At 73.4% G+C, this 54,639-nt stretch carries 55 protein-coding genes (1 of these 55 only partly in view); 16 read left to right on the plus strand and 39 right to left on the minus strand.

All coding sequences use genetic code 11. The features are described from left to right. A partial coding sequence (locus tag ACIO5E_RS20230; RefSeq protein ID WP_400669583.1) for a hypothetical protein occupies window positions 1-188 on the plus strand: 188 nt, incomplete at its 5' end. 188 nt (window positions 189-376) lie between these two features. Here the strand turns inward: ACIO5E_RS20230 and tyrS are convergent. Continuing rightward, the gene (gene tyrS / locus ACIO5E_RS20235; protein ID WP_400670323.1) at window positions 377-1,648 is read right to left on the minus strand and encodes a tyrosine--tRNA ligase; all 1,272 of its coding nucleotides are present in this window, start codon (window positions 1,646-1,648) and stop codon (window positions 377-379) included. Window positions 1,649-1,941: 293 nt separating this feature from the next. Between tyrS and ACIO5E_RS20240 the strand changes: the two genes are divergently transcribed. Then, window positions 1,942-2,484, plus strand: coding sequence for an HNH endonuclease (locus ACIO5E_RS20240; protein ID WP_280678305.1), 543 nt, complete (start codon window positions 1,942-1,944; stop codon window positions 2,482-2,484). Window positions 2,485-2,556: 72 nt separating this feature from the next. Here the strand turns inward: ACIO5E_RS20240 and ACIO5E_RS20245 are convergent, their stop codons facing one another. The 6 genes from ACIO5E_RS20245 to ACIO5E_RS20270 form a co-directional block, all read right to left on the minus strand. Then, on the minus strand, window positions 2,557-4,557 hold the full coding sequence (locus ACIO5E_RS20245) for a PQQ-binding-like beta-propeller repeat protein (RefSeq protein WP_400669585.1): 2,001 nt from the start codon (window positions 4,555-4,557) through the stop codon (window positions 2,557-2,559). Between the two features lie 94 nt (window positions 4,558-4,651). Then, a complete protein-coding gene (locus ACIO5E_RS20250) occupies window positions 4,652-4,957 on the minus strand; it encodes a 4a-hydroxytetrahydrobiopterin dehydratase (RefSeq protein WP_400669587.1) in 306 nt (101 codons plus the stop codon). Between the two features lie 112 nt (window positions 4,958-5,069). Further along, the gene (locus tag ACIO5E_RS20255; protein ID WP_400669590.1) at window positions 5,070-5,828 is read right to left on the minus strand and encodes a sulfite exporter TauE/SafE family protein; all 759 of its coding nucleotides are present in this window, start codon (window positions 5,826-5,828) and stop codon (window positions 5,070-5,072) included. A 178-nt stretch (window positions 5,829-6,006) separates the two neighbouring features. After that, window positions 6,007-7,050: an SPFH domain-containing protein gene (locus ACIO5E_RS20260; protein ID WP_280678297.1), complete on the minus strand. Its 1,044-nt coding sequence runs from the start codon at window positions 7,048-7,050 to the stop codon at window positions 6,007-6,009. A gap of 10 nt (window positions 7,051-7,060) precedes the next feature. Continuing rightward, entirely contained in the window at window positions 7,061-7,471 is a 411-nt protein-coding gene (locus ACIO5E_RS20265; protein WP_400670325.1) for an NfeD family protein, read from the minus strand. Between the two features lie 142 nt (window positions 7,472-7,613). Continuing rightward, window positions 7,614-8,405, minus strand: coding sequence for an ABC transporter ATP-binding protein (locus tag ACIO5E_RS20270; protein WP_280678295.1), 792 nt, complete (start codon window positions 8,403-8,405; stop codon window positions 7,614-7,616). A gap of 148 nt (window positions 8,406-8,553) precedes the next feature. Here ACIO5E_RS20270 and ACIO5E_RS20275 point away from each other — a divergent pair, with 148 nt between their 5' ends. Next, window positions 8,554-9,357, plus strand: coding sequence for a hypothetical protein (locus tag ACIO5E_RS20275; protein WP_400669594.1), 804 nt, complete (start codon window positions 8,554-8,556; stop codon window positions 9,355-9,357). Window positions 9,358-9,372: 15 nt separating this feature from the next. On the opposite strand, the gene ACIO5E_RS20280 is transcribed toward ACIO5E_RS20275, so the two are convergent. The 3 genes from ACIO5E_RS20280 to ACIO5E_RS20290 all read right to left on the minus strand — a co-directional run bounded on the left by ACIO5E_RS20280 (window position 9,373) and on the right by ACIO5E_RS20290 (window position 13,975). Next, the gene (locus tag ACIO5E_RS20280) at window positions 9,373-10,032 is read right to left on the minus strand and encodes a response regulator transcription factor (RefSeq protein WP_280678291.1); all 660 of its coding nucleotides are present in this window, start codon (window positions 10,030-10,032) and stop codon (window positions 9,373-9,375) included. Next, window positions 10,025-11,182, minus strand: a complete 1,158-nt coding sequence (locus tag ACIO5E_RS20285; RefSeq protein ID WP_400670327.1) for a GAF domain-containing sensor histidine kinase — start codon at window positions 11,180-11,182, stop codon at window positions 10,025-10,027. The genes ACIO5E_RS20280 and ACIO5E_RS20285 overlap by 8 nt, the downstream gene beginning before the upstream one ends. A 213-nt stretch (window positions 11,183-11,395) precedes the next feature. Then, window positions 11,396-13,975: an FHA domain-containing protein gene (locus ACIO5E_RS20290; RefSeq protein WP_400669596.1), complete on the minus strand. Its 2,580-nt coding sequence runs from the start codon at window positions 13,973-13,975 to the stop codon at window positions 11,396-11,398. 214 nt (window positions 13,976-14,189) lie between these two features. Here ACIO5E_RS20290 and serB point away from each other — a divergent pair, with 214 nt between their 5' ends. After that, window positions 14,190-15,446: a phosphoserine phosphatase SerB gene (gene serB / locus ACIO5E_RS20295; protein WP_400669598.1), complete on the plus strand. Its 1,257-nt coding sequence runs from the start codon at window positions 14,190-14,192 to the stop codon at window positions 15,444-15,446. Between the two features lie 72 nt (window positions 15,447-15,518). Here serB and ACIO5E_RS20300 read toward each other — a convergent pair whose 3' ends face one another. The 3 genes from ACIO5E_RS20300 to ACIO5E_RS20310 form a co-directional block, all read right to left on the minus strand. Beyond that, window positions 15,519-16,046, minus strand: coding sequence for a SixA phosphatase family protein (locus tag ACIO5E_RS20300; RefSeq protein ID WP_400669600.1), 528 nt, complete (start codon window positions 16,044-16,046; stop codon window positions 15,519-15,521). A 139-nt stretch (window positions 16,047-16,185) separates the two neighbouring features. Further along, the gene (locus tag ACIO5E_RS20305) at window positions 16,186-16,308 is read right to left on the minus strand and encodes an SGM_5486 family transporter-associated protein (RefSeq protein WP_400669602.1); all 123 of its coding nucleotides are present in this window, start codon (window positions 16,306-16,308) and stop codon (window positions 16,186-16,188) included. 67 nt (window positions 16,309-16,375) lie between these two features. After that, on the minus strand, window positions 16,376-17,662 hold the full coding sequence (locus tag ACIO5E_RS20310; RefSeq protein ID WP_400669605.1) for a CynX/NimT family MFS transporter: 1,287 nt from the start codon (window positions 17,660-17,662) through the stop codon (window positions 16,376-16,378). A gap of 128 nt (window positions 17,663-17,790) precedes the next feature. On the opposite strand from ACIO5E_RS20310, the gene ACIO5E_RS20315 reads away from it, so the two are divergent. Continuing rightward, window positions 17,791-18,465 (plus strand): FadR/GntR family transcriptional regulator, encoded by a 675-nt coding sequence (locus ACIO5E_RS20315; RefSeq protein WP_280678280.1) that lies wholly within the window; start codon window positions 17,791-17,793, stop codon window positions 18,463-18,465. A gap of 67 nt (window positions 18,466-18,532) precedes the next feature. Here ACIO5E_RS20315 and fabI read toward each other — a convergent pair whose 3' ends face one another. Together fabI and fabG are read right to left on the minus strand one after the other, a co-directional pair. Beyond that, complete coding sequence (fabI, locus tag ACIO5E_RS20320) at window positions 18,533-19,300, minus strand: enoyl-ACP reductase FabI (protein WP_400669608.1); 768 nt, start codon at window positions 19,298-19,300, stop codon at window positions 18,533-18,535. Window positions 19,301-19,302: 2 nt separating this feature from the next. Further along, complete coding sequence (fabG, locus tag ACIO5E_RS20325) at window positions 19,303-20,022, minus strand: 3-oxoacyl-[acyl-carrier-protein] reductase (protein WP_400669611.1); 720 nt, start codon at window positions 20,020-20,022, stop codon at window positions 19,303-19,305. Window positions 20,023-20,370: 348 nt separating this feature from the next. On the opposite strand from fabG, the gene ACIO5E_RS20330 reads away from it, so the two are divergent. From ACIO5E_RS20330 to ACIO5E_RS20355, 6 genes are all read left to right on the plus strand, one after another. After that, window positions 20,371-21,516: an MBL fold metallo-hydrolase gene (locus ACIO5E_RS20330; protein ID WP_400669613.1), complete on the plus strand. Its 1,146-nt coding sequence runs from the start codon at window positions 20,371-20,373 to the stop codon at window positions 21,514-21,516. A 181-nt stretch (window positions 21,517-21,697) separates the two neighbouring features. Continuing rightward, window positions 21,698-23,251: a TldD/PmbA family protein gene (locus tag ACIO5E_RS20335; RefSeq protein ID WP_400670329.1), complete on the plus strand. Its 1,554-nt coding sequence runs from the start codon at window positions 21,698-21,700 to the stop codon at window positions 23,249-23,251. After that, entirely contained in the window at window positions 23,251-24,648 is a 1,398-nt protein-coding gene (locus ACIO5E_RS20340) for a metallopeptidase TldD-related protein (protein WP_400669615.1), read from the plus strand. Before ACIO5E_RS20335 ends, ACIO5E_RS20340 begins: the two co-directional genes overlap by 1 nt. Window positions 24,649-24,680: 32 nt before the next feature. Then, a complete protein-coding gene (locus ACIO5E_RS20345; protein WP_280678346.1) occupies window positions 24,681-25,229 on the plus strand; it encodes an RNA 2'-phosphotransferase in 549 nt (182 codons plus the stop codon). A 157-nt stretch (window positions 25,230-25,386) separates the two neighbouring features. Continuing rightward, window positions 25,387-25,770, plus strand: a complete 384-nt coding sequence (locus tag ACIO5E_RS20350) for a DUF3099 domain-containing protein (protein WP_400669616.1) — start codon at window positions 25,387-25,389, stop codon at window positions 25,768-25,770. A 277-nt stretch (window positions 25,771-26,047) separates the two neighbouring features. Continuing rightward, window positions 26,048-26,275 carry a hypothetical protein gene (locus tag ACIO5E_RS20355; RefSeq protein ID WP_400669618.1) on the plus strand — a complete coding sequence of 76 codons (228 nt, stop codon included), beginning with the start codon at window positions 26,048-26,050 and terminating at the stop codon, window positions 26,273-26,275. A 34-nt stretch (window positions 26,276-26,309) separates the two neighbouring features. On the opposite strand, the gene moaA is transcribed toward ACIO5E_RS20355, so the two are convergent. The 4 genes from moaA to ACIO5E_RS20375 all read right to left on the minus strand — a co-directional run bounded on the left by moaA (window position 26,310) and on the right by ACIO5E_RS20375 (window position 30,741). Continuing rightward, complete coding sequence (gene moaA, locus ACIO5E_RS20360) at window positions 26,310-27,299, minus strand: GTP 3',8-cyclase MoaA (RefSeq protein WP_400669621.1); 990 nt, start codon at window positions 27,297-27,299, stop codon at window positions 26,310-26,312. Between the two features lie 173 nt (window positions 27,300-27,472). Next, entirely contained in the window at window positions 27,473-29,083 is a 1,611-nt protein-coding gene (locus ACIO5E_RS20365) for a cation acetate symporter (RefSeq protein WP_400669622.1), read from the minus strand. Further along, a complete protein-coding gene (locus ACIO5E_RS20370; protein WP_400669624.1) occupies window positions 29,080-29,436 on the minus strand; it encodes a DUF485 domain-containing protein in 357 nt (118 codons plus the stop codon). The genes ACIO5E_RS20365 and ACIO5E_RS20370 overlap by 4 nt, the downstream gene beginning before the upstream one ends. 261 nt (window positions 29,437-29,697) lie before the next feature. Beyond that, entirely contained in the window at window positions 29,698-30,741 is a 1,044-nt protein-coding gene (locus ACIO5E_RS20375; protein WP_400669626.1) for a zinc-dependent alcohol dehydrogenase family protein, read from the minus strand. A 157-nt stretch (window positions 30,742-30,898) separates the two neighbouring features. Here ACIO5E_RS20375 and ACIO5E_RS20380 point away from each other — a divergent pair, with 157 nt between their 5' ends. Next, a complete protein-coding gene (locus ACIO5E_RS20380; protein WP_400669628.1) occupies window positions 30,899-31,894 on the plus strand; it encodes a DEDDh family exonuclease in 996 nt (331 codons plus the stop codon). Between the two features lie 31 nt (window positions 31,895-31,925). Beyond that, window positions 31,926-32,726, plus strand: coding sequence for an SURF1 family protein (locus tag ACIO5E_RS20385; protein WP_400669630.1), 801 nt, complete (start codon window positions 31,926-31,928; stop codon window positions 32,724-32,726). Between the two features lie 17 nt (window positions 32,727-32,743). Here the strand turns inward: ACIO5E_RS20385 and trxA are convergent, their stop codons facing one another. After that, complete coding sequence (gene trxA / locus ACIO5E_RS20390; protein ID WP_400669632.1) at window positions 32,744-33,076, minus strand: thioredoxin; 333 nt, start codon at window positions 33,074-33,076, stop codon at window positions 32,744-32,746. Between the two features lie 3 nt (window positions 33,077-33,079). Beyond that, window positions 33,080-33,505, minus strand: coding sequence for a MerR family transcriptional regulator (locus ACIO5E_RS20395; protein ID WP_400669635.1), 426 nt, complete (start codon window positions 33,503-33,505; stop codon window positions 33,080-33,082). A 129-nt stretch (window positions 33,506-33,634) separates the two neighbouring features. Between ACIO5E_RS20395 and ACIO5E_RS20400 the strand changes: the two genes are divergently transcribed. Then, window positions 33,635-34,402 carry an SDR family oxidoreductase gene (locus ACIO5E_RS20400; RefSeq protein WP_400669638.1) on the plus strand — a complete coding sequence of 256 codons (768 nt, stop codon included), beginning with the start codon at window positions 33,635-33,637 and terminating at the stop codon, window positions 34,400-34,402. 53 nt (window positions 34,403-34,455) lie between these two features. On the opposite strand, the gene ACIO5E_RS20405 is transcribed toward ACIO5E_RS20400, so the two are convergent. From ACIO5E_RS20405 to ACIO5E_RS20445, 9 genes are all read right to left on the minus strand, one after another. Continuing rightward, on the minus strand, window positions 34,456-35,100 hold the full coding sequence (locus ACIO5E_RS20405; RefSeq protein WP_400669640.1) for an alkaline shock response membrane anchor protein AmaP: 645 nt from the start codon (window positions 35,098-35,100) through the stop codon (window positions 34,456-34,458). Continuing rightward, window positions 35,097-35,735: a DUF6286 domain-containing protein gene (locus ACIO5E_RS20410; RefSeq protein WP_400669643.1), complete on the minus strand. Its 639-nt coding sequence runs from the start codon at window positions 35,733-35,735 to the stop codon at window positions 35,097-35,099. The genes ACIO5E_RS20405 and ACIO5E_RS20410 overlap by 4 nt, the downstream gene beginning before the upstream one ends. Further along, window positions 35,732-36,079: an Asp23/Gls24 family envelope stress response protein gene (locus ACIO5E_RS20415; protein ID WP_400669646.1), complete on the minus strand. Its 348-nt coding sequence runs from the start codon at window positions 36,077-36,079 to the stop codon at window positions 35,732-35,734. Before ACIO5E_RS20415 ends, ACIO5E_RS20410 begins: the two co-directional genes overlap by 4 nt. Continuing rightward, the gene (locus ACIO5E_RS20420) at window positions 36,079-36,270 is read right to left on the minus strand and encodes a hypothetical protein (protein WP_196951007.1); all 192 of its coding nucleotides are present in this window, start codon (window positions 36,268-36,270) and stop codon (window positions 36,079-36,081) included. The genes ACIO5E_RS20415 and ACIO5E_RS20420 overlap by 1 nt, the downstream gene beginning before the upstream one ends. Window positions 36,271-36,323: 53 nt before the next feature. After that, window positions 36,324-36,881, minus strand: a complete 558-nt coding sequence (locus ACIO5E_RS20425) for an Asp23/Gls24 family envelope stress response protein (RefSeq protein WP_400669649.1) — start codon at window positions 36,879-36,881, stop codon at window positions 36,324-36,326. Between the two features lie 180 nt (window positions 36,882-37,061). Beyond that, window positions 37,062-37,868 carry an enoyl-CoA hydratase/isomerase family protein gene (locus ACIO5E_RS20430; RefSeq protein ID WP_400669652.1) on the minus strand — a complete coding sequence of 269 codons (807 nt, stop codon included), beginning with the start codon at window positions 37,866-37,868 and terminating at the stop codon, window positions 37,062-37,064. A gap of 231 nt (window positions 37,869-38,099) precedes the next feature. Then, the gene (locus ACIO5E_RS20435) at window positions 38,100-38,333 is read right to left on the minus strand and encodes a helix-turn-helix domain-containing protein (protein ID WP_030059940.1); all 234 of its coding nucleotides are present in this window, start codon (window positions 38,331-38,333) and stop codon (window positions 38,100-38,102) included. Window positions 38,334-38,660: 327 nt separating this feature from the next. Beyond that, window positions 38,661-40,259 (minus strand): ABC-F family ATP-binding cassette domain-containing protein, encoded by a 1,599-nt coding sequence (locus ACIO5E_RS20440; protein WP_280678239.1) that lies wholly within the window; start codon window positions 40,257-40,259, stop codon window positions 38,661-38,663. A gap of 205 nt (window positions 40,260-40,464) precedes the next feature. Further along, window positions 40,465-41,475 carry a hypothetical protein gene (locus ACIO5E_RS20445; RefSeq protein WP_400669656.1) on the minus strand — a complete coding sequence of 337 codons (1,011 nt, stop codon included), beginning with the start codon at window positions 41,473-41,475 and terminating at the stop codon, window positions 40,465-40,467. A gap of 360 nt (window positions 41,476-41,835) precedes the next feature. Here ACIO5E_RS20445 and ACIO5E_RS20450 point away from each other — a divergent pair, with 360 nt between their 5' ends. Beyond that, entirely contained in the window at window positions 41,836-43,080 is a 1,245-nt protein-coding gene (locus tag ACIO5E_RS20450) for a glycoside hydrolase family 26 protein (RefSeq protein ID WP_400669658.1), read from the plus strand. A gap of 17 nt (window positions 43,081-43,097) precedes the next feature. Here the strand turns inward: ACIO5E_RS20450 and ACIO5E_RS20455 are convergent, their stop codons facing one another. The 9 genes from ACIO5E_RS20455 to ACIO5E_RS20495 all read right to left on the minus strand — a co-directional run bounded on the left by ACIO5E_RS20455 (window position 43,098) and on the right by ACIO5E_RS20495 (window position 53,836). Further along, window positions 43,098-44,258 carry a GNAT family N-acetyltransferase gene (locus ACIO5E_RS20455; protein ID WP_400669661.1) on the minus strand — a complete coding sequence of 387 codons (1,161 nt, stop codon included), beginning with the start codon at window positions 44,256-44,258 and terminating at the stop codon, window positions 43,098-43,100. Next, window positions 44,255-45,022: a Wzz/FepE/Etk N-terminal domain-containing protein gene (locus tag ACIO5E_RS20460; protein WP_400669663.1), complete on the minus strand. Its 768-nt coding sequence runs from the start codon at window positions 45,020-45,022 to the stop codon at window positions 44,255-44,257. The genes ACIO5E_RS20455 and ACIO5E_RS20460 overlap by 4 nt, the downstream gene beginning before the upstream one ends. A gap of 46 nt (window positions 45,023-45,068) precedes the next feature. Next, window positions 45,069-46,184, minus strand: coding sequence for a glycosyltransferase (locus ACIO5E_RS20465; protein ID WP_400669665.1), 1,116 nt, complete (start codon window positions 46,182-46,184; stop codon window positions 45,069-45,071). Continuing rightward, window positions 46,181-47,095 (minus strand): polysaccharide deacetylase family protein, encoded by a 915-nt coding sequence (locus ACIO5E_RS20470; RefSeq protein WP_400669668.1) that lies wholly within the window; start codon window positions 47,093-47,095, stop codon window positions 46,181-46,183. Before ACIO5E_RS20470 ends, ACIO5E_RS20465 begins: the two co-directional genes overlap by 4 nt. Continuing rightward, window positions 47,085-48,809, minus strand: a complete 1,725-nt coding sequence (locus tag ACIO5E_RS20475; RefSeq protein ID WP_400669671.1) for a lipid II flippase MurJ — start codon at window positions 48,807-48,809, stop codon at window positions 47,085-47,087. The genes ACIO5E_RS20470 and ACIO5E_RS20475 overlap by 11 nt, the downstream gene beginning before the upstream one ends. Further along, complete coding sequence (locus ACIO5E_RS20480) at window positions 48,806-50,119, minus strand: O-antigen ligase family protein (RefSeq protein ID WP_400669674.1); 1,314 nt, start codon at window positions 50,117-50,119, stop codon at window positions 48,806-48,808. Before ACIO5E_RS20480 ends, ACIO5E_RS20475 begins: the two co-directional genes overlap by 4 nt. Window positions 50,120-50,124: 5 nt before the next feature. Then, entirely contained in the window at window positions 50,125-51,648 is a 1,524-nt protein-coding gene (locus ACIO5E_RS20485) for a sugar transferase (protein WP_400669675.1), read from the minus strand. A 393-nt stretch (window positions 51,649-52,041) separates the two neighbouring features. After that, a complete protein-coding gene (locus ACIO5E_RS20490) occupies window positions 52,042-53,196 on the minus strand; it encodes a glycosyltransferase (RefSeq protein ID WP_400669678.1) in 1,155 nt (384 codons plus the stop codon). A gap of 199 nt (window positions 53,197-53,395) precedes the next feature. Next, the gene (locus ACIO5E_RS20495) at window positions 53,396-53,836 is read right to left on the minus strand and encodes an SRPBCC family protein (RefSeq protein WP_280678217.1); all 441 of its coding nucleotides are present in this window, start codon (window positions 53,834-53,836) and stop codon (window positions 53,396-53,398) included. Between the two features lie 138 nt (window positions 53,837-53,974). Here ACIO5E_RS20495 and ACIO5E_RS20500 point away from each other — a divergent pair, with 138 nt between their 5' ends. Further along, on the plus strand, window positions 53,975-54,639 hold the 5' portion of the coding sequence (locus ACIO5E_RS20500) for a HipA family kinase (protein WP_400669680.1). It continues 229 nt past the right edge of the window; the window shows 665 of its 894 coding nt (coding positions 1-665); its start codon is at window positions 53,975-53,977; its stop codon lies off the right edge, out of view.

The following is a 54,639-nucleotide window of genomic DNA, read 5'->3' on the forward strand; positions in this document are numbered from 1 at the left end:
GGACCGCCTTCCAGCGGGCCCTCCGGGCGCTTCGTTCTTTCGTGTTTCCAGCTTATCAGATGTTTTCCGCTCCGTTTTCCGGAGTTTCATTCATCCGATTTCCCGAACTGGTCGGGTTCACTTTCCGCAACGCCCTCCACATTAGCGCATTCCGACTGTTAATCGAAATTCACACTCACCACGGTTGACGGGGACGCCAACAGACCCAAGTGAATGGGCGTCGAGGTGAGAGTGGGTCTCGCAGAGTGGGGTGGCCGCTTCAGCGACTCGTTCAACACTAGGCCACCTGGACGACATCGTCAAACACCGAGGGCGGGATCCGGCTGGATCCCGCCCTCGGTGGTCGAAGCCGCAGCTCAGCGGCGTCGTGTTTCGGTCACGCCGTAGCCGGAACCAGCTCCGCCGCCGCCAGGTTGCGCTTGCCGCGACGCAGTACGAGCCAGCGGCCGTGCAGCAGGTCAGCCTCAGCCGGCACTGCCTCCTCGTCCGTCACCTTGACGTTGTTGAGGTACGCGCCGCCCTCCTTGATCGTCCGACGGGCGGCCGAGCGGCTCGGCGCCAGGCCGACGGCGACCAACAGGTCGACCACCGGCTGGAGTTCGGACACCTCGGCCTTCGGGACCTCGGCCAGGGCGGCGGCCAGGGTCGGGGCCTCCAGGTCGGCGAGGTCGCCCTGGCCGAACAGCGCCTTGGACGCGGCGACCGCGCGCTCGTACTGCTCGGCGCCGTGGACGAGGGTGGTGAGCTCCTCGGCGAGGGCGCGCTGGGCGAGGCGGGCGGCAGGGCGCTCGGTGGTCTCGCGCTCCAGCTCCTCGATCTCCTCCTTCGAGCGGAAGCTGAAGATCCGCAGGAAGTTGGGGACGTCCCGGTCGTCCGCGTTCAGCCAGAACTGGTAGAAGGCGTACGGGGTGGTCAGCTCGGGGTCGAGCCAGACCGTGCCGGACTCGGTCTTGCCGAACTTGGTGCCGTCGGCCTTGACGATCAGCGGTGTGGCCAGCGCGTGGACGGACTTGCCGTCGGCCTTGCGGATCAGGTCCGTGCCGGCGGTCAGGTTGCCCCACTGGTCGCTGCCGCCGGTCTGCAGGGTGCAGCCGTAGCGGCGGTTCAGCTCCAGGTAGTCCATGCCCTGCAGGATCTGGTAGCTGAACTCGGTGTAGCTGATGCCCGCGTCGGAGTTGAGCCGTCGGGCGACGGCCTCCTTCGCGATCATGTTGTTGACGCGGAAGTACTTGCCCACGTCGCGCAGCAGGCTGATGGCCGACATCCCGGAGGTCCAGTCCAGGTTGTTCACCATGCGCGCCGCGTAGGGACCCTCGAAGTCGAGGAAGCGCGAGATCTGGCCGCGCAGGCGCTCGACCCAGCCGGCCACCGTCTCCGGGTCGTTGAGGACACGCTCGGCGGTGGGCTTCGGGTCGCCGATCAGGCCGGTGGCGCCGCCGACCAGGCCGAGCGGGAGGTTCCCCGCCTGCTGGATGCGGCGCATGGTGAGGATCTGCACGAGGTTGCCGAGGTGCAGGCTGGGGGCCGTCGGGTCGAAGCCGCAATAGAACGTGACCGGGCCGTCCGCGAACGCCTTGCGCAGTGCGTCCTCGTCAGTGGACAGGGCGATCAGCCCACGCCACTGCAGCTCGTCGACGATGTCCGTCACGGTCACGCTTCTCCTTCGATCGGGCGCCCGGCCGGTGGCGGCCCGGTTCTGTCGGGCCCCGGGTCGGAACGACTCCAGCGTGGTAGAGCCTACGCGGTCGGGGCCAGCAGGTTTTCCCCGAGGCACCGTGCCGGGCTCCTCCCCCGGCCCCTCCGGGGGCCTCCCCGATACCGGAAATTCCGTTGTTCGTCGGCTACGGGCCCGTTCAGAGTGGTGTCACCGCCGTGCGGCGGCAGTGACGTGTGTGGAGACGGTCGTGCCGCCGTGGCACGCCCGCGGGAAGGGTGTGCCAAGTGCGCAACACGCTGGTGCTGAACGCGAGCTACGAGCCCCTGACGACGGTGTCGCTCCAGCGCGCCGTCGTCCTGGTGCTCCAGGACAAGGCGGTGGTGGAGCAGGCGCATCCGCTGCGCACGATCCGGGGGACGGGCGTCAGCGTCCCGGTGCCGCGGGTGATCAGACTGCAACGCTACGTACGGGTGCCGTTCCGACAACAGGCTCCGTGGTCGCGGCGGGGTGTCCTGGCCCGGGACCAGCACCTGTGCGCGTACTGCGGGCGGCGGGCCACCACGGTGGACCACCTGCACCCCAGGTCACGCGGTGGGGAGGACAGCTGGCTGAACACCGTGGCCGCGTGCGCGGAGGACAACCAGCGCAAGGCGGACCGGACGCCGGAGCAGGCCGGGATGAAGCTGCTGCGTCGGCCGTTCGTGCCGACGCCGCAGGCCACCCTGATGCTGGCGCTCGGTCTGCGCGGCTCGGAGGCCCGGGAGCTGGCCGACTGGCTGCCGCCCGTTCCGGGCCAGTCCGCTCCGGCGGCCCTCCCCGCAGCGTGAGCAGCCCTCCGGAGTCGTACGGCGAGCCCGGCGACGCGTGCGACGGGACCGGCAGGGGCGACGGGGCCGGGGCTAGCCCTTCGCCTGGTAGCCCGCCGCCGTGCCGTAGTTGGCCGAGTGCTCGGGTATCACGACCACCCGGCCGCCGCCGATCAGCACCCGTCCGGAGACCAGCAGCGAGCCGGTGCCCGACGGGAAGTTTCCGCCGGTCGCCTCCTGCCCGCCGGCCAGCGGGAACCGGCTGAGGCGGGCGGGCTGGTCGCGGCGTTCGTCGGCGGCGAGCACCAGCGCGCCGCCGTCGACGCCGACCGCCCGGACGGTGCCCTTGGCGGCGGTCGGCGCCTTCCAGCGCTGCTTGCCGGTGTCGAGGTCGTAACCGACCGCAGCGACCGGTCCGCCGCCGTTCGCCGGGACGAGCGTGGTGACCATCGTGCGGTCCTGGAAGAACACCTCGGGAGTGGCCGAGAACGTGCCGTGGCCGACGCCCAACCGGCCGCCGTCGCCGACCACCGGGATCTCGGCGGCCGGGTCGCCGCCCGCTCCCCAGGCGAACACCCGGTCGTCCGCGGGCTTCTCGCCCGTGGTGAGGACCACGGAGGGCTCGGCGGAGAGGACGGTCACCGTCTTCGGCCGGTTGTTCAGGCCGCGCCACCAGGCGACCTTGCCGTCCGCCGTGTTCAGTGCGACGGCCTGGTCGGCGGGGGTCGAGTCGGCACAGGAGGAGGCGACCAGCACGGTCTTGCCGGTGACGCCGCCGGACAGCGTGCAGAACTTGCCCTGCCCGGTGTACTGCCAGACGTCCTTGCCGTCCGCGGACTCCCAGGCGACGGCCCGGTCGTCGCCGACCGCGATCACCTTGTCCTCGGTGACGCCGATCCGCGCGCCGTAGGCGCCCTTGGCATCCGAGACGGTCTTCGTCCACGCGGTCTTGCCGGTCTTGGTGTCCACCGCGGCGACCAGGGTGCACGGGCTCTTCGGGTCGGCCTGGGCCCGGAACAGCACCGCGCCCAGCCCGGCCTGGTTCACACCCGCCGACAGCCCGCACGGGACGGCCCCGGCGGCCGGCGGCTCGACCGACCAGACGGGCTTGCCCGCCGCCAGGTCGTAGGCGCGCACGCCGGAGGCGTCGGCCCGGACCACCGCGCCGGCCAGCAGCCAGCCGCCGACCAGCGTGTCGTCGCCCGCCTGGCCGGCCGCGGCGGGCTGGGCGGACCAGACCCTGGTGTGCGCGACGGCGAAACCCGGCTCCCCGCCGCTGTCGGCGGCCGCCGTCCCGCCGCCCTCGGCACCGACCATCAGACCGGCCGCGATCAGCACGCCCAACGCGGCCACCCCGGCGCCGGTGCGCACCAGCAGGGTCCGCCGACTGGGCACGTGCTCGCCGGAGAGCACGGCTCCGGCGGCGGCCCGGGCCTTGGCCGAGAGCGAGGAGCCGGCCTGCGAGGGGCCGACCTTCGAGGAACCGGCCTTCGAGGAACCGGCCTTGGGGGAACCGGCCTTGGGGGCGCCGACCCGCCGGGCGGCGGCCCGCGACGACGCGACGGGTTCGGCCTCCGGCTCCGGCTCGGACTCCGTGGGCGGTTCCGCCGGAACGGGCTCCGCGTCCTCGATGTGCACGTACCCGTCGGCCGAGTACTCCGCCCCCGCCGGAACGTACAGCCCCTCCCCCGCGGGCTGCTGCGGGACGGCGTACGGCTCGTACGGCTGCTGCCCGTAGGCCGCGAACTGCTCCGCGGACTGGTCCGGGTACTGGTGGTACGCCTGGTACTGCTCCTCGGCGTAGCCGCCCTGGACGTGGCCGCCCTGCACGTACCCGGTCTGGCCGTACTCGCCCTGCCCGTACTGCAGGGTCTGCCCGTACCCGCCGTCCCCGTACGCGCTCTGGCCGTAGCCCGCCGTCGTCTGCCAGTACTCCTGCTGCGACGACTGCTGCGACTGCTGGGGCTCCTGCGACTGCGACTGCGAGTGTGACTGCGCCTCGTGGTACCCGCCGCCCGACCAGACCTGCTGGCCGTGCTGGCCCTGGGGGTACCACGGCTGCTGCTGGGCGTCTCCGAAGGGCTCCTGCGCCATCCGTTCCGTCCCTCCCGAGCCGCCTGCCGATGTGCGGCAGTCAGCATCTCACGCCCGTCGGAGCGCGCCACCCCGGCCTCGGTCGGCCCGCGGCTCAGCCCGCGGACTCTGCGCGCAGCGCCTCGTCGATCCGGGCGGCCAGGCTGAAGTCCAGGCCGGTGAGCCCGCCCGCGCTGTGGGTGGAGAGGACGAAGCGCACGGTGCGCCAGCGGATGTCGATGTCGGGGTGGTGGTCGAGCGCCTCGGCCTGCTCGGCGACGGCGACGACCACCCGGATCGCCGCCGGAAAGTCGGGGGCGGCGGCACTGCGGGCGATGCTGTCGCCCTCCCGGGTCCACTGCGGCAGCGCCGCCAGGGCCGCCGTGATCTCGTCCTCGCTCAGCCGTGCCCTGCTGCTCATCGAAGCGCTCCCGTTCGTCGTCCGGTCAGGCCTGTACTCCGAGGAACATACCGAGCCGAGGCCGCCCGCAGCGGGCGACACAGCCCCGCGCGGACAACCTCCCGGCGGATGCTCAGCTCATCAGCAGCTTGGTGACGGCGACGAGGCCGACCACCACGATGATCCCGCGCAGCGCGGTCGGCGGGAGGCGGCGGCCGACCTTGGCCCCTACCATGCCACCGACCAGCGAGCCGACCGCGATCAGCCCGGCGGCCGCCCAGTCGACGGTGGAGGTGAACAGGAAGAAGAGCGCGGCGACGCTGTTGACGATCATCGCCAGGGCGTTCTTCACGGCGTTGATCCGCTGCAGGTCCTCCTGGAGCAGCATGCCCATGAGCGCCATCAGCAGGACGCCCTGCGCCGCGCCGAAGTAGCCGCCGTAGATGCCGGTGAGGAAGACCCCGACGAGCAGCACCCAGCTGCCGTCCGGGTCCCCGTCGGGGCGGCGGCGGGCGGCGACCGCCTTGGCGACCCGGGGCTGGACCACCACCAGGACGAGGGCGAGCAGGATCAGCACCGGGACGATCGCGTCGAAGGCGCCGCTCGGCAGCCTGATCAGCAGCAGCGCCCCGACCAGTCCGCCCAGCAACGAGGCGGTGCCCAGGCGCAGCAGTCGACGCCCCTGCCCGGCCAGCTCGCGGCGGTAGCCGATCACGCCGCTGAGCGAACCGGGCACCAGGCCGAAGGAGTTGGAGACGTTGGCGGTGACCGGTGGAAGGCCGACGGCGAGCAGCACCGGGAACGTGATCAGCGTGCCGGAGCCGACGATCACGTTGATCATCCCGGCACCGACGCCCGCCACCAGGACGGCGATCGCTTCCCAGAGCGTCATGGGTCACCTCTCCTCTCGGTCCTGTCCGAGGGGATCATGCCGGACGGCCGACCGGCCGGACCAGAGCCGCCCACGATTCGGGACGTACGCCACAACACCAGGGGCCCGCCACCGTACGGCGGCAGGCCCCTGGGAGCGCCTTCACGGACCGGCCCCGGCCCGGAGGAGGCTCAGCCGGTCACTCCGGGTCGATCTTGCGGTACTCGCGGGCCGGGTCCACCCGGGGGCGGGCGGCACCCTTCTCGGTGTCCACCGGGCGCGGGCCGGCCGCCGGGTCGAGCGGCACCTGGGTGGCCGCGGGGGCCGCCGGCGGGATGCTCGGGGCGGCGACCGCACCGCCGTTGGCGTTGCCGGTCAGCCCGCCGAACGCGCCGCCGAGGCCCTTGAGGGCGTCGCCGACCTCGCTGGGGATGATCCAGAGCTTGTTGGAGTCGCCCTTGGCCAGCTCGGGCAGGGTCTGCAGGTACTGGTAGGCGAGCAGTTTCTGGTCGGCGTCGCCGTCGTGGATGGCCTCGAAGACCGTCCGGATCGCGGCCGCCTCACCGTCGGCGCGCAGCACCGCGGCCTGCGCCTCACCCTCGGCCCGCAGGACGTCGGCCTGCTTCTCACCCTCGGCCTTGAGGATCTGGGCCTGCCGCTGGCCCTCGGCGGTGAGGATCGCGGCGCGCTTGTCACGGTCGGCGCGCATCTGCTTCTCCATCGAGTCCTGGATGGAGGTCGGCGGCTCGATCGCCTTCAGCTCGACGCGGTTGACCCGGATGCCCCACTTGCCGGTGGCCTCGTCCAGGACGCCGCGCAGGCCGGCGTTGATGACCTCGCGCGAGGTCAGGGTGGATTCGAGGTCCATCGAGCCGATGATGTTGCGCAGCGTGGTGACGGTCAGCTGCTCGATGGCCTGGATGTAGCTCGCGACCTCGTAGGTGGCCGCGCGCGGGTCGGTGACCTGGTAGTAGATCACCGTGTCGATGTTGACGACCAGGTTGTCCTGGGTGATCACCGGCTGCGGCGGGAACGGCACGACCTGCTCGCGCAGGTCGATCCGGTTGCGGACCCGGTCGATGAACGGGACGACGATGTTCAGCCCTGCGTTGAGCGTCCGGGTGTAGCGGCCGAAGCGCTCCACGATCGCGGCGCTGGCCTGCGGGATGACCTGGATCGTCTTGATCAACGCGATGAAGGCCACCACGACCAGGACGACCAGGACGATAAGGACGGGTTCCACGGACTCTCCCCTAGATGACCAGGGCGGTCGCGCCCTGGATTTCGACGACGTCGACCTGCTGCCCCGGTTGGTACACGCTGTCCGGGTGGAGCGCGCGGGCCGACCAGATCTCGCCGTTCAGCTTGATCCGTCCGCCCTCCCCGTCGACTGTTTCCGCGACGACCGCGGTGGCACCCTGGAGCGCCTCGATGCCCATCTTGACGTGCGGGCCCTGCCGCAGCTGCCGGTAGGCGATCGGGCGGACGACGACCAGCAGCGAGACCGAGACCGCGATGAAGGTCAGGGTCTGCCAGACCGCTCCCGCACCCAGCCCGGCCACGCCGGCGGCCGCCAGCGCACCGACCGCGAACATGGCGAACTCCGGCATCGCGGTCAGCACCAGCGGTATGCCGAGCCCGACGGCGGCCAGGAGCCACCAGATCCAGCTGTCCACGTGTCCATCCTAGGGAGCGAAGGGCCTTCGAGGCGGACAGTTCCCGCAGGTCGAGGGGCGGAAACCGGTCGCACGTGCGACCGGTCTCCGGAGACCCCGCGGGCGTGGCGTACGGAGGGGCGGCGGGGGCTCAGCCCAGCGGCAGGCCCTGCGCCGACCAGCGGTCCCCGTGGCGCTCCAGGGTGAGCGGCAGGCCGAAGCACTTGGAGAGGTTACGGGCGGTCAGCTCGGTGTCGATCGGACCGGCGGTGAGCACCTTGCCCTGGCGGATCATCAGGACGTGGGTGAAGCCCGGCGCGATCTCCTCGACGTGGTGGGTGACCATCGCCATCGCCGGGGCGAACTCGTCCTGGGCGAGTGCGCCGAGCCGGCGGACCAGGTCCTCGCGGCCGCCGAGGTCCAGGCCGGCCGCCGGCTCGTCGAGCAGCAGCAGCTCGGGGTCGGTCATCAGGGCGCGGGCGATCAGGGTGCGCTTGCGCTCGCCCTCGGAGAGGGTGCCGAACTTGCGGCCGGTGAGGTTGGACATGCCGAGCCGGTCGAGCAGCGCGAGCGCGCGGGACTCGTCGGACTGCTCGTAGGTCTCCTGCCAGCTGACCGTCATGCCGTAGGCGGCGGTCAGCACGGTCTGCAGCACGGTCTGCTCGGCCGGCAGCTTGTCGAACATGGCGGCGCCGGCCAGCCCGATCCGGGAGCGCAGTTCGAAGACGTCGACCTCGCCCAGCTTCTCGCCCAGCACCGACACCTTGCCCGCGGTCGGGAACAGGTAGGTGGCGGCGATCTGCAGCAGCGTGGTCTTCCCGGCGCCGTTGGGGCCGAGGATGACCCAGCGCTCCCCCTCGGAGATGGACCACGAGACCTGGTCGACCAGCGCGCGCCCTTCCCGGACCACGGATACGTCCACCAGCTCCAGCACGTCGCTCATGCCTACGCCTTCCCCAATACAAGAATCTCGGCCGTCGGTGCGGGCGGCGAGCCTACTCCGGCAGCCGGTGGGCACGGGGTGGGTGCGCCGCACACGCATGGGCAAACCTACGCCACGCGGATGACCGCCGATTCCGTAGGCTGGCCGGATGCTCGCGACTCCTGCCGACAATCCGTACGAAGAACCCCGTTCGGGGCGGCTGACCGCGTGGGGCAACGCCCTGCTGGCCGGTCTGGTACCGCCCGACAACGCCGCCGCGGCCGTTCTGGGCGACGACGAGAGCCACCGGGTGACCGGTCTGCCCGGGGACGAGCCGGGCGAGCGGCACGGCCTCACCTGGGCGTTGGGACGGCTGCGGGTGCTGGGCGTGAAGGGCCTGCGGCTGGCGCTGCCGTCCGCCGGGCACCCGCTCGGGCTGACCGGCCCGGCGCGGTTCAACGAGCTCGCGATGGGCGCCGGCGAGGCGGTGCTGGCGGTGGGCGTCCCGCTCGGGCTCGTGCCGGAGGTGACGGTGTTCGGCCCGGTCGGGGACCGCTCGGCGACGGTGCTGTGGCGCTGCCTTGAGATCAACGACACACCGCCGGCCGACGTCCCGTCGCTGCACGAGGCCGAACGGGAGCTGACCGACGGGCTGCGCGAGGCGACCCTCCTGCTGACCCGGCTGGACGTGGCGGGCGCCGGGCCGGAGGCGCTGCGGGCGCTGGAGGCGTACCGCAGGCGCGGGCACGTCGAGCTGCTGGCGCCGGGGTACCCGCCGCGCGCCGTGCGGGTGCTGGAGTCGGCCCGGCAGGTGTCGGCGCTGCTGGACATCGCCGCGGGCGGGCACGGCGCGGCGGTCAGCGCCTCCGAGATGGCGGCGCGGCAGTCGGTGCTGGCGCCGCTGCGGCGCACCGCCCGGCGGGCACAGGTGGCGGCGTACAACGCGCTGGTCGACGAGCGCGAGGAACGCTAGCCGCGCCAGGACCGGTCAGCCGTCCCCCCGGGCCTCGCCGTTGCGGACGGCCCACAGCGCCGCCTGGGTGCGGTCCGCGAGGTCCAGCTTCATCAGGATGTTGGAGACGTGGGTCTTCACCGTCTTCTCCGACAGGTGCAGGCTGCGGGCGATCTCCCGGTTGGAGCGGCCGTCGGCGATGTGGCCGAGGACCTCGCGCTCGCGTTCGGTGAGAGTGCCGCCGCGGCCCTGCGGGGCGCGCGGGCCGTCGTCGGCGAGCAGCGCTTCGGCCAGTTCCGGCTGGAGCAGGACGTGGCCGGCGTGCACCGAGCGGATCGCGCCGGCCAGCGCCTCCGGGTCGACGTCCTTGTAGACGTACCCGGCGGCGCCGGCCCGCAGCGCGGGGACCATCGTGCGGTGCTCGGTGAAGCTGGTCACGATCAGGATCCGGGCCCGGCTGCCCTCCCCCTTGAGCGTGCGCAGCGCCTCGATGCCGTCGACGCCGGGCATCTTGAGGTCCATCAGCACGACGTCGGGGTCGAGCTCGCGGGCGCGGTCGACGCCCTCCGCCCCGTCGGCGGCCTCGCCAACCACCTCGATGTCGTCCTGGACCTCCAGGAACGTGCGCAGCCCGCGGCGGACCACCTGGTGGTCGTCGACCAGCAGGACACGGATCGACGGCGTGCTGTCAGGCACCGGGGACCTCCATCTCGACGAGCGTCCCCCGGCCGGGGGCGGACTCCAGGGTGAGCGTGCCGCCGACGGCGGCCGCGCGGTCGCGCATCGAGGCCAGACCGAGGTGGCGGCCCGCCCGGCGGACGGACTCGGGGTCGAAGCCGTGCCCGTCGTCGCGCACCCGCAGGACGGCGCCGCGCGCGGGCGTGCCGGCCAGGGTGACGGTGACGCGGCCGGCGCCGGAGTGGCGCAGCGCGTTGTGCAGCGCCTCCTGGGCGACCCGCAGCAGGGCGGCCTCCTGCGCGGGCGGCAGGGCGCGGACCTTGTCGGCGGCGAAGGCGAGGTCCGCGGTGTGGGCCCGGTCCAGGACCTGCACCTGGGAGGCGAGGGTGGCGCTCAGCCCGTCCTCCTCCAGCGCGGCGGGGCGCAACTCGACGACGACGGCGCGCAGTTCGTCGGCGGCCTCGGCCGCGAGCCGGGCGACCTCGGCGAGTTCGGCGCGGGCCCGGGCCGGGTCGCGGTCGACGAGCGTGGCGGCGGCCTTGGCGGTGAGCCGCAGCGAGAAGAGCTTCTGCGAGACGGCGTCGTGCAGGTCGTGGGCGATGCGGGCGCGTTCGCCGGCCAGGGTGAGTTCGCGGCTGCGCTCGTACAGGCGGGCGTTGGACAGGGCGAGGGCGGCGTGCGCGGCGAGTATCCGCAGCAGTTCCTCGTCGTGGTCGGTGAACAGGCCGCCGCCGCGCTTGTTGGCGAGGAAGATGACGCCGGTGACCTGCGGTTCGTCCTCGGCGGCGTCGGTGTCCAGGATCGGCATGCCGAGGAAGGCGTCCATCTCGGGGTGGGCGGCCGGCCAGCCGCCGAAGGCCGGGGCCTTGCGGACGTCGGCGAGCCGGGTGGGGCCGGTCTCGTGCAGCATCTTGGCGAGCACGCCGTGCTGGCGGGGCAGCGGGCCGATCGCCCGCCACTGCTCGTCGGTGACGCCGTCGACGACGAACTGGGCGAAGCCGCCGTGGTCGTCGGGCACTCCCAGGGCCGCGTACTCGGCGCCGAGGAGGTCGCGGGCGGAGGCGGTGATGCGGCGCAGCACCTCGCGGACCTCCAGGTGCCGGCTCATCGCGAGCAGCGCCTGGCTGACGGCCTCGATGCCGGCCAGGCAGGGGTCGCAGCCGGGCATCGGGCGGGCCGGGCTGACGTGGTCGAGGTACGGGCCGGCCGGGCTCGGGTGACCGTCGGGCGTGCTGGGCATACCGCCAAACTACCGCCGCCACGGGCGCCGCCGCGTCCGTCCCCGGCCGGGGCGGGCGCAGGTCCGAGGTCCTAGGACCGGACGCCGAAGGGGTGGCCCTCCCCCAGTGGGAGGGCCACCCCTTCGGCGGTCGGGAAAGGCTCAGCCCTTCTGCATGACCTCGGGCTCGTGGCGGCGCTGGAGCCTGGTCACGACGACGCCGATGACGATCGAGATCACGATCAGCGCGCCCGCGTCGATCGACCACTGGGCGACGCTGTTGGTCCACAGCGGGTCGTACTTGGGGTTCTGGAAGTCCTTGTTCCAGGGGCCCATGAGCTTCGACAGGTCGAGCGTGGTGGCCACGATGCCGGTGCCCCAGCGGGCCGGCATCAGCCAGGCGCCCTGCTCCAGGCCGGGCTTGCTGAAGATCTGGAACAGGCAGCCGGTGAAGACGACCTGGATGATCGCGAACATGACCAGCAGCGGCATGGTCTTCTCGGAGGTCTTCACCAGGGCCGAGATCATCAGGCCGAACATCATCGCGGTGAAGCTGAGCAGGATCATGCCGATGGTCATCTCGATGATCGGCAGGTTCTTGACGATCAGGCCGTGCTCGGGGAGCTTGCGCGGCAGGAAGCCGACGGCGGAGACGATGGCGCCCTGGATCACGCTGAAGAAGCCCAGCACGATGATCTTGGACATCATGTACGCCGAGCGGGAGAGCCCGGTGGCCCGTTCTCGCTCGTAGATCGCCCGCTCCTTGATCAACTCGCGGACCGAGTTGGCCGCCCCGGAGAAGCAGGCGCCGATCGCCAGGATCATGAGGATCGTCGCCGCGCCGCTGTTGAGGTGGAGCTGCGTCTTCGGGTTGGGCGCCAGGCCCGCCTCGTTGGGCACCAGCACGCTGACCGCGCCGATGACGGCGGGCAGCAGCACCGACAGGGCCAGGAAGCCGCGGTCCGAGGCGAGCACCGACAGGTAACGGCGGATCAGCGTCCACAGCTGCGAGCCCCAGCTCTGCGGCTTGGGCGGGCGGACCGCCTCCTGCGCGACCTGGGCGTGCTGCACCTCGCCCGCGTCCACGTCGGGGGCGGAGTACTGCTGGTAGTGCACCGAACCGCGGTAGCGGCCGGCCCAGTCGTGGTCCGGGTAGTTCTCGAAGGCCTGGAAGACGTCCGCCCAGGTCTCGTACCCGAAGAAGTGCAGCGCCTCGTCCGGCGGGCCGAAGTAGGCCACCGATCCACCCGGAGCCATCACCAGCAGCCGGTCGCAGAGCGCGAGTTCGGCCACCGAGTGGGTCACGACCAGGATGGTGCGGCCGTCGTCGGCGAGGCCGCGCAGCATCTGCATGACCTCGCGGTCCATGCCCGGGTCGAGGCCCGAGGTGGGCTCGTCCAGGAAGATCAGCGACGGCTTGGTGAGCAGCTCCAGGGCCACCGAGACGCGCTTCTGCTGGCCGCCGGAGAGCGCGGTGATGCGGTTGTCGGCGCGCTTGTCCAGGCGCAGCTCGTACAGCACCTCGTCGATCCGGGCCTCGCGCTCGCGCGCCTCGGTGTCACCGGGGAAGCGCAGCCGGGCCGCGTACTTGAGTCCGGTGCGGACGGTGAGTTCCTTGTGCAGGATCTCGGACTGCGGCACCAGGCCGATGCGCGAGCGGAGTTCGGCGAACTGCTTGTAGAGGTTGCGGCCGTCGTACAGCACCTCGCCGCGGTCGGCCGGGCGGTAGCCGGTGAGGGCGCGCAGCAGGGTCGACTTGCCGGAGCCGGACGGGCCGATGACGGCGACCAGGGACTTCTCCGGGACGCCGAAGCTGACGTCGTTGAGCAGGACCTTCTTGGCGCCCTTGTGCTCGACCTCGACGGTCAGGTGGCGGGCCGAGAAGGAGACCGCACCGGTGTCGACGAACTCCTGCAGCTGGTCGCCGACCAGGACGAAGCTGGAGTGCCCGACGGTCAGCCGGTCCTGCGGGCCCATCAGCTGGCGCTGCACCCGCTCGCCGTTGAGGAAGATCCCGTTGTGGCTGCCGAGGTCGACGATCTCGTAGCGGCCGTCCTGGAGTTGACGCAGTTCGGCGTGGTGGCGGGAGACCTGGAGGTCGGAGACCACGATGTCGTTGTCGAGCGCGCGGCCGATCCGGACGGTGCGCATCGCGGCCGTCAGGTTGCGGATGATCGTCGGCTGCGGGCCGCCGGCGTCCTGGGCGGCGGGCGGGAAGGCCTGCTGCTGCGGGAAGCCGCCCTGCTGGGCCGGGAAGGCCTGCTGCTGCGGGAACGGCTGCGGTTGTCCCGCCCAGGCCTGCTCGGGCTGCGGCGGGAAGGGGGCCGGTGGCGGCGCCCAGCCCTGCTGCGGGCCCGGCGGCTGGGGCGTCGGCACGGCGCCGCGGCTGGTGGCGGCCTCGTGCCAGGCCGGGGCCTGGGGGGCGGCGGCGTGCGGGGCGGCGACGTGGGCGGGCGCGGAGAAGCCGAGCCGGGGGCCGTTCTCGGGGTTGCCGAGGTTGACGACGGCGCCGGGGAACAGCTGGGCCTGCATCGTACGGGCGCCGGCCACGTAGGTGCCGTTGGTGCTGCCGTGGTCGTCCAGCTGCCAGCTGCTACCGGTGAAGCTGATGGTCCCGTGGTGCCAGGAGACCCTGGCGTCCTCGAACGGGAAGTCCGACTGCGGGTTGCGCCCGATGGTGTAGGACCGCCCGGGCTCAAGAGTCCGCTGCTGTCCGTTGATATCAATGACGAGTTGCGGCACTGCTCGCCTGCCCCGCTCTCTCGGTTCCCCCGAATTGTGGCCCCCGACCAGGGGTGCGATGTTTCTGAAACTGACGGGGGGAATCATTCCAGCCTGCCGACCGCCGATAAAAGTCACCCCGGGTGACTGTGACCAGCCTGCTACCCGGGCACCCGTCCGCGACGTGGGACGGGTGCCCTGGGCCCGCCGGTCGGCGGGTAGCGTGGGAGGCACCATGAACGCATCGCCCCTGGCCGCTGAGCCCCTCCCCGCCGCCCAGCCCCGGACCGCGGACGAGCGCACCCTGCTCGTCAAGGTGTTCGGCAAGGACCGCCCCGGCATCACCGCCGGCCTCTTCACCACCCTCGCCGGCTTCGCCGTCGACGTGATCGACATCGAGCAGGTCGTGACCCGTGGCCGCATCACGCTCTGCGCACTGGTCACCCCGCCCACCGCCCCCGGCGCCGAGGGCGGCCTGCGGGCCACCGTGCACCGCTGGGCGGAGGAGCAGAAGCTCCAGGCCGAGATCCTCTCCGGCATCGGCGACAACCGGCCGCGCCGCGAGGGCCGTTCGCACGTCACCGTGCTCGGCCACCCGCTGACCTCCGCCGCGGTCTCCGCGCTCACCTCCCGGATCACCGCGGCGGGCGGCAACATCGACCGCGTCTTCCGGCTCGCCAAGTACCCGGTGACGGCGGTCGAGCTGGCCGTGTCCGGTGTGGCCACCGACGAGCTGCGGGCCGAGCTGGCCCAGGAGGCGTCCACCCAGCGGGTGGACGTCGCGGTGGTCGCGGCCGGACTGGAGCGCCGGGCCAAGCGCCTGGTGGTGATGGACGTCGACTCCACGCTCATCCAGGACGAGGTGATCGAGCTGTTCGCGGCCCACGCGGGCTGCGAGGAGGAGGTCGCCGAGGTGACGGCGGCGGCGATGCGCGGCGAGCTGGACTTCGCCGAGTCGCTGCGGGCCCGGGTGGCACTGCTGGCCGGGCTGGACGCCTCGGTGACCGAGAAGGTGCGCGCGGAGGTCCGCTTCACGCCGGGCGCGCGCACCCTGATCCGCACCCTGCAGCGCCTGGGCTTCCAGGTCGCGGTGGTCTCGGGCGGGTTCACCCAGGTCACCGACCACCTGGTCGAGCAGCTGGGGCTGGACTTCGCGGCGGCCAACACCCTGGAGGTGGTGGACGGCCGGTTCACCGGCCGGGTGACCGGCGAGATCGTGGACCGGGCGGGCAAGGCGCGTTGGCTGGCCAGGTTCGCCGAGCAGGCGAAGGTGCCGCTGGAGCAGACGGTGGCGATCGGCGACGGCGCCAACGACCTGGACATGCTGAACGCGGCCGGGCTGGGCGTGGCGTTCAACGCCAAGCCGGTGGTGCGCGAGGCCGCCGACACCGCGGTCAACGTGCCGTTCCTGGACACCGTGCTGTACCTGCTGGGCATCACCCGCGAGGAGGTCGAGGCGGCCGACGCGCTCGACGGCAGCGTGACCGAGTAGGGGCCTGAGGACGTATGAGAGGGGCGCGCGGACCTGTCCGCGCGCCCATCCTCGTCAGGGATCCCCGGGGGATCAGTCCTGCGGCGTGTAGTACGACACCAGCTCGGCCATGCCCGGCTCGACGCCCTTCCAGGAGCCGCCGAAGCTGAGCACCGCGATCGCCGCCGTCGGGAAGCCCCCGAGCCGCAGCCGCTCCAGCGCGTCCCGGTCGCCCGCGTCCCCGGCCAGCACCTGGGTCAGGCCCAGCAAGCCGGGGTTGTGGCCGACCAGTACGACGTCCGAGTACTCCTCCGGGGTCTCCTGGAGGACGGCGATGATCTCACCGGGGCTGGCCTCGTAGATCCGGTCCTCGTACACCGTCTTGCGGGCCCGCTTGGGCAGCTCGTGCGCCGCCAGCTTCCAGGTCTCGCGGGTGCGCAGCGCGGTGGAGCAGAGCACGTAGTCGGGGTTGATGCCGGAGTCGACCAGCCAGCGGCCGGCCTCCGGGGCCTGGTGGCGGCCCCGGTCGGCCAGCGGCCGCTCGTGGTCGTCCACGCCGTTGGGCCAGTCGGCCTTGGCGTGGCGGAGAACGATGATCCTGCGGGGCGTGTCGGCGCTCATACCCAGCAAGCTTGGCAGAAAAGCCGCTCCGCGGCGCGACGCTCCCGGCTGCCGCCACCCGCAGGGGTGGCGAGTGCCATCACGCGCCGTTCGCCCGGGCGTCACCGGGTGTACGGCGCCGGCGGGTAACGGGCCGGAGTCAGCCTATGGCGGCGGCGACGGAGGCGATGATCGCCACCAGCACCACGATGCCGGCGATCGTCAGGGCGATCTGGCCGAGCTGCTTGCGGCCGTCGGTCGGGTTGGGATCGAGAACGGGCATGTCCGGGATTCTTCCACCCCGAACACGCCCGTCGGTCACCGACCCCTCGGCGTTGGCCAGCCCTTGGTCAGGCCTTGACCTGCGCCGCGGGGTGGACCGCCTCGTCCTCGATGTGCCGGGCCATCGCGGCCCGCAGGCCGAACAGCATCTGCGGCACCAGCAGCAGTGCCAGGAAGCCCAGCGGCCCGTACCACTCGCCGGTCATCTGGTAGATCCGGCCGATCAGGATCGGGCCGGGGATGGAGATCAGGTAGCCGACGCCCTGGGCGAAGGCGGAGAGCTGGGCGACCCCGCCCGCGGTCCGGGCGCGCAGCCCGATCATCGTCAGCACCAGCGGGAAGGCGCAGTTGGACAGTCCCACCAGGACCGCCCAGACCCAGGGCGCACCGGCCGGGGCCAGCGCCAGCCCGGCGTACCCGGCGATGCCGCAGGCGGCGAGCACGACGACGAACAGCCGCTGGTCGCCGCGGCGGGCGGCCAGGTTGGGCAGCACGAAGGAGACCGGCACGCCGATCACCATGGTCATCGCGAGCAGCACCCCGGAGGTGCCCTTGTCGACGCCGGCGTCCTGGAAGATCTTCGGCAGCCAGCCCATCACCACGTAGGCGCCGGTGGCCTGGAGGCCGAAGAAGCAGGCCATCGCCCAGGCCGTCCGGCTGCGGGTGATCGGCAGCTTGGCGGGGGCCGAGCCGTCGGCGCGGTCGCCCCGCTCGCGCTTGGTCAGCAGCACCGGCAGCCAGAGCAGCAGGGCCAGCGCGCCGAGGCCGGCCCAGACGCCCAGGCCGTAACGCCAGTCGCCGCCGAGCGCACTGGTCAGCGGCACGGTGACGGCGGCGGCCAGCGCGGTGCCGGCCGACAGCGACATCGAGTAGAGGCCGATCATCGGACCGACCCTGTCCGGGAAGTAGCGCTTGATCACCACCGGGATCAGCACGTTGGAGACCGCCACGCCGGCCAGCGCGAGCGCCGTCAGCAGCAGGAACACCGCGGTGCCACCGGCGAAGGAGCGGGCCAGCACGCCCGCGGTGATCGCGCCCATGCCGGCGGCGATCACCGCGATCGGGCCGATCCGCCGGGCCATCGAGGGCGCGGCGAAGCCGAACACACCGAAGCAGAGCGACGGGACGGCGGTGAGCAGCCCGGCGAGCGTCGGGTTCATCCCGAGGTCGGTGCGGACCTGGTCGAGCAGCGGCCCGAGGCTGGTGACCACGGGGCGCAGGTTGAAGGCGGCGGCGGCGATCGCGACGGCGAACAGCCAGCCGAGGTACTTGGCGGAGGGGGTGGTGGAGGGCCGCTCGGTCTGCGGCCGGGCCTCGGTTCGTCGGGAGGCGGTGGTGTCTGCTGCGGGAGGCATGGACGCCATCATAGAATGATGGGATGAATTGATGCACCTTGGAATTGGCATGATGTGCCGACCCGCTCCCCCACCGGGGCCTCCACCCACCGGCCCCGTCCACCCACCCGTAGTCGCAAGGAGTCCCCGTGGCGCTGTCCTCGCCGAGGCGCACCCCGCTGTCCGACCAGGTGATCGCGCAGCTGCGCGCCCAGATCACCTCCGGGGAGTGGCCCGTCGGCTCGCGCATCCCCACCGAGGCCGCACTCGTCGAACAGCTCGGCGTCGCCCGCAACACCGTCCGCGAGGCCGTCCGCGCCCTCGCGCACAACGGGCTGCTCGACATCCGCCAGGGCTCCGGCACCTACGTGCTGGCCACCAGCGAACTGGCCGGGGTGATGCACCGCCGCTTCGCCGACGCCGACCAGGCGCAGGTCGCCGAGCTGCGGGCCGCCCTGGAGACCTGTGCGGCCGGGCTCGCCGCCGTCCGCCGTACCGACCGCGACCTCGGCCTGCTGGACGCCGCGATCAGCCGCCGCGAGGCCGCCTGGCACTCCGGCGACGCCGAGGACTTCGTCCAGGCCGACGCCTCGTTCCACCAGGCCGTCGTCGCCGCCGCCCACAACGACGTGCTCGCCGCCGTCTACGCCGACCTCGGCGAGGTCACCCGCGCCCACCTGCGGCACGACGTCGGCCCCGAGCTGATCGCCGAGCGCTACATCGGCCACGACACCATCCTGGACGCCATCCGGGCCGGCGACGCCCAGCGCGCGTCCGTCGAGGCCGGCCGCGCCATCGGTGCCTGCGCCCCCGCCGACGCCTGAGACATCCTGGAACGCCGCTGCCCGGCACCCCCACGAGGGTGCCGGGCAGCGGTGTACGGCGAAGCGGTCAGGCGCCGATGGCGTGCAGGCCGCCGTCGACGTGGATGATCTCGCCGGTGGTCTTCGGGAACCAGTCCGACAGCAGCGCGACGATGCCGCGGCCGGCCGGCTCCGGGTCGCTCAGGTCCCACTTGAGCGGGGAGCGGTGGTTCCAGGTGTCGGCCAGGTCGCCGAAGCCCGGGATGGACTTGGCGGCCATCGAGCCGAGCGGGCCGGCCGAGATCAGGTTGCAGCGGATGTCCCGCTCGCCCAGGTAGCGGGCCATGTACCGGTTGGTGGCCTCCAGGGCGGCCTTGGCCGGGCCCATCCAGTCGTACTGCGGCCAGGCGAGCTGCGCGTCGAAGGTCAGACCGACCACCGAGCCGCCGTCCTGCATCAGCGGCATCAGCGCCATGGTGAGCGACTTCAGCGAGAACGCCGAGACGTGCATGGCGGTCGCCACGGACTCCCACGGGGTGTCCAGGAAGTTGCCGCCCAGGGCGTCCTGCGGGGCGAAGCCGATCGAGTGGACGATGCCGTCCAGGGTCGGCAGGTGCTCGCGGACCTGGTCGGCGATGCCCGCCAGGTCCTCCGCGCTGGAGACGTCCAGCGACAGCACGGTGACCGGCTTCGGCAGCTTCTTGGCGATCCGCTCGGTCAGGCTCGGGCGCGGGAACGCGGTGAGGATGATCTCCGCGCCCTGCTCCTGCGCGAGCTTGGCGGCGTGGAAGGCGATGGAGGACTCCATCAGCACACCGGTGATCAGGATCCGCTTGCCCTCAAGGATTCCACTCATGCTCAGTGACCCATGCCCAATCCGCCGTCAACGGGAATGACGGCTCCGGTGATGTACGCGGCCTCGTCCGAACCGAGGAACCGCACGGTGGAGGCGACCTCGGCGGGCGACGCGTAGCGGCCCAGCGGCACGCCCGAGACGATCTCCGCGCGGCGCTCGTCGCTGAGCACGGCGGTCATGTCGGTGTCCACGAAGCCGGGGGCGACCACGTTGACGGTGATGTTGCGCGGGCCCAGCTCGCGCGCCAGCGACCGGGCGAAGCCGACCAGGCCCGCCTTGGACGCGGCGTAGTTCGCCTGGCCCGGCGAACCGGAGAGGCCCACCACGGACGAGATCAGCACCACGCGGCCCTTGCGGGCGCGCATCATCAGCTTGGAGGCGCGCTTGACCACCCGGAAGGCACCGGTCAGGTTGGTGTCCAGGACGGAGGTGAAGTCCTCCTCGGACATGCGCAGCAGGAGGGTGTCGTTGGTGATGCCCGCGTTGGCGACCAGCACCTCGACCGCGCCGTGCTTCTCCTCGATCTCGGAGAAGGCGGCGTCGACCTGCGCGGCGTCCGTGATGTCACAGCGCACCGCGAGGACGTCGTACTTCTCCAGGGCCTCGGGCACCTCACCCGAACGGCTGGTGATGGCGACCTTGTCGCCCGCCTCGGCGAAGGCCTGGGCGATCGCGAGGCCGATGCCCCGGTTTCCTCCGGTGACGAGAACCGAGCGGCTCAACGATCCACCTCTCTCCGTGTGTGAGCACGTACGTCGGAACGCGTACGCAGTGTGACGCTATCGGGCGGTCGGCGGTGGCGGCGCATCGGGCTCCCACAGCGCCGCACCAAAGGAACTGTCGCAATCCGACAATCCGTACCCGCAGCGCCCCGTGCCTGCTCACCTGCCCTGATCGGACCGCGTCCGCAGCGGCGCCCGGGCCGGGCCGGGGTCGATTCCGGGCCGAGCCGAGGCCACCGTACGGGAACAACACGGCCCGGCACACCCGTTGCCCCCGTGGTGTGGGCCGACCCGGGACCGGCCGTACCGATCCCCCAAGGATCCCGGCGAGGAACGAAGGCAGGGCGCATGACCAAGGCACGGCCCCGGAGCACCCACCGACGCGGACGACTGCTGGCCCTGACCGCCCTGGCGGCCGGACTGGGAGCGGCCGCCTGGTCGCTGCGCGACCTGCCGGCGGCGTTCGGGCGACGGCCAGACGGCGAGCACGAGGAGCGGGTGCGCGACTCGCCGCAGTACCGCGACGGCGTCTTCCACAACGCCCCCTCCACCCTGGCCCGGGCCACCACCGCACCGGACATCGACCGCGGCACCATCCGCCGGATGCTGTTCGAGCGCGAGGGCCGCGTCCCCGCCCACCCCGTGCCGACCGTCCGCCCGGCCGCCGGGCCGGGCCCGGCCGCCGAGGGCGTCGCGATCACCTGGTACGGGCACGCCTCCGCGCTGGTGGAGATCGAGGGCTCGCGGGTGCTGCTCGACCCGATCTGGAGCGAGCGCTGCTCCCCCGCCGCGCACGTCGGCCCCAAGCGGCTGCACCCGGTGCCGGTGGAGCTGGAGGAGCTGCCGCAGGTCGACGCCGTGCTGATCTCGCACGACCACTACGACCACCTGGACATGGCCACGGTCAAGCGCCTGGTGCGCAGCCAGTCCGCGCCGTTCGCGGTGCCCCTGGGCATCGGCGGCCACCTGCGCCGCTGGGGCGTCCCGGAGCACCGCATCATCGAGCTGGACTGGGACGAGACCTGCACCCTCGGCGAGTTGGTGCTCACCCTCACCTCGGCGCACCACTTCTCCGGCCGCGGCCTGACCCGCAACACCACCCTGTGGGGCTCCTGGGTGATCGCCGGCCCGAACCGCAAGGTCTTCTACACCGGCGACTCCGGCTACTTCGAGGGCTACGCCCGGATCGGCGACCGGCACGGCCCCTTCGACGCCGCGCTGGTGCAGATCGGCGCCTACGACGCGGCCTGGGCGGACATCCACATGACCCCCGAGGACGCCGTGCTGGCCCACCGCGACCTCCGGGCCGGCCTGCTGGTGCCGGTGCACTGGTGCACCTTCAACCTGGGCCTGCACCCGTGGGCCGAGCCGGTCGAACGGCTGCTGGCCGAGGCCAAGATGCAGGCCGTCCCGCTGGCCGTGCCGCGCCCCGGTGAGCGGGTCGACGTGGACAACCCCCCGGAGCTCGACGGCTGGTGGGAAACCGTCGGCTGACGGCGGCGTGTCCGACCCTCCCCGCCGGGCGCGCTCGGTCGGACACACCCGGGCCGGAACGGCGGCGCACCGGCCGAAATGCGCTGGCCGAAACCCCGTGGACGGGCAATGATGCGGTGCGGGCGCCCCTGTGTGGCGCCGCACCGCCACCCTCCGCGACCAGGGAGCCCGCTTGCCTCCGATCCCTCCGGCCGACCGCACCGGCGCCCCGCACGGGCGCGCCGTCGACCCGCTGTTCCTCGCCTTCCCGCTGCGCACCCTCGCCGACGCCGCCCTCAGCCGGGCCCGCGAACTCGGCGCCTCCCACGCCGACTTCCGCCTGGAGCGGGTCCGCAGCGCCGCCTGGCGGCTGCGCGACGCCCGCCCGGCCGGCACCTCCGACAGCGTGCAGCTCGGCTTCGCCGTCCGGGTGCTGCTGGACGGCGCCTGGGGCTTCGCCGCCGGGGTGGACCTCACCACCGACGCCGCGGCGCGGGTCGCCGAGCAGGCCGTCGCGGTGGCACGGCTCTCCGGCGGGATCAGCCGGTCCGCCGGCTCCGCCGAGCGGGTCGAGCTGGCCGACGAGCCGGTGTACCGGGACGCCACCTGGGTCTCCTCGTACGAGGTGAACCCCTTCGAGGTACCGGACGCGGAGAAGACCGCGCTGCTCGCCGAGTGGAGTTCGCGGCTGCTGGCCGCCGAGGGCGTCTCGCACGTCCAGGCGAGCCTGCTGACCGTCCAGGAGAACAAGTTCTACGCGGACACCGCGGGCACCGTCACCACCCAGCAGCGGATCCGGGTGCACCCCGCCCTGGAGGCCACCTCGGTGGACGAGCGCACCGGGGCCTTCGACTCGATGTGCACGCTGGCCCCGCCGGTCGGGCGCGGTTACGAGTACCTGCGGGGAACGGGCTGGGACTGGGACGCCGAACTCGCCGAACTGCCCGCCCTGCTGGCCGAGAAGATGAAGGCGCCGAGCGTCCGGGCCGGCCGCTACGACCTGGTCATCGACCCGTCCAACCTCTGGCTGACCATCCACGAGTCGATCGGCCACGCCACCGAGCTGGACCGCGCGCTCGGCTACGAGGCCGCCTACGCCGGCACCTCCTTCGCCACCTTCGACCAGCTCGGCTCGCTCAGGTACGGCTCCGAGCTGATGCACGTGACCGGCGACCGCACCGCCGAGCACGGCCTGTCCACCATCGGCTACGACGACGAGGGCGTCGCCACCCAGTCCTGGGACCTGGTTCGGGACGGCACCCTGGTCGGATACCAACTCGACCGCAGCATGGCCAGGTTGAAGGGCTTCGAGCGCTCCAACGGCTGCGCCTTCGCGGACTCCCCCGCGCACGTGCCGGTGCAGCGGATGGCCAACGTCTCGCTCCGGCCCGCCGCCGACGGCCCGGACACCGAGGGCCTGTTCGCCGGGGTGGAGAACGGCCTGTACATCGTCGGCGACCGCTCCTGGTCGATCGACATGCAGCGCTACAATTTCCAGTTCACCGGCCAGCGCGCCTACGCCATCAAGAACGGCGAACTCGCGGGCCAGGTCAAGGACTTCGCCTACCAGGCGACCACCACCGACTTCTGGGGATCGATGGCGGCGGTCGGCGGCCCGCAGACCTACGTCCTCGGCGGCGCCTTCAACTGCGGCAAGGCGCAGCCCGGCCAGACCGCGGCGGTCAGCCACGGCTGCCCGTCGGCGCTGTTCCGCAACGTCAACGTGCTCAACACCCAGCAGGAGGCGGGTCACTGATGGCCGCGATGCAGCCCCACGAACTCGTCGAGCTGGCACTCGGCCTCTCCCGCGCCGACGGCTGCGTGGTGATCGCCGACGAGGAGTCCACCGCCAACCTGCGCTGGGCCGGCAACTCGCTCACCACCAACGGCGTCACCCGGGGCCGCCGGCTCACCGTGATCGCCACGGTCGACGGCGCCGAGGGCACCGCCTCCGGCGTGGTCTCCCGCGAGGCCGTCGTCCCGGAGGAGGTGGAGGATCTGGTCCGCGCCGCCGAGGAGGCCGCCCGCGCGGCCGGCCCCGCCGAGGACGCCCAGCCGCTGGTGACCGAGCGGCCGTCCTCGCCGGACTTCACCGAGGCGCCCGCCGAGACCTCGATCACCGTGTTCGACGCCTTCGGCCCGGCCCTCGGCGAGGCCTTCGCCCGGGCCGCCGCACAGGGCGAGCTGCTGTACGGCTTCGCCCGGCACGAGATCGTCTCCAGCTACCTGGGCACCTCCGCCGGCTTGCGGCTGCGCCACGACCAGCCGACCGGCATGGTCGAGATCAACGCCAAGACCGCCGACCTGTCCGGCTCGGCCTGGGTCGGCGCACCCACCCGGGACTTCTCCGACGTGGACGTCATCGCCCTGCACGCCGAGCTGACCAAGCGCCTCGGCTGGGGCGCCCGCACGGTGGACCTGCCGGCCGGCCGCTACGAGACGCTGCTGCCGCCCTCGGCCGTCGCCGACCTGATGGTCTACCTCAACTGGTCCGCCGGCGGCCGCGACGCCCACGAGGGCCGGACGGTCTTCTCCACGCCCGGCGGCGGCACCCGGGTCGGCGACAAGCTCGGCACCCTGCCGCTGACACTGCGCTCCGACCCGCGCGAACCCGGCCTGGAGGCCGCGCCGTTCGTCCTCGCGCACTCGACCTACGGGAATGTCTCGGTCTTCGACAACGGCCTGCCGATCACCGCCACCGAGTGGATCCGCGAGGGCGTGCTGGCCGACCTGGTCACCAGCCGCCACTCCGCCGACCTGACCGGCCTGCCGCTGCGCCCGGCCGTCGACAACCTGGTACTGGAGACGGCCGACCAGGACAGCGCGCCGACCCTGGACGAGATGATCGCCCGCACCGAGCGCGGCCTGCTACTCACCTGCCTCTGGTACATCCGCGAGGTGGACCCGGCGACGCTGCTGCTCACCGGCCTGACCCGGGACGGCGTCTACCTGATCGAGAACGGCGAAGTCGTCGGCGCGGTCAACAACTTCCGGTTCAACGAGTCCCCGGTGGACCTGCTCGGCCGGATCACCGAGGCGGGTCGCACCGAGCGCTGCCTGCCCCGCGAGTGGAGCGACGACTTCACCCGCGCCGCGATGCCACCCGTGCGTATCGCGGACTTCAACATGAGTTCGGTCAGCCAGGCCTCATAGCCGCTGACCAACGGGGGGATACGAGAGACATGATGGACGAGAAGCGGCTGGTCAAGACGAGCAAGATGCTGTCGCGCATCCTGCGGCACGAGCCGGAGCGGGTGGGCGTCACGCTGGACGAGGCCGGCTGGGTCCGGGTCGACGTACTCCTCGCCGCCCTCGCGGCGAAGGGGAACGGGCTGACCAGGGCCGATCTGGACCACGTGGTGGCGGCCAACAACAAGCGCCGCTTCGGCTACTCCGCGGACGGTCTCTCGATCCGTGCCAACCAGGGCCACACGGTGGTGGTCGACCTCGGTCTGGCCGCCACCGTGCCGCCGCCGGTGCTCTACCACGGCACCGCCGACCGCCACCTGGCCTCGATCTTCCGGGAGGGCCTGCGCCCGATGGCCCGGCAGGACGTCCACCTGTCCGCGGACACCGAGACCGCGGTCCGGGTCGGCGCCCGGCACGGCCGCCCGGTGGTACTCACCGTGAACGCGGCCGCGATGGCGGCGGCCGGGCACGAGTTCCGGATCAGCGACAACGGCGTCTGGCTCACCGACGCCGTCCCCCCGCAGTACCTCTCCCGGCGGTCCTGACGCCGCCACTGGCCTGCCCGGGATGCGCCGGACAGGCCAGTGGCACCCCCGACCGGGTGGGCCGGGCCCACCCGGTCTCGTCGCCGCCGCCGACCGGGCGTACCGTGAGGAGGCCGCGCGGCGAGGCGCGCGGGCGCGCGGACGAGGGCGGTAGGACATGGGCAAGAGCGCCGAGGGCGGGCAGGTCTTCCGGATCACGGGGGCGCGGAGCAGCCTCACCGACGACGTCCGCGGACGCCAGCGCCGCTACGTGGTCTCGATGCTGCTCCGGACGGTCTGCGTGCTGCTCGCGGTGGTGCTGTGGGACGTCCAGCGGTGGCTGGCGTTCGCGGCGCTGGCGGGCGGCGTGCTGCTGCCGTACTTCGCCGTCCTGATCGCCAACGCGGGACGGGAGCGGGCGCCGGGCCTGCCGAGCACCTTCGACATCCCGCTCGACACCCCGCTGATGCTGGGCCCCGGCGGGACGGGTGGGGCGGGTGCGGCCACTGGTGCAGGTGGGGCGAAGGCGGCTGCCACCGATCCTTCACAGGGCCCGAGCTGACCGTCCGTTTCACGGCGGTTCGAGTGAATTCGACTCGAAGAAAGCTCAAAAGAAGCTCAGATTAATCATGCAAGACCTCCCCGTCCGAGGCCCTTGGCGTGACATACTGCGTACGCGCTCCGCATCCCCCGTCGGAGCGACGGACCGACGCCGGGCGGCTCCCCCCGTGGCTGCCCGGCGTCGCCATGCCCGGATCCGGACGGGCCCGCTCCGGGCCGTGCGGGACGCGTGAAACACTGGCGGTGCAGACCACCCGCCTATCGCTGAGGACGGCCCGATGGACACCCCGCAGACGCCGATCTGCTCCGCCAAGGGCTGCCGGGCGGACGCCCGCTGGGTGCTGGTGTGGAACAACCCCAAGCTGCACACCCCGGACCGCCGCAAGACCTGGCTCGCCTGCGACGAGCACCGCGAGCACCTGTCCCAGTTCCTCGGCGTGCGCGGCTTCCTCAAGGAGGTCGTCGCCTTCGCCGACTGGACCCCCGAATCGGCCGAGACCGCCTGACCGGCGCCCGACCGTCCCGACGACCTCGACCGCCTTACCCGCCGATCGCCGACATCGGCCGCTCGGGCTGGTGGAACTCCGGGTCGTCGATCCCGGCCCCGGCCTTCTTGCCCCACATCGCCGCCCGCCACAGCGCGCCGAGCTCGACGTCGTCCGCACCCGAGCGCAGGGCGGTACGCAGGTCCGTCTCCCCGGTCGCGAACAGGCAGTTCCGCACCTGTCCGTCGGCGGTCAGCCGGGTCCGGTCGCAGGCCCGGCAGAACGGGCGGGTGACGGAGGCGATCACGCCCACCCCGGCCGGGCCGCCGTCCACCAGCCAGCGCTCGGCGGGCGCCGCGCCCCGGCGCGCGGACGGCTCCGGGGTGAGCGTGAAACGCGTGCCGAGCAGGCCCAGGATCTCCTCGGCGGTGACCATCGCGGAGCGGTCCCAGCCGTGCTGGGCGTCCAGCGGCATCTGCTCGATGAAGCGCAGCTCGTAGCCGTGCTCCAGGCACCAGGCCAGCAGGTCGGGCGCCTCGCGGTCGTTGACCCCGCGTATCAGCACCGCGTTCAGCTTGACCGGCGCCAGCCCGGCCGCCTCGGCGGCGGCCAGCCCGTCCAGCACGTCCTGGTGGCGGTGGCGGCGGGTGAGGGCGTGGAACACCTCGGGGTCGAGGGTGTCCAGCGAGACGTTGACGCGGTCGAGTCCGGCCTCGCGCAGCGCCGTCGCGGTCCGGGCCAGCCCGATGCCGTTGGTGGTGAGGGACAGCTCGGGGCGCGGGTCCAGGTCCGAGCAGGCCGCGACGATGGCGACCAGTCCGGGGCGCAGCAGCGGCTCGCCGCCGGTGAAGCGGACCTCCCGCACGCCCAGGTCACGCACCGCGACGGTGATCAGCCGGACGATCTCCTCGTCGGTCAGCAGGTCGGGCTTGGCCAGCCACTGCAGGCCCTCCTCGGGCATGCAGTAGGTGCAGCGCAGGTTGCACCGGTCGGTGAGGGAGACCCGCAGGTCGACGGCCTGTCGTCCGAAGGTGTCGAGCAGCACGTGCGTCCCTTCCCGAAATGCGGCCGGCCCGGCCACCGTCACGGCGGGCCGGGCCGGGCCAGCTTAGACCGACCGGCCCATGGTGGGCGGCGTCGCGTCGCCCAGACTCGGCCCGGACGCCGCTCCTTCATCCACCCACCATGTGCCGGTCGGTCTTAGTCATCGCAGCGTGATCAGTGGGCGCCCAGCCCGGTCAGTGCGCGGACCTCCAGTTCAGCGTACTTCGCCGGATCGGGTCGATCCTTGGACAGCAGAGTGGCGATCCACCCGGCCAGGAAGCCGATCGGGATCGAGACCAGGCCGGGGTTCTCCAGCGGGAACCAGTGGAAGTCGGTGTCCGGGAAGAGCGAGGTCTTCGCGCCGGAGACCACCGGGGAGAAGACCACCAGCACCACCGAGCTGATCAGACCGGCGTAGACCGAGCTGACCGCGCCGGAGGTGGTGAAGCGCTTCCAGAACAGCGAGTAGAGCAGGGTGGGCAGGTTCGCCGAGGCGGCCACCGCGAAGGCCAGCGCGACCAGGGCGGCGGTGTTGAGCTTGCCCGCGAAGAGGCTGAGCACGATGGCCACCGCGCCGATCGCCACGGCGGCCCACTTCGCCGAGCGCACCTCCTCCTTCTCGGTGGCCTTGCCGCGCCGGATCACGTTGGCGTACAGGTCGTGCGCGAAGGAGGCGGAGGAGGCCAGGGTGAGGCCGGCGACCACGGCCAGGATGGTCGCGAAGGCGACCGCGGAGATCACCGCGAGCAGGATCGCGCCGCCGGTGGTGCCGGCGCCGCCGCCGAGTACCTCGGCGAGCTGCGGGGCCGCCGTGTTGCCGGCGGCGTTGGCCGCCTTGATCGCCTTGGGGCCGACCAGGGCCGCCGCGCCGAAGCCGAGCGCCAGGGTCATCAGGTAGAAGACGCCGATGATGCCGATCGCCCAGAGCACCGACTTCCGGGCCGCCTTGGCGGTGGGCACGGTGTAGAAGCGGACCAGGATGTGCGGCAGACCGGCGGTGCCGAGCACCAGCGCGATCCCGAGGCTGATGAAGTCGAGTTTGCTGGTGTCGCTGGCCCCGTACTTCAGTCCCGGTTCGAGGAAGGCCGCGCCCTTGCCGCTCGCGCTGGCCGCGGCGCCGAGCAGCTCCGAGGGGTTGAAGTGATACTTGGCCAGCACCAGGACGGTCATCAGCGCGGTGCCGGCGATCAGCAGCACGGCCTTGACGATCTGCACCCAGGTGGTGCCCTTCATCCCCCCTATCACCACGTAGACGACCATCAGGGCGCCGACCGCGACGATGGTCCAGCGCTTGGCGGCGTCCCCGTTGACCCCCAGCAACAGCGCCACCAGCGTCCCGGCGCCGACCATCTGGGCCAGCAGGTAGAAGATCGACACCACGATGGTGGAGACGCCCGCCGCGGTGCGCACCGGGCGCTGGCGCATCCGGAACGCGAGCACGTCCGCCATCGTGAAGCGGCCGGAGTTGCGCAGCGGTTCGGCGATCAGCAGCAGCGCGACCAGCCAGGCGACCAGGAAGCCGATCGAGTAGAGGAAGCCGTCGTAGCCGGAGAGCGCGATGGCGCCGGCGATGCCGAGGAAGGACGCGGCGGACATGTAGTCGCCGGAGATGGCCAGGCCGTTCTGGAAGCCGGTGAAGCCGCGGCCGCCGGCGTAGAAGTCGGCGGCATCCTTGGTCTGCCGCCCGGCCCAGACGGTGATCCCGAGGGTGGCCAGCACGAAGAGCCCGAACAGGGTCATCGTGATGCCGCGGTGCTCCGTGGCGGAGCTGGCGAGCAGGGTCATTCGGCGGACTCCCGGGGAGCGTGGACGACGGCGCCGTGGGCCTCGCGGATCGCGGCGGCGGGCGGGTCGATCCGCCGGTCGGCGTAGCGGGCGTACCAGGCGGCGATGGCGAAGGTGGTCACGAACTGCAGCAGCCCCAGCACCAGGGCCACGTTGATGTGGCCGACGACCTTGGCACCCATCAGGCCGGGGGCGTAGCAGGAGAGCAACACGTAGAGCAGGTACCAGAGCACGAAGCCGATGGTGACCGGGAAGGCGAAGCTCCGGAACGAGCGCCGCAGGATACGGAACTCCTCGCTGTCGTCGATGAGTTGGACTTCCGTAGGAACAGTGGTGATCGGCGGCGAATCCACTCTGTCTCTCCTCACTCCTTCGGCGTAGCGGTCGCACAAGAGGAACGATCGGACGTGAGGGGCGTCACAATCCGTGTGCGCGCCGCGCAATGCTAGGAGCGTCGTGCCCACCCCGAAAGGGGTTGACCGCGATCAGCCAGTCGTTCACCCCCTCGCACTACCCAATTGGCCGAAAACCACCACTCGCGCCACTTCGGAACACCGCCGCCACATGCGGAAGGGGCGGCACCGCCCAACGGTGCCGCCCCTGCTGACGAACCGTCAGAAAGCGATCCGGACCTTCAACGCCGAGCGGTCGTCCATCGCCCGGTAGCCGTCCGGCACACCGTCCAGGCCCACCGTGCGGTCGAACACCAGCCCCGGCTCGATGGCCCCGGAGAGGACGTCGGGCAGCAGCTCGGGGATGTACGCGCGGGCCGGGGCGACGCCGCCGTTGAGCGAAACGTTTCGGCCGAACATCTGACCGATGTCGACGCCCGCGCTGCCGCCGTGCGGGACACCGACGTAGCCCACCGCGCCACCGTCCCGGGCGATCGAGACGGCCGTGCGCATCGACTCCTCGGTCCCGACCGCCTCCAGGACCGCGTGCGCGCCCTGGCCGCCGGTCAGCTCCTTCACCGCCTCGATCGCGGCCTCGCCACGCTCGGCCACCACGTCCGTCGCGCCGAAGCGGCGAGCCAGGTCGGTGCGGGCGGTGTGCCGGCCCAGCGCGATGATGCGGCCGGCGCCCAGCCGGTGCGCGGCCAGCACGCCGCACAGGCCCACCGCGCCGTCGCCGACCACCGCGACCGTCACGCCCGGGCGCACCCTCGCCGACACGGCCGCGTGGTGCCCGGTGGCCATCACGTCGGACAGCGCCAGCAGGCCCGGCAGCAGCTTCTCGTCGCCCGCGACCTCCTTCGGCAGCTTCACCAGCGTCCCGTCCGCGAACGGCACCCGGACCGCCTCGCCCTGGCCGCCGTCGGAGCCGACCTCGCCCCAGAACCCGCCGTGTCGGCAGGAGGTCTGCAAGCCCTCCCGGCAGAACTCGCAGCTGCCGTCCGACCAGACGAACGGCGCCACCACCAGGTCGCCCGGCGCGAAGTCGCGCACCTCGGCGCCCGCCTCCTCGACCACGCCCAGGAACTCGTGGCCGATCCGCTGCCCGGCCACCCGCTCCGCCACCCCGCGGTACGCCCAGAGGTCGCTGCCGCAGATGCAGGCGTTCAGCACCCGGACCACCACGTCCGTCGGGTGCTGGATCACCGGGTCGGGGACCTCTTCGATCCGGATGTCGTTGGGGCCGTGGATCACGGTGGCACGCATGGGATTTCGTCCTTACGAAGACGGCCGTCAGGGGGTGTCGACGGCCGGGGAAGGCATCGATCGCTTGTACGACGTCGATACGGACCACTCTATTCCGGCTGGTCCGCCGGAACATTTCGGCCGGGTACGACCCCCGCGGCGCTTATCCTGTTGGACCATGCAACCGATCCAGCCCGAGACGTACGGCGCGCCGCGGACCGCCCCGGTCCCCGCCCAGCGCTCCGCCGCCCCCGCCGAGGGCTTCGCGGTGGTCGACGTCGAGACCACCGGCCTCGGCCGCACGGACCGCGTCATCTCGGCGGGCGTCTACCAGCTGGACCCGGACGGCGAGGTCACCGACCACTGGTACACCCTGGTCAACCCCGAGCGGGACCCGGGCCCGGTCTGGATCCACGGCCTCACCGCGGAGCTGCTCTCCGGCGCCCCGACCTTCCCGCAGATCGCCGCCGAGTTCGCCGACCGGCTGAGCGGCCGGGTCCTGGTCGCCCACAACGCGCTCTTCGACTGGAACATGATCTCGCGCGAGTTCTCCCGGGCCGGCCTGCGCGCCCCGGTCGAACAGCGGATCTGCACCATGGTCCTCTCCCGTGACCTGCGGCTGCCGCTGCCCAACGGCAAGCTGTCCTCGCTCGCCGCCCACTTCGGCGTCCGGCAGCAGCACGCGCACAACGCCCTGGACGACGCCCGGGTGCTGGCCGAGGCCTTCCGCCCCAGCCTGCACCTGGCCCGCCTGGGCGGGGTCCCGCTGCCGCTGCAGAACTGCGTGGCCGTCACCGACCTCGGCGAGGACGAGCCCGCCGCCCCCGGCCGGTCCTCCTGGACCGGTGCCGCCTACCGCCAGGCCAAGAAGCGAACGCCCTGCCCGTACCCCAACCCGGGGCGCTGGGAGGACGGCAAGCCGCTGGTGCAGGGCATGCGGGTGGCCTTCACCGGCGACACCGCCACCGACCGCGAGCTGCTGGAGGACCGCGCCGCCGAGGCCGGCCTGCACATCGCCACCTCGGTGAGCCGGCTCACCAGCCTGCTGGTCACCAACGAGCCGAACAGCTGGAGCGGCAAGGCCCGCCGGGCCCGCGAGGTCGGCACCCCGGTGGTCGGCGAGGACGCCTTCCTCCAGCTGCTGCGCGAGGTCGCCCCGCACCCCGGTGCGTGAGCTGGGTGTGAGGTCGGCGTACCGTGCCCATGTGTACCGTTTTCTGCTGACCCGCCAGTGGCTGATCACCATGCTGATCGCGCTGCTGCTGATCCCCGCGACGATCAAGCTGGGCTTCTGGCAGCTGCACCGCCACGAGGCGCGGGTGGCCCGGAACGAGCTGATCGGCAAGGCCCTCACCGCCGGCCCGGTGCCGTTCGACACGCTGTCGGCGGCCCCCGGCTTCGCGGTGCCCAAGGACCTCACCTGGCGCACGGTGACGGCCGCCGGGCAGTACGACCCGGCGCACGAGTTCGTCGTCCGCAAGCGGACCGACTCCAGCGGGGACACGATCGGCTATTTCGTCATCACCCCGCTGAAGCTCGCCGACGGCAGGGGCAGCGTCCTGGTCAACCGCGGCTGGGTGGCCTCCGGCAACGGCGCCACCGAGTACCCGGCCGTCCCGGCCGCCCCGACCGGCGAGGTCTCCCTCACCGGCCGGATGCGCGCCGACGAGACCAGCGGCAGCGGCATCAAGGACCGGGCCGGCCTGCCCGACCGGCAGTTCAACCTGATCAACACCGAGCAGCAGGCCAAGGAGACCGGCGCCACCCTGCTCGGCGGCTACCTGGAGCTCACCGCCACCACCCCGGCCCCCGCCGACCAGCCCGAGCTGATCCCCGAGCCCAACCACTCCGACATCGGCCCGCACATGGCGTACGCGATCCAGTGGTGGCTGTTCACGGCGATGATCCCGGTCGGGGTCTGGGTGCTGGCCCGCCGCGAGGGCAAGGACCGGGCCAAGCAGGCCGCCGAGGCCGAGGTGGCGGTGGAGGCCGTGCCGGCGGCCTGAACCACCCGGGGCCCGTCCTAGATCACGTCCTCCAGCTCGCGCAGCAGCCGCGCCTTGGCCCGGGCGCCGACCACCGAGCGCACCGGCTCACCCCCGCGGAACACCATCAGCGTCGGCATCGACAGCACCCCGTACGCCGCCTGGGTGCGCGGATTGCGGTCCACGTCCAGGCTGACCACCCGCAGCCGGTGCGCCTCCTCGCGGGCGACGTCCGCCAGCACCGGCGCCATCATCCGGCAGGGCGGGCACCAGTCCGCCGTGAAGTCCACCAGCACCGGCCCGTCGGCCGCCAGCACCTCCGCGGCGAACGTGTCGTCCGTCACCGCCGGCACCCCTGGGATCTGCACCATCGTCTACTCCTTCGCCCGTTCGTTCGCCAGTTCACAGCGCGGCGCCTGCCCGGAGGGCTCGGCCGCCAGCCCGTCCCGGGCCCGTACCGCCCGGTCGAACTGCCCGGCCACCTGGGCCCGGACGTCCTGCAGCCGGGTGATGCACTCGTCCAGCTCGGCCAGCTTGCGCCGGTACACCTCCAGCGAGGCCGGGCACGAGTCCCCCTCGGGGTGGCCCGCCTGCAGGCACTCGACGAACGGACGGGTCTCCTCCAGGCCGAACCCGAAGTCCTGCAGCGTACGGATCTGCCGTAGCAGCCGCAGGTCCTCCTCGTCGTACGCCCGGTAGCCGTTGCCCGCCCGCCGGGCCGGCAGCAGGCCGAGCTGCTCGTAGTACCGCAGCGTCCGGGTGGTCGTCCCCGCCCGATCCGCCAGCTCCCCGATCCGCATCCGTGCCCCCGCTCTCCCGGCCCGCCTCCGCACGCCGCCGAGACCGACGGTAGACCTTGACGCCGACGTCAACGCCAGCCCCGCCGCCCCCTGCTACCCCGGGCGACCACCACCCGGCAGGATGGGCCCATGGATCTTGGACTGAAGGACAAGGTGTACGTGGTCACCGGCGCCACCCGGGGCCTCGGCTTCGCCGCCGCCCGGGAACTGGCCGCCGACGGCGCCCGGGTGCTGATCAGCGGGCGCGGCAAGGAGGCCGTGGACGCCGCCGTCGCCGAACTGGACGCCGCCGGCGCCGGGACCGCCCACGGCGTGGTCGCCGACAACGCCGACCCGGCGACCGCCGAGCGGCTGATCGCGGAGGCGACCGGGTACTTCGGCCGGCTCGACGGCGTGCTGATCAGCGTCGGCGGCCCGCCGGCCGGCCCGGTGGCCACCGCCTCCGACGAAGCCTGGCGAGGCGCGTTCGAGTCGGTCTTCCTCGGCGCGCTGCGGATCGCCCGCGCCGCCGCCGAGGCCCTCGGCGAGGGCGGCGTGATCGGCTTCGTGCTCTCCGCCTCGGTGCGCCAGCCGATCCCCGGCCTGGGCATCTCCAACGGCCTGCGCCCGGGCCTGGCGATGGCCGCCAAGTCGCTCGCCGACGAGCTCGGCCCGCGCGGCATCCGGGTGCTGGGTCTGCTGCCGGCCCGGATCGACACCGACCGGGTGCGCGAGCTGGACGCCCTGGGCGGCGACCCGGACGGCGCCCGTGCCCAGGCCGTGGCGACCATCCCGCTCGGCCGGTACGGCACCGCGGAGGAGTTCGGCAAGGTCGCGGCCTTCCTGCTCTCCCCCGCCGCCTCCTACCTGACCGGCGTGATGATCCCCGTCGACGGCGGCGCGCTGCGTACCCTCTGAGCGCCGACGAGCTCCGAACGGGGGCGGGCACCCGATTCCGGCCCGCCCCCGGTTCACTCCACCCGCGGGTGCCTGCGCCGGCGCCCCCGGTGCCGCCGGGACTCGGCCGGGGCCGCCTGCAGGACCCGGATCCGCAGGTCGGCGGGGAGTTCCGGCAGGCCCAGACTGGTCCGGGCATCCGCTCGCGGCCCGGTGTCGAAGTGCTCCACCAGGGCCGCCGGATCGCCGCCGGGGGTGAGCCGGACGGCGCCCCGCAGGCGCGGGTGTCCGGGTGCGCGCACCAGGCGCACGCCAGCGCGCTCGACCTCGGGGAGCGTGGCCGTCCCGGTCTCCAGTGCCTCTTCCAGTGCCCGGGTGCGGACGCGCAACCTGAGACCGCCGGCACCGGGCGTCGGCACCGCGATGCTGGCCGAGCCGCTGCGCCGCAGTTGCGCCACCAGCCACCAGGCCGTGCCCACGACCAGCACGGCCAGCCCGCCGATGACGGTGGGCCACCACCAGGTCGAGTCCACCCAGCGGGTGCGTGTGCGGGCGCTGACCACCGGCTGGTCCGGGGAGGTGAGCGGCCACCAGCTCGGCGGATCGGCGCCGAGCCGCCGGTACAGGTCGAGCCCGCCGGCCAGCACCAGCACACCGGCGGCCAGCAGTACCAGCCCGACCACCCCGAGCAGCACCCGGTTGACGGTCGTCCGTGTCATCCCGCCACCCCAGCCTCACGGTTCGCCCCGGGCGTCGCCCCGGGCACCGTCCGGACGTCGAGCCGCAACGGCCGGGCCAGCGTCACCCGCGCCAGCTCGTCGCGCAGTTGGCGCTGGAGCGCCACCGGGTCCGCCGTCCCGGTCAGGGTGACCCGGACGCTCCGGCGGCTGATCCGGATCCGCAGGTCGTCGATGCCCGGGAGCCCGGCGGCGCGGTCGGCCAGCAGGTGCCCGATGCCGGCCCGGTCGATGGCGGCGCCGGTGTCGCCGTACGGGCGCAGCGGCAGCCAGCGGCCGAGACCGGGGGCGACGGCCAGCCAGAGCAGCCACCCGCCGAGCAGGACGGCGGCGCCGGCGCCCACCAGCACCCACAGGTCGTCGAGGTGGCGGGTGGCCAGTTCGTCGGCGACCCGGGCGCGCCACCGGCGGGTCGGGTACCCGGCCCGGACGGCGATCACGTCGTACAGCAGCGCGCCCGCACCCACCAGCAGCACGGTGGCGACGAGCGCCGCGACGGTGGTCCGCGGCGCCCGCGGCCGCCGCACCTGCACCGACGAGGGCTCGGCCTCCGGCGCCGTCACCTCGCCCCCCGCCCCCACCTCGCGCCCGGGCGCCGCTTCGCCCCCGGTGCTCACGACACTCCCCCGGTCACCAACCGCTCGACGACGACGACCACCTCGGACACCCTGGTCCCGGTGAAGCCCGCGACCTGCGCGGCGACGCGTTCGCGGACGGCCCGGGCGAGCGCCGCGATGTCGGCGGGGAAGGGCAGTTCGACGGCGACCCGGACGGTCACGGTGCTGCCGGGCACCGCCACCGAAACGGCCGGCGGCGCGCCCTTGGCGGTGCGACCGGCCCAGGCGTCGGCGAGGGCCTCGCGGGCGGCCCGGGCGGCGATCCGGGCGTAGGCGCGGTCGGCGACCCGGAGTCGGCCCCGGGTGGCGGGTTCGCGGCGGGGGGTGGTGATGAGGGCCGCCATCAGCGGCGCCGGTCGCGACCGCGGAGCAGGTCACCGAGGTCGCCCAGCTCGATGTCGCCCTCCAGCAGGCGTCCGACCACGAAACCGACCAGCCCGAGCGCGGCCACCAGCAGGAACGCCGCGAAGCCGCCGAAGTACCCGGCGAAGCCGAGGGCCATGCCCACCACGAGGCCGACGATGGCCAGGTTCATCCGCTACTCCTCGTCTTCCGCTGCCGCCCGCCGCCGGGCGCTCGGTGGGCGCACTACTTGAGCTTGGGCCGCTGCCCCTGGACGATCGTCTCCTCTTCCTCCTCATCGACGTCCGGCTCGTCGGGAAGGTGGACGTCGTTGACCGCGATGTTGACCTCGACGACTTCCAGGCCGGTCATCCGCTCGACCGCGTCGATGATGTTCTCCCGTACCTGGCGGGCGAGTTCGGGGATGACCACGCCGTACTCGACGACCAGGGCGATGTCGATGGCGGTCTGCTTCTCGCCGACCTCGGCCTTGATGCCGCGCCCGATGCTGGACTTCCCGCCGGGCACCCGGTCGCGCATCGCACCGAAGGTCCGGGTCAGACCGGAGCCGAGCGCGTGGATGCCGTTGATCTCACGGGCGGCCATCCCGGCGATCTTCTCGACCACGCCGACGGCCAGCGCCGTACGGCCACGCTCGCTGACCGGCTTGCCGCTGTCGGTCGCGGCGGACGGGCCGTGGGAGGACGGGCCGTGGGTGGCGGACTGGCCGTGGGCGGCCGGGCCGGCGGCCGGGGCGTTGCCGAGGTGCTTGTGCAGGGTGGCGGGCGTCGGAGTGTCAGGCATGGGGGCACATCTCCCGTCGTACGGCTCCAGCTATATCGCAAATCACCCCAACTCTGGCATTTCGCCACGATTCGCGCCCGCCGGAAGCACCCCCGGGCGCCACCGGCCGGTCCCCCGGAACGCCGAGGGCCCGGCCCGGGGCACTCCCCCGGGCCGGGCCCTGCCACGCGAGGCGTGCGGTCAGTCGCCGATCCCGGCGAGGTCCCGCAGGCGGCGGGCCTGTGCCGCCCGTTCGGCGGAGCGCTGCTCGTCGAAGGTGCGCCCGGAAGCGCCCTGGAGCAGGGCCTTGGTCTCGATCACGGCGTTGCGCGGCGCGGCCAGCAGGGCGGCGGCGAGGTCACGGGCGGCGGCGTCCAGCTCCGCGCCGGGGACGGCCAGGTTGGCCAGCCCGATGGCGGCGGCCTCCTCGGCGCCGACCCAGCGGCCGGTGGCGCAGATCTCCAGCGCCCGGGCGTAGCCGACGAGTTCGGTGAGCGGCTTGGTGCCCGCCAGGTCGGGGACGAGGCCGAGCGAGGTCTCCTTCATGGCGAACTGGACGTCGTCGGCGACGACCCGCAGGTCGCAGCCGAGGGCGAGCTGGAAGCCGGCGCCGACGGCGTGGCCCTGGACGGCGGCGATGGAGACCAGGTCGGGGCGGCGCCACCAGGTGAAGGCCTGCTGGTAGGAGGCGATGGTGTCGTCGAGCTCCTGGTCGGCCGCGCCGGCGAGCTGGAGGAAGGTGGGCTCACCGGGGATGCCCTCGGCGGTGAACATGGCCCGGTCCAGGCCCGCCGAGAAGGAGACGCCCTCCGCGCGCAGCAGGACGACCCGGACGGCGCCGGGCAGGTCACGGCCGGCGGCAGCGAGGGCGCGCCACAGCGCGGGCGACTGGGCGTTGCGCCGCTTGGGCTGACACAGGGTGACGACGGCGAGCTCGCCGTCGATCTCCAGACGGACGCCGTCCTGCTCCCAGCTCGGGGCCTGCGGGTCGGTGACGGGCGCGGTCATGCGGGGACCTCCGGTGGCGAGGGGCTTGGCTACCGGAGAGTAACAAACCTGGGCGCGCGGCGGCAGACCACCGGACCGGAAAGATCGACGGGCCCCGAGTGCCGGGGGCGGGCAACACCCCGGACATGACGATCGGCGGCCGGTCCACTCGACCCGAGGGCGGACGATCGGTGGTCGTCCCCTCGGTCGGCGCCCTGCCGCCGCGTCATCCAGCCATGAGCTGATGGACCGTCAGGAACCGGCCCCGGCGGTTGCCTTGTTCTTGCCCCGCGTGGCACCACCGCGGCCCCGGAGAATGACTCCGGACTCGCTCAGCATCCGGTGCACGAAGCCGTACGAACGACCGGTCTCCTCCGCGAGAGCGCGAATGCTCGCCCCGGAGTCGTACTTCTTCTTGAGATCGGCCGCGAGCTTCTCACGCGCGGCACCGGTCACCCGGCTGCCCTTTTTCAGAGTCTCGGCCACCCGTGCCTCCTCGTAGCGTTGCTCGGTCAGATTCCCATGATCACCCATCCACCGCGTCCTGGCCACCCATTCGACAAGGTCGATGTCGGGAATGCGCGGTCCTGCGGTGGTGATCCGAGCGCATCAGGGCGCTCACGTAGAGTGCACGCCCCCGGGCGGATTACGCCGTCCGCCGCGAAAGAGCTGATCAGCAGCGTCGGCCCGACCACGATCGAGTGGCGGGCCGACGGGAAGTCTCTAAACGGAATCCGGGCTTTCTTCATTCCCGGACACGCCGTAAGTACTAGTTTTTCTGGTCCGAAAAACGGGGGTCGCGTCTACGTCCGGTTAGGCCAGCGAGACCAGATCGGCGTACGCCGGGCTCCAGAGGTCCTCGACCCCGTCCGGCAGCAGGATGATCCGCTCCGGCTGGAGCGCGTCCACGGCGCCCTCGTCGTGGGTGACCAGCACGACCGCGCCGGCGAACTCGCGCAGCGCGCCCAGGATCTCCTCACGGCTGGCCGGGTCGAGGTTGTTGGTGGGCTCGTCGAGCAGCAGCACGTTGGCGGAGGAGACCACCAGGGTGGCCAACGCGAGGCGGGTCTTCTCACCGCCGGAGAGCACCCCGGCCGGCTTCTCGACGTCGTCGCCGGAGAACAGGAAGGAGCCGAGGATCTTGCGGATCTGCACCAGGTCGGTGTCCGGCGCGGCCGAGCGCATGTTCTCCAGCACCGAGCGCTCCGGGTCCAGCGTCTCGTGCTCCTGGGCGTAGTAGCCGATCTTCAGCCCGTGGCCCGGGACGACCTCGCCGGTGTCCGGCTTCTCCACCCCGGCCAGCATCCGCAGCAGGGTGGTCTTGCCGGCGCCGTTGAAGCCCAGCACGACGACCCGGGAACCCCGGTCGATCGCCAGGTCGACGTCGGTGAAGATCTCCAGCGAGCCGTAGGACTTGGACAGGCCGCTGGCGGTCAGCGGGGTCTTGCCGCAGGGGGCCGGGTCGGGGAAGCGCAGCTTGGCGACCTTGTCGTTCATCCGGACCTGCTCCAGGCCGGAGAGCAGCTTGTCGGCGCGGCGGGCCATGTTCTGCGCGGCGACCGTCTTGGTGGCCTTGGCGCGCATCTTGTCGGCCTGCGCGTTCAGCGTCGCGGCCTTCTTCTCGGCGTTGGCCCGCTCGCGCTTGCGGCGCTTCTCGTCGTCCTCGCGCTGCTGCTGGTACTGCTTCCAGCCCATGTTGTAGACGTCGATGCAGGAGCGGTTGGCGTCCAGGTAGAAGACCTTGTTGACGACCGTCTCGACCAGCTCGACATCGTGCGAGATGACGATGAAGCCGCCCTTGTAGGTCTTCAGGAAGTCCCGCAGCCAGACGATCGAGTCGGCGTCCAGGTGGTTGGTGGGCTCGTCGAGCAGCAGCACGTCGGAGTCCGAGAAGAGGATCCGGGCGAGCTCGACGCGGCGGCGCTGACCACCGGAGAGGGTGTGCAGCGGCTGGCCGAGGATGCGGTCCGGCAGGCCCAGCGCGGCGGCGATGGTGGCGGCCTCGGCCTCGGCGGCGTACCCGCCCTTGGTGAGGAACTCGGTCTCCAGCCGGGCGTACTTCTTCATCGCGTTGTCCCGGGTGGCGCCCTTGCCGTTGGCCATCCGGTCCTCGTTCTCGCGCATCTTCTTGAGCACGGTGTCGAGGCCGCGGGCGGAGAGGATGCGGTCCTTGGCGAGGACGTCGAGGTCGCCGGTGCGCGGGTCCTGCGGGAGGTAGCCGACCTCGCCCGAGCGCGTCACCGTGCCGGCGGCGGGCAGGCCCTCGCCGGCCAGCACCTTGGTCAGCGTGGTCTTGCCGGCGCCGTTGCGTCCGACCAGGCCGATCCGGTCGCCGGCGGCGACCTTGAAGTTCGCGGACTCGATCAGGACCCGGGCACCGGCGCGCAGCTCAAGGGCGTTGGCGGAAATCATGGCGGGAACTACTCCTGGGACGTGGGCGGGCGGCCGGGCGGGGCCCGGGGCCGGACAGCGGGAAGGGGCGTCGTCGGTGGTCGGCACAGCGCACGGGGCGGTGCCGCGCGCCCGCTATTGCCCGGAGAAGTCAGCCATGACGGCAAGTCTACCGGGCCGCACGGGAACCCCCGGGGCTACCTCCCCGGGGTACCGGCGGCCGACGCTACTGCTGAGGCTGCTGCGCCTGGGGCTGCGCGGACAGGCCCTGATCGCCCGCCGGGGCGTCCGGCACCGGGTTGTCCGCGGCCGGGGCGTCCGCGGCCGGGTCGGTGCAGCCGCCCTGCGGACGGACCGCGGCGAACGGCACCGTCGGGCTACCGCAGGCCGCCTCGGGCGCGGCCGCCTTGGTGTCGAACACCCGGGCCGGGACGATCGGACCGTCCGTGATCAGCACCCGGCTGCCGTCCAGCGCCTTGATCGACGCGGCCGGGCCGGTGTTCAACTGCCAGCCGCTGCTGTCCAGCCGGTAGCCGCTGATGCCGCCGGAGACGGCCAGCCCGGCACTGTTGGTGCAGCTGCGCGGAACGAGCACGGCGTACTCGGTGCCGACCGTGCGCAGCGGGTCGTAGACGCAGTTGCCGGGCGGCTTGGAGTTGTAGCGCAGGTCGCCGTCGGCGTCGCGCAGGCCCATGGTCAGGTTCGGGGTGACCACGGCCACCCAGGCGGAGGCGCCCCGCGGGACGGTGTGCAGGGCCGCCGCGGCCCGCTCCTGGGCCAGCTCCTTGCGCTGCTCCTCGGTGCGCTTGTCGGCACCGGGCTCGCCGTCGCCGCGCAGCCAGTCCGCCAGGCCCGGCACCGCCCGGTGCCAGCGCACCTCGTGGTCGCCCGGACGCACCGAGGTGATCAGGCCGTCGTCCCAGACCACGATGGCGTTCTCCCCCGCCATCGACAGGTACAGCGCGGTGGCGCCCTCGCGGCGGTAGGACCAGGCCTGCTCGCCGCTCTGCCGGTGGAAGGCCTCCAGCCCCGGGCCGACCTTCAGGTCCAGGTCGGCCGCGCTCAGCGACTGCGAGTTGACCGGCGTGGCCTCCGCGTCGCCCGGCCCCGCCACCCGGTCGCCGAACGGCACCGGCTTGTTGGCGTGCGCCGCCGCACCGGCCGCAAGGACCAGCATCACCGCCAGGGCAGGCAGGATCGAGCGGGGGGTCAGTACACGCAGCGGCTTCGGGGACACGGCCGGAGCGTACCTTTCGGCGGGTACGGGAGTCAGCCCGGAATCGCCGCCGGGCCGGACCGCGGACCGCACGCCCGGACGCGTGTGCCCTCCCCGCGCACCCACCCGCCCACCTGCGCCGTCGGGGCCGCGGCCGGACCGCCGCCCGTTCCGGGGCCGACCGCCCGGGCCCGACCGGACCGTTACAGAGCTGATACACGGAGCGCTCTCCCGGCGGCCGTTACGGCAGACGGCGTTCGAATATCGCCCACTTTAGGGTGACATTCGGCTTTTCCGACGCGCGCCGGGCCTACTGTCGGCGAGCGGAGCGCCACGGTCCGTCCAGTGCGCCCCCGCCCTGATACGCCCGGAGGAGAGACCATGCGATACGGCCGCCTGACGCTGGCCGCCGCCGCCCTGCTGCTGACAGCCACGGCCAGCGTCCCGGCCGGGACGCCGCTCAGCCAGACCGAACGGCACGCCCTCTCCTCGGACGCCTTCGAGCCGCGCGGCGCCGCCCCCCGCCCGCCCGTCCAGCGGCCCGAGCACGAGCCGCCGTTCGGCGCCTTCGTCGGCTCCTGGGACAACTACATCCCGCAGATCGGCCGGTACGCGAGGTGGCTGGGCGACGCCAACCTCCAGGTCGGCCACACCTATCTGGCGGGCAACGGCTGGGCCGACGTCGAGGGCGAACCGGTGGTGCTCGGCATGTGGTCGCAGTGGCGGCTGGCCGACCCGTCCCGGCTGCTCGTCCTCGGCGTGCCGATGCTGGTGCCCAGCGAGGCGAACGTGCCGGACGACGAGGTCGCCAAGCTGCTCGCCCAGGGCGCGCGCGGGGACTTCGACCGGCACTTCCTGCGGCTCGCCCACCGGCTGGTCGCCCTCGGCGGCGCGGACACCGTGCTCACCCTCGGCTGGGAGATGAACGGCGTCACCTACACGCACCGCTGCAAGCCCGACCCGTCCGCGTGGAAGGCCTACTGGCGGCGGATCGTCGGCGTGATGCGCTCGGTGCCCGGGCAGCGGTTCCGCTTCGACTTCGCCCCGACCCGGGGCCTGGACGCCATCCCGTGGACCAAGTGCTACCCCGGCGACGACGTGGTCGACATCATCGGCATGGACAGCTACGACCAGCCCGCCGGGGCCACCTTCGACGACTACGTGCGCGAGCCGTACGGGCTGCAGGACCAGGTGGAGTTCGCCGCCAAGCGCGGCAAGCCGGTCTCGTACCCGGAGTGGGGGCTGTTCCGCAACGGCGACAATCCCGAGTTCGTGCAGCGGATGGTCGAGTGGATGCGCACCCACGACACCGCCTACCAGACCGTCACCGACTACTGCCCGCACGGCTTCTTCCAGTGCGACCGCAACCCGCGCTCGGCCGCCCGGTTCAAGCAGCTGATGTCCAGCTCGAAGGGGGCGCCGGCGGTCGTGCCGACGGCGCCCCAGGTGCCCACCGCGCCGATCGCCCCGCCGGTGGCGCCGAGCCCGCCCAAGCCGCCGAGCATGCCCGGGGCCGCGAGCGCGGCTTCGAGCCCGTCCGCGAGGCCGTCGCCGGGCCCGACCGCCGGTCCGGCCGCCAGTGCGACCGCGAGCCCGGCCGGGGCCGGGACGCCCGCCCGGCGCTGAGCCCGGGCGGGCTCCGGTCAGCTGCGGCGCCGGGCCAGCAGGGCCTCCTTGAGGCGCGGGAAGCGCGTGCGCAGCACGTGCACCGCCTGCTGCCGGGCGCGCACCGCGCCGGCCCGGACGGCGACCGCCGGCGCCGCTCCGGCCGGACCGAACAGCAGGCGCTGGTTGGGCAGTTGATCCGGCCGCCAGCGCTGCTTGTACGGCTCCTGGCCGCGCAGCAGGCCGAGCACCGGAACGCCCGCGCCGACCGTCTCGTCCAGGGCCGCGCCGAACAGCAGCCCGGCGATGTCCAACCGCTCGCGCAGCACCGGGTGTGCGCCGTACATGTACAGGCCCCCGAAGGACGGGCAGAGCAGCAGCAGGTTCACCGCGACCAGTTCGCCGTCCAGCCGGAACCGGTGGACGGCGGCCTTGCCGGTGGCGACCAGGCCGGTGGTGGACTCGGTCAGGTGGCGGGCGAAGCGCTCGGTGCGGTGCTCCGCGGTGACGCCGCGCTCCTGCCACTGCAGGAAGTGCAGCCGCAGCAGATTCTCCACCGCCTCCGGCACCTCGGCCACCGGTGTCGGGCTGACCTGCACCCCGGCCTCGGCGATCTTGCGCAGCTTCACCCGGCTGCGCTGGGCGGTCTTGCCGGGAACCCGCTTGAGCAGCCGGTCCATCGGGACGGCCGGCAGGTACTGGCAGAGCGAGTCCTGGTAGTGGCGGCGCCGACCGTGCCAGTGCTCGTACACCCGCTGCACCGCCGCTTCGGGGTGCACCTCGCGCAGTTCCAGCGAGTGCCACGGGCGGGTGAGCGGGAGGGCGGCCGCGAACTCGGCGGCGGCCCGGTCGGCGCAGTCGTCGTCGAGCAGGACGTCGGAATAGTCGACCAGCCCGGCGCCCAGGGCGGCCAGCCCGCCGAGCAGGCCGCCGCGGCGCATGAAGGCGCCCGCGCCGACCAGGAGGCCGTCCCGGCGGACGAGCACCACCAGCAGGCCGCCCGGGCTGCCGTAGTGGCGCCACCAGGAGCGCTGCCAGGCGGCGGCCTGGAAGAAGGTGGCGGTCCGGCAGCGGCCGGCCAGGGCGTCCCACTCCTCGGTGAGGGCGTCCAGGGCATCGTCCTCGCGGCGCAGCTCGGTGGTCCAGCCCGGCGCCTCCGACTGGGCCGGGAGGCCGGTGCGCCGGGTCTCGGTGCTCATCGTCCGCTCCCGGCGGCGGCCTTCTCCTTGGCCGGGGACTCCTCTGCGGCTCCGGGCTCCCCCGCCTGCGCCGTCTGCTCGGCCCGCTCGGCGGCGGGCGGCTCCTCGGTCCGCGGCCGCGGGGCGGTCGGCGTCGCCGCGACCGCCGGGGGCTCCGCGGCCTCCGGGGACTCCGGCGTCTCCGGGGCCGCTGTCGTGGCGGCGGCCCCGCCCCGGCGGCGGGTCATCATCACCAGGGCCCCCACCAGCAGCCCGGCCGCGCCGCCCACCGCGACGTCCAGCTTGGCGGACGGCGTGGTCGGCCGGTCCGGCTCGGCGGCCGGCGCCAGCGTCACCAGCCGGACGTCGGTGTCCTTGCTGCTGGCGTTGGCGAAGGAGACCAGCGAGCGGGCCACCGCGTCGGCGGTCCGGGCGGCCTCCTGGGGGCGCGTCCCGGTGCCGGTGATCTCGATCATCGGGGCGTCCGGGGAGGTGGTCCCGTGCACCAGGGACTCCAGCTGGGCCCGGGTGTGGCCGGTCTCGTCGGCCGCCACCGTGAGCACCTGCGGCTGGCCGGCCAGCCGCCCGTACGCCTGGGCGAAGTTGGTCGCGGTGGCGGCCTCCCCCGGGTTCTGCGGCACCACGAGGACGTAGGCGCTGGCCGCGTACGAGGGGTGCGAGACGACGGCGTACCCGGCGCCGGCCGCGGCGCCCAGCGGCACCGCGAGCGCCACCGGCCACCAGCGGCGGACCAGACGGCGGGCGCTTCGGCGCGGTGTGGTCATGGGTGTGACTCCTTGGGTATGGAAGGGCGGATCCGGCGGCGGCCGGTCAAGCGCGGGTCAGCCGGTCGTAGAGGGCGCCCAGGTCGGCGGCGACCCGGGCGATGTCGTAGTGGCCGACCGCCGGGGGGTGCGGCAGCGGGTCGGCGCTGTGGTTGTTCAGGTGCCGCAGGTCGCGCAGCGCGGCGACGTACGCGGCGGCCTCGGACGGGATCCGGCGGGCCTGCGGGGCGGCGCTGGGCGGCAGTTCGTCGAGCGCCGGGCAGCCGCTGTGCCGCACCGGCAGACCGGCTGCGAGGCCCTCCAGGACGCCGAGGCCGAAGGTCTCCTCGGTGGAGGGGGCGGCCAGCACGTCCAGGGCGGTCAGCAGGTCGGGCACGTCGTCGCGCTCGCCGGTGAGCACCAGCCTTTCCCGGACGCCGAGTTCGGCGGCCCGGTGCTCCAGCGCGGCGCGCTCCGGGCCCGCGCCGACCAGCACCAGCCGGGTGGCCGGGTCGAGTTCGGCGAGGGCCTCCAGCAGCACCTCGAAGCGCTTGCCGGGGACCAGCCGACCGACCCCGCCGACCACCCAACTCCCCTCCGGCAGCCCGAGTTCGGCCCGCAGCCGACGGCGGGCGGCCGCCCGGTCGGCGGCCGGGCGGCGGTAGCGCGCGGTGTCGATGCCGTTGGGGATCAGCTCGACCCGGCTCGGCGGGACGCCCCAGGAGTGCAGGGTCTGGGCGACCTGGCGGGAGACCGCGACGGTCGTGCTGCCGAGCCGCTCGGCCGCCAGGTAGAGGCCCTTGACGCCGCGGGTGACCGGGCGGCCCTCGATCACCCCGGCGTGCAGCGAGTGCTCGGTGGAGACCACCGCGCGCACCCCGGCGAGCCGGGCCGCCAGCCGGCCGTACAACTGTGCCCGGTACAGGTGGGTGTGCACCAGGTCGTAGCGGCCGGAGCGGACCAGCCGGACCAGCCGCGGCAGCGCGCCCAGGTCCCGGTTGCCGCGCATGCCGAGGTGGTGGACGGTCACCCCGTCGGCGCGCAGCGCGGAGGCGACCGTGCCGGGGTTGGTCAGCGCGACCACCTCGCACTGCTGGTGCGCCGGCAGGTGCCGTAGCAGCAGGTGGAGTTGGCGCTCGGCACCGCCCGAGGCGAGACCGGTGACGATGTGCAGGACCCTCATGGCCGGTTCCCCCGCCGGAACATCGGGCGGCTTCGGCGCAACCCTGTGACGGCGTCGCGGAGGCGGTGCCGGCCGCGCTTGGCGCGCAGCCGCCAGGCGCCGTCGCGGTCGCCGACGTAGCAGCGGGGCAGCGCGAAGAGACCGGTGAGCGGGGAGTGCCCGATCGCGCAGGCGTAGTCGTAGCCGGCGTCGCGGACGGCCCGGGTGGCGGGCAGGTCGACGGCGCCGTACGGGTAGCAGAAGCCGGTGACCGGGCCGCCGACCACGTCCTCCAGGAGGCGCCGGCTCTCCCGGGTCTGCACCGTCAGGACGTCGGCCGGCAGGCCCGGCAGCGCCTGGTGGCCGAGGCCGTGCGAGCCGATCTCCCAACCGGCGGCGGCGAGTTCGGTGACCTCCTGGACGGTGAGCAGCTGCTTGCGCGGCCCCTTGGCGTCCCAGTCGTTGTCCCGGCCGAGCAGGTCGGCGACCACGTACGCGGTGGCGGTGAAGCCGTACGCCTGCAGGATCGGTACGGCGTACCGGGCGAAGTCCGCGTAGCCGTCGTCGAAGGTCAGGCCGACCAGCTTGTCGTCCCGGCCGGCGGCGCGGGCCCGCATCAGCTCGCGGACGGAGACGCCGCGCCGACCTCGCCGGTGCAGCCAGGCGATCTGCTCGGCGAACCGCTCGGGGCTGACGGTCAGCCGGTACGGGTCCTCCTTCTCGACCGCCACCGAGTGATACATCAGGATCCACGGCGAGGAGGCGCCGGGGCCGGGCGGTTCGCCGACCGGGTGACGGCTCCTGGGCAATCGCGCCTTCGGCCCGACGGGGTCGGCGAGCGGGACGTCGCCGCGGGGTGCGGCGGCGACCCGCACGGCCTGGCGGCGGACCCCCGCCTGGGTCGAACGGACGGTTCCCCGTTCATTGTCCATGGGGAAGCTTCCCTTCATCGGCGACGGTTGGCGGGTTCAGGGCCCGGGCCGCGGCGAGGACCGGACCGCGCACCTCACGCGCACCGAGACCGGTGCCGAGGGCGGCGAAGGCCAGCGCGACGGTGAGGCCCCCGAGCAGGGTCGAGAGCAGGGGGTCGGCGGCCAGCCCGGCGGCGGCGGCGCCGAGGACGGTGGCCCCGGTGGCGGCCGCCGCCAGCCGGCCGTGTCCGCCGAGCACCCGGCGCAGCCGCAGCGGGATGCCGCGCAGCACCAGGCCGTGCAGCAGCAGCGCGGCGGCGGCGGTGATGCCGGCCGCGTTCCCGGCGGCGAGCCCGAGGGCGCCGAAGCGGGGGGTGGCGAGCAGGCCGACCGTGGCGGTGACGCCGAGTCCGAGCAGCATCGCGGCGACCGGGTACCAGTCCAGCAGTCGGCGGCCGCCGTCCTCGGTGCCCGGGTCGCCGGCCCGGCGGACCACCGGGCGCAGCGAGAAGTACGGACGGACTATCACGCCGATCAGGGCCTGGGCGGGCAGGCCGAAGCTGTAGACCCGGATGACGGCGGCGGTGGCGGCGGTGTCCTGTGGGCCGAAGGCGCCGCGCTGGAACAGCAGCGAGACCACCGAGGGGGCGCAGGCCATCAGGAAGGCGGTGCCGAACAGGACGACCGCCGCGGCCTGGCCGAGGTCCTTCTCGACCCGGTCCCGGGCGGCGGTGAGGTCCCCGGCCGCCAGCGCCCGGGCGACCAGCGGGAAGGTGACGGTGCAGATCAGGATGCCCGCCGTCATGGCCAGTTGGGAGACCTTGGCGGCGTAGTTGAGGTGCGAGATGGTGCCGGGCGGCAGCGTCGAGCCGAGGTAGCGCTCGACGAAGACCTGCGACTGGCGGGTCAGGGTGAACGCGGCCACCGGCAGCAGCGCGAGCGGCATCAGCACCAGGGCCTTGCGGGAGCGCCGGCTGCGCCGGCCCGCGGTCGCGCCCCGGCGCAGCCGGCGCAGGAACGGGCCGACCAGCAGACCGGCCATCAGCAGGCTGCCGAGCGCGACGCCGAGGGCGGCGGAGCGCACGCCCAGGAAGGACTGGCAGCCGAGCAGCACGGCGAGGATGCCGAGGTTGTAGGCGACGTAGATGCCGGCCGGCGCGGTGAAGCAGTGGTGGGCGCGCAGCGCGGCGGCGAGGTAGCCGGCCACGCCGAACGGCAGCACGGTGATCGCGGTGATCCGGGTGCAGGAGACGGCGAGGCCGGGGTCGGCCAGGCCGGGGGCGAGCAGGTCGACCAGCTGCGGGGCGCCCAGGGCGACGGCCAGCGCGAGCCCGCTGAGCGCGAGCAGCAGCCAGGGCAGGGTGGCGCGGACCAGCTGGCGGACCGGGTCGGGGGCGTCCGGGTGCTCCTCCCGCAGCACCAGGGCGAGGGCGAAGGCGGGCACCATGAGGAAGGACATGGCGTCCTCGATCAGCAGCGGCGCGGCCGTCTCCGGGACGGTCCAGGCGACCAGGAAGGCGTCGGTGCCCTGGTTGGCGCCGAAGTAGCGGGCCAGCAGCAGGTCGCGCAGCAGGCCCAGGCCGGAGCCGGCGGCGCTGAGGACGGCGGTGATGCCGAAGGCCTTGGCGAGGAAGCCGCGCCGGGGGGCCGGGCCGGGCCGGGGCCCGCCGTCGCCGGCGGGGGCGCTGCGCGGGGCGGGCACCGCGGAGGCGAGGGCCGGCTGGTCGGTGGTCATCGCGGGTCGGCCTCCGCGACGCAGGCCCGGGCGGCGAGGCCGAGGACGACGGAGGTCAGCACGGTGGTGGTGCCGCCGATGTCCGCGTACAGGAAGTCGATCAGCACCCAGGTGAGCAGGGCCAGCGCGGCCAGGGCCGAACCCCGGGAGTGGCGCAGGCAGCCGAGCAGCAGGCCGAGGAAGAGCGCGGCGTAGGCGACGATGCCGATCAGCCCCTGCTCGCTGAGCACCAGGAAGTACATGTTGTGCGGGGAGAGCAGCGGTTCGCGCTGGAAGCCGATGGTGGAGTCGGCGGCGTCGCTGCCGGAGGAGAGCCGCAACGGGGCGCGGCTGTCGCGCAGTTGCTGGAAGGCCTTGGGGCCGGCGCCGTGGACGGGGTGGTCCTGCCAGATCCGCCCGGCGGTGGCCCACAGGTCGTAGCGGTCGGAGACGGACTGGTCGGGGGCGGCGGAGACGGAGCCGATCGAGCTGAGCCGCTCGGCGACACCGGAGGCGCCGAGGCCGAGGCCGCCGACCAGGACGACCGCGGCGGCCAGGCCGAGGACGGCGCCGCGGACGGCGAGCCGGGCGTCGGCGCGCAGCAGCAGCACGGTGGCGGCGGCGCCGGTGGCGATCCAGCTGCCGCGGCTGAACGAGACGGCCAGCGGGAAGGCCAGGAAGGCGGCGGACGCGAACATCACGCGACGCAGCCGGGCGTCGCCGCCGGGGCGGCGCTCGGCGAGGGCCAGGGCCAGGGCGGCGAGCAGCCCGTAGCTGACGACCGTGGACATCGCCATGATGTCGAGGGCGCCGAAGGTGCCGACGGCCCGGATCGGCTGGCCGGTGTAGGAGGCGCCGGTCCGGGTGAGGTACTGGTTCGCACCGACCACGCCCTGGATCAGCGCGGCGAGCACGAAGGAGCCGAGGACCAGCCGCTGGTCGACGCGGTCGCGCAGCGAACAGAGCACCCCGGCCGGCACCAGGACGAAGACCTGGGTGAGCCGGACGAAGCCGGTCAGACTGGTGGCCGGGTCGATCGAGCCGACGGTGGCGACGGCGGCCGCGACCACGATCCCGCCGAACAGCACGCAGGTGGCGCGGCTGACGGCGGGCAGCCGCCCGCGCAGCAGGTCGAGCGCGGTGACGGCGACCAGGGCCAGCGAGGCCACGTCGGCGGCGGTGACGTGGACGGCGGCGGTGACGTCCTTCTCGCCGGTGGGCACGCAGACCAGCAGGACGGTCGCGGCGGCGAGCAGGCTGGGCCGGTCGGCCAGGACCGCACCCGCCTTCCGTAAGGCCGGCCGCGGGAAGGCGGGGAGGGTGAGGGCCACGCGGGTCAGCTCCCGTCCGGGTGGAGCATCAGGGCCGCGGTGCGGCACAGGATCTTGACGTCCTGCCAGAAGCTCCAGCTCTCGATGTAGCGGTTGTCGAACCGGGCCCGGTCCTCGATCGAGGTGTCCCCGCGCAGGCCGTTGACCTGGGCGAGGCCGGTGAGGCCCACCGGGACGCGGTGGCGGTCGGCGTACTCGGGGTAGGCCTGGCCGAACCGCATGACGAAGTAGGGGCGTTCGGGGCGCGGGCCGACCAGGCTCATGTCGCCGCGCAGGATGTTCCACAGCTGCGGCAGCTCGTCCAGCGAGCTGCGGCGCAGCAGTCGGCCGACGGCGCCCATCCGGTGGTCCTGGGAGATGTTCCAGCGGGTCGCCGACTCGTGCTCGTTGCTCGGGCGCAGGGTGCGGAACTTGAGGACGGTGAAGACCCGGCCGTCCAGCCCGGTGCGCTGCTGGCGGAAGAGCACGCCGGGGCCGGTGTCGAAGCGGACGGCCAGCGCGCAGAGCACCAGGACGGGGGCGAGCAGCAGCAGGCTGATCCCGGCGGCGGTGACGTCCAGGGCGCGCTTGGCGGCCCAGCCGGGGCGGCGCATCGCCGGGCGGCCGACCCGCAGGCAGGGGAAGCCCCACAGGTGGTCGCCGCCGGTCACCCGGCTGGTGGGCAGCGAGCCGTACTCGCGCAGCGCGGGCACCAGCCAGACCTGGCAGCCGAGCCGGACGGCGTCGCGCAGGGCCGCGGCGGTCTCGGCCTCGTCGGCGGCGCCGGCGGTGGCGACCACGTGGTGGATCCGGTGCCGGCGGACCTCGCGCTCCAGCACCTCTCGGCCGCCGAGGACGGGCAGGTCGGTGCCGCCGGCGAGCAGCGGCGGGTCGGCGTCGAGGAAGCCCACCGGGCGCATCCCGTACTCGCCGCGCTCGCTGAGGGCGGCGGCGACCCGGCGGCCGAGCCGGCCGGCGCCGAGCACCAGGACGGGGCTGGGGCGGCTGCGGCGGATCCGCCGGACCAGGTGGTAGAGCACGGCGCGGCCCAGGGCGGCGATCAGCAGCTGGCCGCCGAGCAGGATGGTGAGCCGGGCCGGGGTGGCCGGGCCGCAGTCGGGCCAGCGGCCCTCCAGGCAGCCGGCCAGGGTGACGGCGAAGGTGGTGGCGACCACGGCCCGGACGGCCAGCGCGGGCAGTTCGTCCAGGACGGACAGGGTGAGCCGGGTGCGGTAGAGGCCGCCGGTCAGGTTGAGGGCGAGCAGCACCGGCAGGACGGCGGCGACGCCGAGCAGCGGCGCGAGCGGGACGGTCGGGTCGACGGCCCGGTTGGCGAGGCCGGTGGCGGTGCAGAGCGCGACCGCGTCGACCTGGACCAGTGCGAGCGGCAGCGCGAGTCGGGAGCGGACCACCCGGCGGGGCCGGCGGGGCGGTGGCACCGCCCGGGCCTGGGCGGATCCGGCCGGTCGGTCGAGGAGCCCGGTGCCGGGCCGCCGCGGGCCGGACAGGGGTCGACCGGATCGCGGCGCGCTGTCGTGGTCAATGGTCATCAGCGCACGAACTCCCCTGCTGTGTGCCCGGGGTGACGGCGCCCCGGCACCGGTTGGCGCGGGGCGGCCGTCCCGGCCCGGTGGGCGCGGTCCTGACAGCACCTGCTGCCGCTGGCGGCTCTCGATTCTCTCGCGCGGGGCCCGGCCGCGAAGAACTCGGCCACGAAGGATCCGGTCGCGAAGGGCTCAGCCGCGAATTCCCGGTGTGAATTGAAAACGAAGCAGGCAAAATCCGACAGTACAGAACCGGGACGCGCAGGCTGGAAGGTGACTTGCCATTTCATTCCAGCCGCCCATTAATAGGTATTTCGGATTTGACGCCTCGTCGTTATCCGGTTGAGGGTGCGAATACGACAGCGCCGGATCGGCAGGCATTCACGGCATGTGAAACGATCAGATCCGCTCCGGGACACGGGCCCGGCGCCGTCCGGCCGCCGGCCCGGCGCCGAGCAGATGGCGGTACAGCTCGTCCACCTGTTCGACCACCGTGCGGACGTCGTGCCGGGCGACCACGTGATCACGCAGCCGTGCACCGCGCCGCTCGCACTCGATAGGATCGGACAGCGCTTCCGCCATTCGGGTGGCGAGCGCGGCCCCGTCCTCGGGCGGCACGACCGCCTGCCCCCGCTCGGCCTGGGGCAGGCACTCCCGGGCGCCCGGCACGTCGGTCAGCAGCACCGGGCGGGCCGCCGCCATCGCCTCCAGCGGGGCCAGGGCCATGCCCTCCCAGCGCGAGGGCAGCACCACCAGGTCGGCCGCCGCCAGCCACGGGCGCGGGTCCGGCACGTCCCCGACCAGCCGGACCCGGGACAGCTCGGCCGACTCCCGGACCAGGTCCGCCACCCGCTGCTCCTCCGGCCCGCCGCCGATCAGCGCCAGCCGGGCCTGCGGCACCGTCCGCAGCACCTCCGGCCAGGCCGCGAGCAGCACGTCCTGGCCCTTCTGCCGGCACAGCCGGCCCACGCAGACCGCGAGCGGGGCGTCCAGGTCCAGGCCCAGCGCGATCCGGGCGGCCCGGCGGTCGGCGGGCGCGTAGTGGCGGACGTCCACGCCGTTGGGCACCACCGCCCAGTCCGCGCTCACCCCGGCGGCGACGCCGTCGGCCCGCTCCTGGACGCTGACGCAGAGCAGGCGGTGCGCCCAGCGGCCGGCGAAGCGCTCCCAGTGCAGGGTGGCGGCGGCCAGCGGGCCCTCGACGGCGGCGAAGGACCAGGCGTGCGGCTGGAAGACGGTCGGCACCGCGCCGCGCACGGCCAGCCGGCCGGCCAGCCCGGCCTTGGCGCTGTGCAGGTGGACCACGTCGGGCGCGGCCGCCCGGACGATCCGGCGCAGCCGCCAGGCCTCGGCGACGGTGCCCGCGCCGGGCGAGCGCTCGGCCGGCCAGTCCTGGACCAGCGCGCCCACGGCGGCGGCCTCCTCGGCCAGCCGGCCACCGCGCGGACAGGCCACCAGCACCCGGTGGCCCGCCTCGCGCTGCCCCCGGACCAGATCGACGACGACGCGGGCGACTCCGCCGTCCACCGGCTGTGAAATGTGAAGGATCGTCATATGCACGGCGGCGAGCCTAGGGTGGCTCCCCCGCGCCGGGCGGCCCCCGTCACCCGGAGGTGGCGGGCCGTCCACCCGTACGGCTTTCCGCTCGTACGGGTGGACGGGCCGCTCGAATTCCCGGGCGAATTACCGGGGAAATACGGGGCCCGCCGGATCTCCACGGATCCCGGCGGGCCTCGACGGATCCCGGAGGAGGTCAGCGGACCTCGGCGGCCAGGTTCGCCAGCACCTGGTCGTGGATCCGGTTCAGGCCCTTCGGGGCGAAGGTGCGCTCGAAGAAGCCGCCGATGCCGCTCGCGCCCTGCCAGGTGGCCGAGACGGTGACCTTCGACCGGCCCTCACCGGCCGCCGAGACGGTCCAGGTGATCACCATGCTGGAGTTGGCGTCCTTCTCCACCAGCTGGTCGGGCTTGGGCGCCGATACGGTGAACAGGCAGTCCCGCACGCGCTTCTCGGTGGCCTGCAGCTTCCAGTGCACCTGGGTGCCGGCGCCGGTGCCGCCGACCCGGACCTCGTACTCGCTGTACTGCGCGGGCAACAGCTTCGGGCGGGTCACCTGGTAGTCGGCGAGCGCCTCGTAGACCCGCTCGGGGGCGGCGTCGTAGTCCCGCTCGGTGGTGGCCTGCACCTGTCCCATGACCTTGCTCTCCTCGTCTGGTGGTCTTCCGGTCTCACCGGCAAGCCAATCACAGCGCCGGAGCCGGGACCCTCCGGGGCTCGCAGCCGGCCGGACGGCCCGCCGGGGCGGAGGGAACAGAGGGATAGGGTGGCCGATGTGCTCGATCTGGTGACAGCAGTGCGCTACGTCGACCCGCTGCGCTCCGGTGGCTCCGTCCCCGGCGTGGTGGAGACCGACGACCTGGGAACGTACGTGGTCAAGTTCACCGGCGCCGCGCAGGGCCGCAAGGCGCTGGTCGCCGAGGTGATCGTCGGCGAGCTGGCCCGGCGGCTCGGCCTGCGCGTCCCGGAGCTGCGGCTGGTGGACTTCGACCCGGCGGTCGCCGCGGACGAACCGGACGCCGAGATCCAGGACATGCTGAAGGCCAGCGGCGGGCTCAACCTCGGGATGGACCTGCTGCCCGGCGCGCGGGACTTCCGGCCCGGGCTGATCCCGGTGGACTCCGCCGAGGCCGGCCGGGTGGTCTGGCTGGACGCGCTCACCGGCAACGTCGACCGCACCGTCCACAACCCCAACCTGGTGGTCTGGCACGGGCGGCTCTGGCTGATCGACAACGGCGCCGCGCTGATCTTCCACCACCGCTGGACCACCGCCGAGGCGGCGGTCGGCAAGCGGTACGACCTCAGCGCGCACGCCCTCGGCGGCTCGGCCCCGGACGTCCGGCTGGCCGACGAGGAGCTCGGCCCGCAGGTCACCGTCGGTCTGCTGGAGGAGGTGCTGGCGCTCGTCCCGGACGAGTGGCTGGCGGACGAGCCCGGCTT

This window comes from Kitasatospora sp. NPDC087314 (genome assembly GCF_044744365.1).
GTDB lineage: Bacteria > Actinomycetota > Actinomycetes > Streptomycetales > Streptomycetaceae > Kitasatospora.

What these genes read in the sequence shown, in the direction of transcription:
- ACIO5E_RS20245 (WP_400669585.1), bottom strand. Translation starts at nt 4,557, where the DNA reads ATGGCGCAGGAGCCCTTCGGAGACGCCCAGCAGCAGCCGTGGTACCCC.
- ACIO5E_RS20250 (WP_400669587.1), bottom strand. Translation starts at nt 4,957, where the DNA reads ATGAGCAGCAGGGCACGGCTGAGCGAGGACGAGATCACGGCGGCCCTG.
- ACIO5E_RS20255 (WP_400669590.1), bottom strand. Translation starts at nt 5,828, where the DNA reads ATGACGCTCTGGGAAGCGATCGCCGTCCTGGTGGCGGGCGTCGGTGCC.
- ACIO5E_RS20270 (WP_280678295.1), bottom strand. Translation starts at nt 8,405, where the DNA reads ATGAGCGACGTGCTGGAGCTGGTGGACGTATCCGTGGTCCGGGAAGGG.
- ACIO5E_RS20275 (WP_400669594.1), top strand. Translation starts at nt 8,554, where the DNA reads ATGCTCGCGACTCCTGCCGACAATCCGTACGAAGAACCCCGTTCGGGG.
- ACIO5E_RS20285 (WP_400670327.1), bottom strand. Translation starts at nt 11,182, where the DNA reads ATGCCCGGCTGCGACCCCTGCCTGGCCGGCATCGAGGCCGTCAGCCAG.
- serB (WP_400669598.1), top strand. Translation starts at nt 14,190, where the DNA reads ATGAACGCATCGCCCCTGGCCGCTGAGCCCCTCCCCGCCGCCCAGCCC.
- ACIO5E_RS20300 (WP_400669600.1), bottom strand. Translation starts at nt 16,046, where the DNA reads ATGAGCGCCGACACGCCCCGCAGGATCATCGTTCTCCGCCACGCCAAG.
- ACIO5E_RS20305 (WP_400669602.1), bottom strand. Translation starts at nt 16,308, where the DNA reads ATGCCCGTTCTCGATCCCAACCCGACCGACGGCCGCAAGCAGCTCGGC.
- ACIO5E_RS20310 (WP_400669605.1), bottom strand. Translation starts at nt 17,662, where the DNA reads ATGCCTCCCGCAGCAGACACCACCGCCTCCCGACGAACCGAGGCCCGG.
- fabI (WP_400669608.1), bottom strand. Translation starts at nt 19,300, where the DNA reads ATGAGTGGAATCCTTGAGGGCAAGCGGATCCTGATCACCGGTGTGCTG.
- ACIO5E_RS20330 (WP_400669613.1), top strand. Translation starts at nt 20,371, where the DNA reads ATGACCAAGGCACGGCCCCGGAGCACCCACCGACGCGGACGACTGCTG.
- ACIO5E_RS20340 (WP_400669615.1), top strand. Translation starts at nt 23,251, where the DNA reads ATGGCCGCGATGCAGCCCCACGAACTCGTCGAGCTGGCACTCGGCCTC.
- ACIO5E_RS20345 (WP_280678346.1), top strand. Translation starts at nt 24,681, where the DNA reads ATGGACGAGAAGCGGCTGGTCAAGACGAGCAAGATGCTGTCGCGCATC.
- ACIO5E_RS20350 (WP_400669616.1), top strand. Translation starts at nt 25,387, where the DNA reads ATGGGCAAGAGCGCCGAGGGCGGGCAGGTCTTCCGGATCACGGGGGCG.
- ACIO5E_RS20355 (WP_400669618.1), top strand. Translation starts at nt 26,048, where the DNA reads ATGGACACCCCGCAGACGCCGATCTGCTCCGCCAAGGGCTGCCGGGCG.
- ACIO5E_RS20365 (WP_400669622.1), bottom strand. Translation starts at nt 29,083, where the DNA reads ATGACCCTGCTCGCCAGCTCCGCCACGGAGCACCGCGGCATCACGATG.
- ACIO5E_RS20375 (WP_400669626.1), bottom strand. Translation starts at nt 30,741, where the DNA reads ATGCGTGCCACCGTGATCCACGGCCCCAACGACATCCGGATCGAAGAG.
- ACIO5E_RS20380 (WP_400669628.1), top strand. Translation starts at nt 30,899, where the DNA reads ATGCAACCGATCCAGCCCGAGACGTACGGCGCGCCGCGGACCGCCCCG.
- trxA (WP_400669632.1), bottom strand. Translation starts at nt 33,076, where the DNA reads ATGGTGCAGATCCCAGGGGTGCCGGCGGTGACGGACGACACGTTCGCC.
- ACIO5E_RS20395 (WP_400669635.1), bottom strand. Translation starts at nt 33,505, where the DNA reads ATGCGGATCGGGGAGCTGGCGGATCGGGCGGGGACGACCACCCGGACG.
- ACIO5E_RS20400 (WP_400669638.1), top strand. Translation starts at nt 33,635, where the DNA reads ATGGATCTTGGACTGAAGGACAAGGTGTACGTGGTCACCGGCGCCACC.
- ACIO5E_RS20405 (WP_400669640.1), bottom strand. Translation starts at nt 35,100, where the DNA reads ATGACACGGACGACCGTCAACCGGGTGCTGCTCGGGGTGGTCGGGCTG.
- ACIO5E_RS20415 (WP_400669646.1), bottom strand. Translation starts at nt 36,079, where the DNA reads ATGGCGGCCCTCATCACCACCCCCCGCCGCGAACCCGCCACCCGGGGC.
- ACIO5E_RS20420 (WP_196951007.1), bottom strand. Translation starts at nt 36,270, where the DNA reads ATGAACCTGGCCATCGTCGGCCTCGTGGTGGGCATGGCCCTCGGCTTC.
- ACIO5E_RS20425 (WP_400669649.1), bottom strand. Translation starts at nt 36,881, where the DNA reads ATGCCTGACACTCCGACGCCCGCCACCCTGCACAAGCACCTCGGCAAC.
- ACIO5E_RS20430 (WP_400669652.1), bottom strand. Translation starts at nt 37,868, where the DNA reads ATGACCGCGCCCGTCACCGACCCGCAGGCCCCGAGCTGGGAGCAGGAC.
- ACIO5E_RS20440 (WP_280678239.1), bottom strand. Translation starts at nt 40,259, where the DNA reads ATGATTTCCGCCAACGCCCTTGAGCTGCGCGCCGGTGCCCGGGTCCTG.
- ACIO5E_RS20450 (WP_400669658.1), top strand. Translation starts at nt 41,836, where the DNA reads ATGCGATACGGCCGCCTGACGCTGGCCGCCGCCGCCCTGCTGCTGACA.
- ACIO5E_RS20455 (WP_400669661.1), bottom strand. Translation starts at nt 44,258, where the DNA reads ATGAGCACCGAGACCCGGCGCACCGGCCTCCCGGCCCAGTCGGAGGCG.
- ACIO5E_RS20460 (WP_400669663.1), bottom strand. Translation starts at nt 45,022, where the DNA reads ATGACCACACCGCGCCGAAGCGCCCGCCGTCTGGTCCGCCGCTGGTGG.
- ACIO5E_RS20465 (WP_400669665.1), bottom strand. Translation starts at nt 46,184, where the DNA reads ATGAGGGTCCTGCACATCGTCACCGGTCTCGCCTCGGGCGGTGCCGAG.
- ACIO5E_RS20470 (WP_400669668.1), bottom strand. Translation starts at nt 47,095, where the DNA reads ATGGACAATGAACGGGGAACCGTCCGTTCGACCCAGGCGGGGGTCCGC.
- ACIO5E_RS20475 (WP_400669671.1), bottom strand. Translation starts at nt 48,809, where the DNA reads ATGACCACCGACCAGCCGGCCCTCGCCTCCGCGGTGCCCGCCCCGCGC.
- ACIO5E_RS20485 (WP_400669675.1), bottom strand. Translation starts at nt 51,648, where the DNA reads ATGACCATTGACCACGACAGCGCGCCGCGATCCGGTCGACCCCTGTCC.
- ACIO5E_RS20490 (WP_400669678.1), bottom strand. Translation starts at nt 53,196, where the DNA reads ATGACGATCCTTCACATTTCACAGCCGGTGGACGGCGGAGTCGCCCGC.
- ACIO5E_RS20495 (WP_280678217.1), bottom strand. Translation starts at nt 53,836, where the DNA reads ATGGGACAGGTGCAGGCCACCACCGAGCGGGACTACGACGCCGCCCCC.